General features: G+C 71.9%; 50 protein-coding genes, 2 tRNA genes and 1 pseudogene (1 of these 53 running past the window's edge). 40 read left to right on the top strand and 13 right to left on the bottom strand.

The annotated features are described in order from the left end of the window. Positions 1 to 152: 152 nt before the first annotated feature. Positions 153 to 506 (top strand): nuclear transport factor 2 family protein, encoded by a 354-nt coding sequence (locus tag GLX25_RS02890; protein ID WP_155840697.1) that lies wholly within the window; start codon positions 153 to 155, stop codon positions 504 to 506. Here the strand turns inward: GLX25_RS02890 and GLX25_RS02885 are convergent. Continuing rightward, complete coding sequence (locus GLX25_RS02885; RefSeq protein ID WP_155840696.1) at positions 503 to 997, bottom strand: hypothetical protein; 495 nt, start codon at positions 995 to 997, stop codon at positions 503 to 505. The genes GLX25_RS02890 and GLX25_RS02885 overlap by 4 nt on opposite strands. Before the next feature lie 116 nt (positions 998 to 1113). Between GLX25_RS02885 and GLX25_RS02880 the strand changes: the two genes are divergently transcribed. Together GLX25_RS02880 and GLX25_RS02875 are read left to right on the top strand one after the other, a co-directional pair. After that, complete coding sequence (locus tag GLX25_RS02880; protein WP_166548387.1) at positions 1114 to 2388, top strand: aspartate kinase; 1275 nt, start codon at positions 1114 to 1116, stop codon at positions 2386 to 2388. 264 nt (positions 2389 to 2652) lie between these two features. Next, the gene (locus GLX25_RS02875; protein WP_166548386.1) at positions 2653 to 3708 is read left to right on the top strand and encodes an aspartate-semialdehyde dehydrogenase; all 1056 of its coding nucleotides are present in this window, start codon (positions 2653 to 2655) and stop codon (positions 3706 to 3708) included. A 61-nt stretch (positions 3709 to 3769) separates the two neighbouring features. Here GLX25_RS02875 and GLX25_RS02870 read toward each other — a convergent pair whose 3' ends face one another. Next, the gene (locus tag GLX25_RS02870; protein WP_155840694.1) at positions 3770 to 4390 is read right to left on the bottom strand and encodes a MerR family transcriptional regulator; all 621 of its coding nucleotides are present in this window, start codon (positions 4388 to 4390) and stop codon (positions 3770 to 3772) included. 60 nt (positions 4391 to 4450) lie between these two features. Between GLX25_RS02870 and GLX25_RS02865 the strand changes: the two genes are divergently transcribed. From GLX25_RS02865 to GLX25_RS02855, 3 genes are all read left to right on the top strand, one after another. Beyond that, positions 4451 to 4897, top strand: a complete 447-nt coding sequence (locus GLX25_RS02865; RefSeq protein WP_240898109.1) for a hypothetical protein — start codon at positions 4451 to 4453, stop codon at positions 4895 to 4897. A gap of 96 nt (positions 4898 to 4993) precedes the next feature. Further along, on the top strand, positions 4994 to 6472 hold the full coding sequence (locus GLX25_RS02860; protein ID WP_166548385.1) for a malate:quinone oxidoreductase: 1479 nt from the start codon (positions 4994 to 4996) through the stop codon (positions 6470 to 6472). A 416-nt stretch (positions 6473 to 6888) separates the two neighbouring features. After that, positions 6889 to 8718 carry an ATP-binding cassette domain-containing protein gene (locus GLX25_RS02855; protein ID WP_155840692.1) on the top strand — a complete coding sequence of 610 codons (1830 nt, stop codon included), beginning with the start codon at positions 6889 to 6891 and terminating at the stop codon, positions 8716 to 8718. On the opposite strand, the gene GLX25_RS02850 is transcribed toward GLX25_RS02855, so the two are convergent. Beyond that, positions 8654 to 9181 carry a VanZ family protein gene (locus tag GLX25_RS02850; protein ID WP_166548384.1) on the bottom strand — a complete coding sequence of 176 codons (528 nt, stop codon included), beginning with the start codon at positions 9179 to 9181 and terminating at the stop codon, positions 8654 to 8656. The two genes, GLX25_RS02855 and GLX25_RS02850, sit on opposite strands and share 65 nt — an antisense overlap. A gap of 91 nt (positions 9182 to 9272) precedes the next feature. Between GLX25_RS02850 and GLX25_RS02845 the strand changes: the two genes are divergently transcribed. The 9 genes from GLX25_RS02845 (at position 9273) to GLX25_RS02805 (ending at position 21367) form a co-directional block, all read left to right on the top strand. Then, positions 9273 to 11369, top strand: coding sequence for an intein-containing Rv2578c family radical SAM protein (locus tag GLX25_RS02845; RefSeq protein WP_205719808.1), 2097 nt, complete (start codon positions 9273 to 9275; stop codon positions 11367 to 11369). 89 nt (positions 11370 to 11458) lie between these two features. Continuing rightward, positions 11459 to 12790, top strand: a complete 1332-nt coding sequence (locus GLX25_RS02840) for a sensor histidine kinase (RefSeq protein ID WP_155840690.1) — start codon at positions 11459 to 11461, stop codon at positions 12788 to 12790. Then, a complete protein-coding gene (locus tag GLX25_RS02835; protein ID WP_155840689.1) occupies positions 12787 to 13932 on the top strand; it encodes a hypothetical protein in 1146 nt (381 codons plus the stop codon). The genes GLX25_RS02840 and GLX25_RS02835 overlap by 4 nt, the downstream gene beginning before the upstream one ends. Beyond that, complete coding sequence (locus GLX25_RS02830) at positions 13922 to 14602, top strand: response regulator transcription factor (protein WP_240898108.1); 681 nt, start codon at positions 13922 to 13924, stop codon at positions 14600 to 14602. Before GLX25_RS02835 ends, GLX25_RS02830 begins: the two co-directional genes overlap by 11 nt. Next, complete coding sequence (locus GLX25_RS02825) at positions 14602 to 15252, top strand: thymidine kinase (protein ID WP_166548383.1); 651 nt, start codon at positions 14602 to 14604, stop codon at positions 15250 to 15252. The genes GLX25_RS02830 and GLX25_RS02825 overlap by 1 nt, the downstream gene beginning before the upstream one ends. 120 nt (positions 15253 to 15372) lie before the next feature. After that, on the top strand, positions 15373 to 16851 hold the full coding sequence (locus GLX25_RS02820; RefSeq protein WP_155840687.1) for a sugar transferase: 1479 nt from the start codon (positions 15373 to 15375) through the stop codon (positions 16849 to 16851). Positions 16852 to 16918: 67 nt separating this feature from the next. Continuing rightward, positions 16919 to 18748 carry a DUF4012 domain-containing protein gene (locus tag GLX25_RS19285; protein ID WP_155840686.1) on the top strand — a complete coding sequence of 610 codons (1830 nt, stop codon included), beginning with the start codon at positions 16919 to 16921 and terminating at the stop codon, positions 18746 to 18748. A gap of 154 nt (positions 18749 to 18902) precedes the next feature. Beyond that, positions 18903 to 20204 carry a UDP-glucose dehydrogenase family protein gene (locus GLX25_RS02810; protein ID WP_155840685.1) on the top strand — a complete coding sequence of 434 codons (1302 nt, stop codon included), beginning with the start codon at positions 18903 to 18905 and terminating at the stop codon, positions 20202 to 20204. A gap of 20 nt (positions 20205 to 20224) precedes the next feature. After that, positions 20225 to 21367, top strand: a complete 1143-nt coding sequence (locus tag GLX25_RS02805) for a DUF418 domain-containing protein (protein ID WP_155840684.1) — start codon at positions 20225 to 20227, stop codon at positions 21365 to 21367. A 120-nt stretch (positions 21368 to 21487) separates the two neighbouring features. Here GLX25_RS02805 and GLX25_RS02800 read toward each other — a convergent pair. The 3 genes from GLX25_RS02800 to GLX25_RS02790 form a co-directional block, all read right to left on the bottom strand. Further along, positions 21488 to 21564, bottom strand: a tRNA-Pro gene (locus tag GLX25_RS02800). A gap of 85 nt (positions 21565 to 21649) precedes the next feature. Further along, positions 21650 to 22627, bottom strand: coding sequence for a metallophosphoesterase (locus GLX25_RS02795; protein WP_271192567.1), 978 nt, complete (start codon positions 22625 to 22627; stop codon positions 21650 to 21652). Continuing rightward, a complete protein-coding gene (locus GLX25_RS02790) occupies positions 22624 to 25206 on the bottom strand; it encodes a transglycosylase domain-containing protein (RefSeq protein ID WP_240898107.1) in 2583 nt (860 codons plus the stop codon). The genes GLX25_RS02795 and GLX25_RS02790 overlap by 4 nt, the downstream gene beginning before the upstream one ends. A gap of 132 nt (positions 25207 to 25338) precedes the next feature. Between GLX25_RS02790 and GLX25_RS02785 the strand changes: the two genes are divergently transcribed. The 4 genes from GLX25_RS02785 to GLX25_RS19475 all read left to right on the top strand — a co-directional run bounded on the left by GLX25_RS02785 (position 25339) and on the right by GLX25_RS19475 (position 27339). Beyond that, the gene (locus tag GLX25_RS02785) at positions 25339 to 25566 is read left to right on the top strand and encodes a Sp36 family protein (protein WP_155840682.1); all 228 of its coding nucleotides are present in this window, start codon (positions 25339 to 25341) and stop codon (positions 25564 to 25566) included. Then, positions 25566 to 26036, top strand: coding sequence for a RidA family protein (locus tag GLX25_RS02780; RefSeq protein WP_155840681.1), 471 nt, complete (start codon positions 25566 to 25568; stop codon positions 26034 to 26036). The genes GLX25_RS02785 and GLX25_RS02780 overlap by 1 nt, the downstream gene beginning before the upstream one ends. A gap of 357 nt (positions 26037 to 26393) precedes the next feature. Continuing rightward, a complete protein-coding gene (locus tag GLX25_RS02775) occupies positions 26394 to 27164 on the top strand; it encodes a hypothetical protein (protein WP_155840680.1) in 771 nt (256 codons plus the stop codon). After that, positions 27055 to 27339 (top strand): DUF559 domain-containing protein, encoded by a 285-nt coding sequence (locus tag GLX25_RS19475; RefSeq protein WP_155840679.1) that lies wholly within the window; start codon positions 27055 to 27057, stop codon positions 27337 to 27339. The genes GLX25_RS02775 and GLX25_RS19475 overlap by 110 nt, the downstream gene beginning before the upstream one ends. Positions 27340 to 27542: 203 nt before the next feature. On the opposite strand, the gene acs is transcribed toward GLX25_RS19475, so the two are convergent. Then, a complete protein-coding gene (acs, locus tag GLX25_RS02765) occupies positions 27543 to 29498 on the bottom strand; it encodes an acetate--CoA ligase (RefSeq protein WP_155840678.1) in 1956 nt (651 codons plus the stop codon). Positions 29499 to 30083: 585 nt separating this feature from the next. Here acs and GLX25_RS02760 point away from each other — a divergent pair. The 9 genes from GLX25_RS02760 to GLX25_RS02720 all read left to right on the top strand — a co-directional run bounded on the left by GLX25_RS02760 (position 30084) and on the right by GLX25_RS02720 (position 37810). Beyond that, on the top strand, positions 30084 to 31184 hold the full coding sequence (locus tag GLX25_RS02760) for a TadA family conjugal transfer-associated ATPase (protein ID WP_240898106.1): 1101 nt from the start codon (positions 30084 to 30086) through the stop codon (positions 31182 to 31184). Next, entirely contained in the window at positions 31178 to 32200 is a 1023-nt protein-coding gene (locus GLX25_RS02755; protein WP_155840677.1) for a type II secretion system F family protein, read from the top strand. Before GLX25_RS02760 ends, GLX25_RS02755 begins: the two co-directional genes overlap by 7 nt. 58 nt (positions 32201 to 32258) lie before the next feature. Next, a complete protein-coding gene (locus GLX25_RS02750) occupies positions 32259 to 32501 on the top strand; it encodes a DUF4244 domain-containing protein (RefSeq protein WP_155840676.1) in 243 nt (80 codons plus the stop codon). Between the two features lie 16 nt (positions 32502 to 32517). Further along, positions 32518 to 32826: a TadE family type IV pilus minor pilin gene (locus GLX25_RS02745; protein WP_155840675.1), complete on the top strand. Its 309-nt coding sequence runs from the start codon at positions 32518 to 32520 to the stop codon at positions 32824 to 32826. After that, a complete protein-coding gene (locus GLX25_RS19100; RefSeq protein ID WP_166548382.1) occupies positions 32823 to 33206 on the top strand; it encodes an Rv3654c family TadE-like protein in 384 nt (127 codons plus the stop codon). Before GLX25_RS02745 ends, GLX25_RS19100 begins: the two co-directional genes overlap by 4 nt. Positions 33207 to 33402: 196 nt before the next feature. After that, a complete protein-coding gene (locus tag GLX25_RS02735; RefSeq protein WP_155840673.1) occupies positions 33403 to 34086 on the top strand; it encodes a GntR family transcriptional regulator in 684 nt (227 codons plus the stop codon). Between the two features lie 119 nt (positions 34087 to 34205). Beyond that, positions 34206 to 35744, top strand: coding sequence for an MmgE/PrpD family protein (locus GLX25_RS02730; protein WP_166548381.1), 1539 nt, complete (start codon positions 34206 to 34208; stop codon positions 35742 to 35744). An 8-nt stretch (positions 35745 to 35752) separates the two neighbouring features. Continuing rightward, a complete protein-coding gene (gene prpB / locus GLX25_RS02725) occupies positions 35753 to 36652 on the top strand; it encodes a methylisocitrate lyase (RefSeq protein WP_155840672.1) in 900 nt (299 codons plus the stop codon). A 24-nt stretch (positions 36653 to 36676) separates the two neighbouring features. After that, on the top strand, positions 36677 to 37810 hold the full coding sequence (locus GLX25_RS02720) for a bifunctional 2-methylcitrate synthase/citrate synthase (protein ID WP_420837636.1): 1134 nt from the start codon (positions 36677 to 36679) through the stop codon (positions 37808 to 37810). Between the two features lie 66 nt (positions 37811 to 37876). Here the strand turns inward: GLX25_RS02720 and GLX25_RS02715 are convergent, their stop codons facing one another. Next, positions 37877 to 38110, bottom strand: coding sequence for a hypothetical protein (locus GLX25_RS02715; RefSeq protein WP_155840671.1), 234 nt, complete (start codon positions 38108 to 38110; stop codon positions 37877 to 37879). Positions 38111 to 38308: 198 nt separating this feature from the next. On the opposite strand from GLX25_RS02715, the gene topA reads away from it, so the two are divergent. From topA to GLX25_RS02690, 5 genes are all read left to right on the top strand, one after another. Beyond that, positions 38309 to 41110: a type I DNA topoisomerase gene (topA, locus tag GLX25_RS02710; protein ID WP_166548380.1), complete on the top strand. Its 2802-nt coding sequence runs from the start codon at positions 38309 to 38311 to the stop codon at positions 41108 to 41110. Then, complete coding sequence (gene tmk, locus GLX25_RS02705; RefSeq protein WP_166548379.1) at positions 41107 to 41727, top strand: dTMP kinase; 621 nt, start codon at positions 41107 to 41109, stop codon at positions 41725 to 41727. Before topA ends, tmk begins: the two co-directional genes overlap by 4 nt. Before the next feature lie 91 nt (positions 41728 to 41818). Continuing rightward, positions 41819 to 42994, top strand: coding sequence for a DNA polymerase III subunit delta' (locus GLX25_RS02700; protein ID WP_166548378.1), 1176 nt, complete (start codon positions 41819 to 41821; stop codon positions 42992 to 42994). Next, complete coding sequence (locus tag GLX25_RS02695) at positions 42991 to 44520, top strand: alpha/beta hydrolase (RefSeq protein ID WP_166548377.1); 1530 nt, start codon at positions 42991 to 42993, stop codon at positions 44518 to 44520. The genes GLX25_RS02700 and GLX25_RS02695 overlap by 4 nt, the downstream gene beginning before the upstream one ends. Before the next feature lie 96 nt (positions 44521 to 44616). Continuing rightward, a tRNA-Thr gene (locus GLX25_RS02690) sits at positions 44617 to 44692 on the top strand. Between the two features lie 83 nt (positions 44693 to 44775). On the opposite strand, the gene GLX25_RS02685 is transcribed toward GLX25_RS02690, so the two are convergent. Both GLX25_RS02685 and GLX25_RS19280 read right to left on the bottom strand, forming a co-directional pair. After that, positions 44776 to 45450, bottom strand: a complete 675-nt coding sequence (locus GLX25_RS02685; RefSeq protein WP_271192568.1) for a response regulator — start codon at positions 45448 to 45450, stop codon at positions 44776 to 44778. Further along, complete coding sequence (locus GLX25_RS19280) at positions 45447 to 46598, bottom strand: sensor histidine kinase (protein ID WP_155840668.1); 1152 nt, start codon at positions 46596 to 46598, stop codon at positions 45447 to 45449. The genes GLX25_RS02685 and GLX25_RS19280 overlap by 4 nt, the downstream gene beginning before the upstream one ends. Before the next feature lie 172 nt (positions 46599 to 46770). Between GLX25_RS19280 and GLX25_RS02675 the strand changes: the two genes are divergently transcribed. Further along, a complete protein-coding gene (locus tag GLX25_RS02675; protein ID WP_155840667.1) occupies positions 46771 to 47502 on the top strand; it encodes a hypothetical protein in 732 nt (243 codons plus the stop codon). A gap of 106 nt (positions 47503 to 47608) precedes the next feature. Here GLX25_RS02675 and GLX25_RS02670 read toward each other — a convergent pair whose 3' ends face one another. Both GLX25_RS02670 and GLX25_RS02665 read right to left on the bottom strand, forming a co-directional pair. Then, positions 47609 to 48538 (bottom strand): SGNH/GDSL hydrolase family protein, encoded by a 930-nt coding sequence (locus GLX25_RS02670; protein WP_155840666.1) that lies wholly within the window; start codon positions 48536 to 48538, stop codon positions 47609 to 47611. A gap of 9 nt (positions 48539 to 48547) precedes the next feature. Then, the gene (locus GLX25_RS02665; protein WP_155840665.1) at positions 48548 to 49366 is read right to left on the bottom strand and encodes an SGNH/GDSL hydrolase family protein; all 819 of its coding nucleotides are present in this window, start codon (positions 49364 to 49366) and stop codon (positions 48548 to 48550) included. 109 nt (positions 49367 to 49475) lie between these two features. Between GLX25_RS02665 and GLX25_RS02660 the strand changes: the two genes are divergently transcribed. The 5 genes and pseudogenes from GLX25_RS02660 to GLX25_RS02640 all read left to right on the top strand — a co-directional run bounded on the left by GLX25_RS02660 (position 49476) and on the right by GLX25_RS02640 (position 54884). Continuing rightward, a complete protein-coding gene (locus GLX25_RS02660) occupies positions 49476 to 50465 on the top strand; it encodes a Gfo/Idh/MocA family protein (RefSeq protein ID WP_155840664.1) in 990 nt (329 codons plus the stop codon). Between the two features lie 20 nt (positions 50466 to 50485). After that, positions 50486 to 51697: a M20/M25/M40 family metallo-hydrolase gene (locus GLX25_RS02655; RefSeq protein ID WP_166548376.1), complete on the top strand. Its 1212-nt coding sequence runs from the start codon at positions 50486 to 50488 to the stop codon at positions 51695 to 51697. A gap of 70 nt (positions 51698 to 51767) precedes the next feature. Then, positions 51768 to 53318, top strand: a complete 1551-nt coding sequence (locus GLX25_RS02650) for a D-alanyl-D-alanine carboxypeptidase/D-alanyl-D-alanine-endopeptidase (RefSeq protein WP_271192569.1) — start codon at positions 51768 to 51770, stop codon at positions 53316 to 53318. Between the two features lie 94 nt (positions 53319 to 53412). Beyond that, a pseudogene (locus GLX25_RS02645) lies at positions 53413 to 53985 on the top strand (isochorismatase family protein); the annotation flags it as partial. Between the two features lie 128 nt (positions 53986 to 54113). Beyond that, positions 54114 to 54884 (top strand): alpha/beta fold hydrolase, encoded by a 771-nt coding sequence (locus GLX25_RS02640; RefSeq protein WP_155840662.1) that lies wholly within the window; start codon positions 54114 to 54116, stop codon positions 54882 to 54884. Positions 54885 to 54896: 12 nt separating this feature from the next. On the opposite strand, the gene GLX25_RS02635 is transcribed toward GLX25_RS02640, so the two are convergent. Further along, a complete protein-coding gene (locus GLX25_RS02635) occupies positions 54897 to 55832 on the bottom strand; it encodes an AraC-like ligand-binding domain-containing protein (RefSeq protein ID WP_166548391.1) in 936 nt (311 codons plus the stop codon). A 283-nt stretch (positions 55833 to 56115) separates the two neighbouring features. Here GLX25_RS02635 and GLX25_RS02630 point away from each other — a divergent pair, with 283 nt between their 5' ends. Beyond that, a protein-coding gene (locus GLX25_RS02630; protein WP_155840661.1) for an APC family permease crosses the window boundary here: on the top strand, positions 56116 to 57400 show its 5' portion. Its footprint extends 254 nt past the window's final position; the window shows 1285 of its 1539 coding nt (coding positions 1–1285); it begins with the start codon at positions 56116 to 56118; its stop codon lies off the right edge, out of view.

Here is a 57400-nt window from a genome sequence, read left to right as displayed (position 1 = left end):
GCGGCACGTCCGATTCGCAGGAGACTCCGCGACCTGCAGGACGGTCCGGAAGGGATCGTCCTGTGCTTCGCGGAATCTCCGGTCACGTAGACCGGTTCCCGCCGCTGCACCACTCGTTGACCTCGTCGGTGGCCGGCGGTAGAACGGACCCCATGAGCGCAGGAACCGAATGGGTCGCCGGGTACGTCCGGGCCTGGGAGTCGAACGACGCCGACGACATCGCCGCCCTCTTCACCGACGACGCGGTGTACGAGTTCAGCCCCGACGACCCCGACGCGCTCCGCGGCCGCGAGGCGATCATCGCCGGATGGCTCGACTCGCGCGACGAACCCGGCGACTGGCACTTCGACTGGGAGGTGCTCACCGAAACCGACGACCTCGTCGTCGTGCAGGGCCGCACCGACTACCCGGCCGCCAAGCTCTACGACAACCTCTGGGTCATCCGCCTCTCACGCGACGGCCGGGCCTCGCGGTTCACGGAGTGGTACATGGAGCGCGACCGCTAGCGCAGCACCTCGACGAGCACGACCCAGGCGATCACGATCGCGACGACCACCGCGAGGATCGCACCGGCCGCCATCGCGCCCATCCCCGCCTCGGTGAGGCCCGCGACCACCAGGACCGCACCGACGAGGTACGCGCCGACGGGCAGCAGCCCGAGGAGCGACCGCGCGACCCGGAGGCCCGCTCGTCCGTAGTGCTCCCGGCCGACCGCGCGCATCGCCACCACCTGGAAGGCGCCGGCGAGGAGCGCGGCGACGCCGACCTCGAGGCCGTACGCGACCGATGACTGGCCGGGAACGAGGCCGAGGGCGCTCGCCACCAGTGCGAGCACCAGCGCGGCGATCGCTGCGCCGGCCCTCGCAGGCAGCGCAGCCGACGACATGATCTCGCGGATGTTCACCGACATCGCGACGATCAGCAGTCCGGCCAGGGCCGCCGTCGCCCCCGCCATCGCGACGTTGAAGTCCGTCCAAGCCTCGAGCGCGTCCGCCATGTCCGCACTGTAGTCCCGCCGTCACATGGCCGGGCGCGTATGCGGCCCGCCGTATGATGGACCTTCCGGTGCCGGGTGAACGTTTCCCCGGCCCAGACACCCCCGGGAGCGCCCACGTGAGCTTGATCGTGCAGAAGTACGGCGGATCGTCCGTCGCCGATGCGGAGAGCATCAAGCGGGTCGCGAAGCGCATCGTCGAGGCCCGCAGGGCGGGCAACGACGTCGTCGTCGCGGTCTCCGCGATGGGCGACACGACCGACGAGCTCATGGACCTCGCCAACGAGGTCACCCCGATCCAGGCTCCGCGCGAGCTCGACATGCTGCTGTCCTCGGGCGAGCGCATCTCGATGGCGCTGCTCGCGATGGCCATCAAGAGCCTCGGCCACGACGCCCGGTCGTTCACCGGCAGCCAGGCCGGCATGATCACCGACTCCGTGCACGGCGCCGCGCGCATCGTCGACGTCACGCCGGTGCGCCTCCGCGAGGCCCTCGACGAGGGCGCGGTGGTCATCGTCGCCGGGTTCCAGGGCTTCAGCCGCGAGTCGCGCGACATCACGACCCTCGGCCGCGGCGGCAGCGACACCACGGCGGTCGCGCTCGCGGCGGCGCTCGACGCCGACGTCTGCGAGATCTATACCGACGTCGACGGCGTGTTCACCTCCGACCCGCGCATCGTCACCAAGGCGCACAAGCTCGACCGCATCACGAGCGAGGAGATGCTCGAGCTCGCCGGTTCCGGCGCCAAGGTGCTGCACATCCGCGCCGTCGAGTACGCGCGCCGCCACGGCGTCACGCTGCACGTGCGCTCGTCGTTCAACAACAGCGAGGGGACGATCGTCTACGACCCCGAGCGTCTTCCCGAAGGAGGAGCTGTGGAAGAGTCCGTCATCGCCGGCGTCGCCGTCGACCTCGGCCAGGTCAAGATCACCGTCGTCGGCGTGCCCGACGTGCCGGGCGCCGCCGCCAAGATCTTCAAGATCGTCGCGAGGACCAACGCGAACGTCGACATGATCGTCCAGAACGTCTCGGCCGCCGCGACCGGGCGCACCGACATCTCGTTCACGGTGCCGAAGTCCGACGGCGAGAAGGCGCTCACGGCCCTCTCCGACGCGCAGGAGTCGCTCGGCTTCGAGTCGCTGCAGTACGACGACCAGATCGGAAAGCTCTCGCTCGTGGGCGCCGCGATGCGCTCGGCCGCCGGCATCTCGGCTCGACTGTTCGAGGCGCTCTACGAGGCGGGCATCAACATCGAGATGATCTCGACGAGCGAGATCCGCATCTCGGTCGTCACGCGCGCCGACAGCGTCAACGCCGCCGCACGCGCGGTCCACACCGCGTTCGACCTCGACGGCGACGACGACGCGGTCGTCTACGCCGGAACCGGTCGCTGACGCGCCGAAGCAGAGCGGATGCCGCGCCGCGGCGCCGCACGCGCCATCCGCCCGCACCGCCCCACGCGCCATCCACCTGCACCGCCCCGCACGCGCCATCCACCGGCACCGCAGCCGCCGCACCGCCACCGCCGCACCGCCGCGACATCCTGCCGCATTTGTATGACGATCGCGCCAACGTAGGACGATCGGATCGACTTCCGTCCTACATTCCAGCGGTCGTCCTACAGACTTGATACAGAACCATCGATGAGGAACGAGCACATGAGCACTGGAGTGAACATCGGCGTCGTCGGCGCCACCGGACAGGTCGGCGCGGTCGTGCGCCGCCTCCTCGAGGAGCGCGACTTCCCGGTCGCATCGATCCGCTACTTCGCCTCGGCACGGTCGGCCGGCACGACGCTGCCGTTCAAGGGCGAGGACATCCTCGTCGAGGACGCCTCGACCGCCGACCCGACGGGTCTCGACATCGCGATCTTCTCCGCGGGCGCCACGCTCTCGAAGGCGCAGGCACCCCGCTTCGCCGCCGCGGGCGTCACCGTCATCGACAACTCCAGCGGCTGGCGCATGGACCCCGAGGTCCCGCTCGTCGTGAGCGAGGTGAACCCGCACGCCATCGACGAGGCGAAGAAGGGCATCATCGCCAACCCGAACTGCACGACGATGGCCGCGATGCCGGTGCTCAAGGTGCTGCACGACGAGGCGGGCCTCGAGCGGCTCATGGTCTCGACGTACCAGGCCGTCTCGGGCGCGGGGCTCGCCGGCGGCGAGGAGCTGCTCGAGCAGGCACGCGCCGCGGTCGCGCAGGACGCGATCGCGCTCGTGCACGACGGCGGCGCCGTGACCATGCCCGAGCCGGCGAAGTTCCCGCGCCCGATCGCCTTCGACGTGATCCCGCTCGCGGGCTCGATCGTCGACGACGGCGACCTCGAGACCGACGAGGAGAAGAAGCTGCGCAACGAGAGCCGCAAGATCCTCGAGCTTCCCGGGCTGCGCGTCGCAGGCACGTGCGTCCGCGTCCCGGTATTCACGGGCCACTCGCTCTCGATCCACGCCGAGTTCGCGAACGCGATCACGCCCGAGCGCGCGACCGAGCTGCTGGCGGATGCCCCGGGCGTCGCGCTCAGCGACATCCCCACGCCGCTCCAGGCCGCGGGCACCGACCCGAGCTACGTCGGCCGCATCCGCCAGGACCAGTCGGCGCCCGAGGGCAGGGGCCTCGTGCTCTTCGTCTCGAACGACAACCTGCGCAAGGGCGCGGCCCTCAACGCCGTGCAGATCGCGGAGCTCGTCGCGGCGAAACTGCCGGCGTCGGTCTGACCGATTCGATCGAACGAGACCCGGTCGCCGTGAGGCGGCCGGGTCTCGTCGCGTCCGCCCATCACCGCCCGAGGTCGAGCCGCGCCGCGACGTCCTGGTGGGCGAGCCGCCGCAGCGCGAGGACCACGGGCTCGTACAGGGCCGTGCCGAGCACCGTGTACTCGACGGCGGCGCGCGGCTCCGCCGGCATCCGCTCGAGGTCGTAGGCGGCGAGCTCGCGCAGCGAGCGCCCGTAGGCGAGCAGGCGCTCGGGGCTGATCGGCAGGCCCGCATCCTCGGCGGCCGCGAGCGCGGCCTCGAGCTGCGCGACGGCGGGGAAGCGCGGGTCGTAGACCTGGCCGAGCGCCTCGAGTGCGGCGCGGGCGTGCGGGTACGGGTCCGGGTCGCCGGCGGCGGCCGCGTCGGTCGACGGGGGGAGCGCGCCGACGGCGCGGCCGAGCGTCGCGTAGAGGTCGTCGCCCGGGTCGTCGACGAGGGCGAGGATCGTTCGCGCCTGCTGGACGCTGAGCCCGACGGGCCCGGTGAGCGCCCGGATGAGGCGGAGCCTGCGCAGGTGCGAGTCGTCGTAGGTCGCCTGCGTGGCCGACGTCGCGACGCCGGCGTGCAGCAGCCCCTCGCGCAGGTAGTACTTGATCGTCGCGACCGCGACGCCCGAGGCGTGGGCGAGACCGGAGATGCGCATGCGGACTCCTTGCATTGGATAGTCACACTCTCTAGTATTAGAGAGTATCGCTATCCAATCATGACACCGACCCCGGAGGGCTGCGCCATGCCGTCGCCGATCGACACCATCCTCATCGGAGCGCTCCTGCTCGCACTCGTGACCGTCGAGAGCGGCGGATGGTTCCTCACCCGCGTCTCGCGCGGCCTCGCGCCGGCCAACGCGCTCCAGCAGTCGTTCTTCCGCGCCGGGCACGCGCACGCCGGCGTGCTGCTCATCCTCTCGGTCGTGATCCTCGTCGTCCTCCCCGCCGCAGCGCTCGAGGGCGGATGGCTGTGGGTCGCCCGCCTCGGCGTCCCGGTCGCGGCGCTCCTCATGCCCGCGGGCTTCTTCCTCTCCGTGCTCGGGCGCGATCCCCAGAAGCCGGGCCGCGCCATCCTGCTGCTCTGGCTCGGCGCCGCGACGCTGACGATCGGGCTCCTCACGGCCGGCGTCGGCCTCGTCGCCGGCGGCGTCCAGGCGCTCTGACGAGCCGCCGACCGCGCGACCGGGCTGGTCAGCGCGTACATCCGACGGTGACGGGCTGGTCATCGCGTCCATCCGACCGCCCATACACTGGAACGCGTGAATTCCGAGGACACCGTCGACGTCGTGCTGATCGGCGGGGGCATCATGAGCGCCACGCTCGGCTCCCTGATCTCGAGGCTGCAGCCCGATTGGAGCATCCGGCTCTACGAGCGCCTCGGTCGCGTCGCCCAGGAGTCCTCGAACCCGTGGAACAACGCCGGCACCGGTCACGCCGCCCTCTGCGAGCTGAACTACATGCCCGAGGCCGCCGACGGCACCGTGAGCGCCGAGAAGGCCGTCTCGATCAACGAGCAGTTCCAGGTCAGCCGCCAGTACTGGGCGCACCTCGTCGAGTCGGGCGCGCTGTCCGAGCCGAACAGCTTCATCAACTCCACCCCGCACATGACGTTCGTGCGCGGCAAGAGCAACATCGAGTACCTGAAGAAGCGCGTCGACGCGCTCGACGGCGAGCCGCTGTTCGCCGGCCTGGAGTACTCGGATGACCTCGACACCATCGCGGAGTGGGCGCCGCTGCTCGCCAAGAAGCGCAACCCCAGGGCGAGGATCGCCGCCACGCGCATCGAGTCGGGCACCGACGTCGACTACGGCGCGCTCACGGTCCAGATGCTCCGCGACATCGAGTCGCGCGGCGCCGAGATCCGCACCGACCACCAGGTCACGTGGCTGAAGCGCCAGAAGGACGGCACCTGGAAGCTGCGCATCCGCAACCTCGTCGGCAACACCCCCGAGACCGTGCGGGCGCGGTTCGTGTTCGTCGGCGCGGGCGGCGGCGCGCTCTCGCTCCTCCAGCACTCCGGCATCCCCGAGATCAAGGGCTACGGCGGCTTCCCGATCTCCGGGCAGTTCCTGCGGACCACCAACCCGAAGGTCGTGGCCCAGCACCAGGCGAAGGTCTACGGCAAGGCCGCCGTCGGCGCCCCGCCCATGTCGGTGCCGCACCTCGACACGCGCGTCGTCGACGGCGAGACCTCGCTGCTGTTCGGGCCGTACGCGGGATTCACGCCGAAGTTCCTCAAGTCGAGCACGTGGTTCGACCTGCCGTTCTCGATCCGCCTGCACAACCTCGTCCCGATGCTGCAGGTCGGCCTGCGGAACTTCGACCTCGTGCGGTACCTCGTCTCCGAGCTGCTCGCCTCGCGCGACAAGAAAATGAAGGCGCTCCGCGAGTTCATGCCGACCGCCAAGTCCGAGGACTGGGAGCTCATCACGGCCGGCCAGCGCGTGCAGGTCATGAAGAAGGACCCGAAGAGGGGCGGCGTGCTCCAGTTCGGCACCGAGGTGATCAGCGGGGCGGATGGCTCGATCGCCGGCCTCCTCGGCGCCTCGCCCGGTGCATCGACCGCCGTGCCGATCATGCTCGAGGTCATGCAGAAGTGCTTCCCCGACCGCATGGCCGAGTGGGAGCCGAAGCTCCGCGAGATGATCCCGTCGTACGGCACGACGCTCTCCGACGACCCGGATGCCGCGGCGGCCTCGCTCGCGCGGACCGCGGCCGCGCTGCAGATCACGGCCTGATCCGACCCCGGTGGTCGAGCAGGACGCGCAGCGCCCGTATCGAGACCCCGCCCCCTGATCCGACCCGGTGGTCGAGTAGGACGCGGAGCGCCCGTATCGAGACCCCGCCCCCGAGGCATCCGCCCTTCTCAAGCGCCCCGCGGTCTGCTACTGTCGACGGCGCTATGAAGTGAGTACATCCCACCGTCCCGCGCCCGAGGCGCCGTCGACACCGGGGTGTGCGCTCCAGCACTGATCGCGACCGTGTTCGCGCTCGCCTCGACGACGGCACATGCCCGGCGGGATCCACCTCGCTCCCGGGCCGTCGTCGCCGCTCTCGCGCGACGACCGCCGGTCGACGCGGTCGTCCGTGCTCGCCGAAGCGCGCGGGCGCCCGCCCACGGCCCGGGGGCATCTCGCGAAGGGATCCCTTCCACATGCCTGTGACCGTCACCCATTCCACCCATCTCAGCGGCGACCTCCTCTCCGTCGCCTTCGGCGACCGCCGTGTCGTCGCCGACCTCGGCCTCGCCGTCGCCCCGGGCCACCGGCTCGGGCTCATCGGCGAGAACGGCGCCGGCAAGTCCACGCTCCTCCGCCTGCTGGGCGGCGACGAGCTCCCCGGCGCCGAGACGCAGGGCCGGATCGTGCGACCCCTCCGGACGCGGCTGCTCTCGCAGGAGCTGCCGTTCGCACCGGGCGATCGCGTCGACGACGTGATCGACGCGGCCATCGCCGAGGTCCGTGCGATCGAACGCGAGCTCGACGCCGCGGCGCGCGCGCTCGCCGACGACGCGAGCGACGCCGGCGTCGACCGATCCCCGGACGTCGCGGCGGAGCGCTTCGCCCGTGCCCTCGACGCCGCCGAGCGCGCCGACGTCTGGTCCGTCGAGCGACGGCGCGACGAGCTCCTCGACGGACTCGGAGTCGGCGGCCTCGGCCGCCGCCGTCGGATCGACGAGCTGTCCGGCGGGCAGCGCAGCCGATTCGCGCTCGCGGCCCTGCTCCTGTCGGCGCCCGAGGCGCTGCTGCTCGACGAGCCGACGAACCACCTCGACGACGACGCCGCCGCATTCCTGGAGGAGCGACTGCGCGCCTGGCGGGGCCCGGTCGCGTTCGCCAGTCACGACCGCGAGTTCCTCGACCGGGTGGCCACCGGGCTGCTCGACCTCGATCCGGGCCGAGGCGGGGCGGTCGCGCTCGCACGCGCGGGCTCGGGTGCGTCCGTCTCCGCCGGACGGGACGCGGCGCTCGCGGCATCCGCCGGCACCGCCTTCGGCGGCTCGTTCACCGACTACCTCGCGGTGCGCGCCGATGAGCGCGAGCGCTGGCGCCGCCAGCACGAGCAGGAGCAGTCCGAGCTGAGGCGGCTGCGGCTCGCGGTCGCCGAGACCGCACGGACCGTGGCACACGGGCGAGCCGCGACCGACAACGACAAGTTCCTCAAGCACTTCAAGCGCGAGGGCGTCGAGCAGGCGGTCTCACGACGGGTGCGGAACGCGGAGGTCCGGCTCGGCGAGCTGGAGCGCACGCAGGTCGCGCGTCCGCCGGCGCCGCTCGCCTTCTCGGGGATCCCCGCGGGGGCGAACGCGCTGCCCGAGGAGTCCGGGCTGCTCCTGCACCTGTCGGACGTCTCGGTGCGCGGTCGGCTCGACGTCCCCGCGCTCCGGGTGACGCCGGGGACACGGCTGCTCGTGACCGGCGCGAACGGGGCGGGCAAGTCGACGCTCCTCGCCGTGCTGGCCGGACGCCTCGAGGCGGACGACGGCACCGTGCATCGTCGCCGGGGGCTCCGCGTCGGCCTGCTGGAGCAGGACGTGCGGTTCACCGATCCGGATGCCTCGCCGCGCGCGATCTACGCCCGGACCGTGGGGGAGCGGCGCGCCGAGCGGGTCCCGCTCGACGGCCTCGGGCTCTTCTCGCCGCGCGACCTGGACCGCCCCGTCGGACGACTCTCGGTCGGTCAGCAGCGACGGCTCGCGCTCGCGCTCGTCATCGCCGCGCCGCCGCACGTGTTCCTCCTCGACGAGCCGACGAACCACCTCTCGCTGACCCTCGCGGGCGAACTCGAGGACGCGCTCGGAGGCTTCCCGGGCGCGGTGGTCGTCGCCAGCCACGACCGATGGCTCCGGCGCCGCTGGGAGGGGGAGGAGCTCGAGCTCGGCGCGCTCGGCGCGCTCGGTGCGGCCGAGGCATCCGTCGTCATCGGTTCGTCGGGCGCGCCGACGACTCAGGCGGGGAGACGCGCGCCGCGAGGACCACGATGAGCGCGCCGATGCCGGCGCCGACGCCGTTCGCCACCACGTCGCGGAGGTCGAACGTGCGCTCGGGGAGGTAGCGCGCCTGGGCGATCTCGGCGGCGAGGCTCGCGGCAGACGCGAGCACCGTCGCCGAGATCACCAGGTGGAGTCGCTGGCGCCGGAACCACGCCGCCCACAGCGCGCCGAACGGGAGGAACAGGACGGCGTTCAGTCCCGACTGGACGAGGGGGTAGCGGATGCCGGCGGGCATCCCCATCCGCGCGAGCAGGTCGATGATCCCGTCGACCCGGATCAGCCCGCCCTCGCCGTCGACGTGCACGGGCCAGAAGAGCACGGTCCACAGGCCGATGCCGTAGGCGATGCCGACGATGACGAGGACCAGGCGCCGCCAGGCGAGCGCGCGCGGCGTCGGGCCCGGGGCGGATGGCGCGGTCCAGCGCGCCGCGTCAGGGTCCGGGCTCCGGGGCATCGCCACAGCGTAGCCGCGAGACGTTGCGGCGACGTGTCGGCCGGCGGTGCGTCCGCTTGCGCGAACATCGAACGTATGTTCGAATGAGGCCATGCGGTGGAACGGCCAGGAACTCGGCGTCGAGCAGCAGGGCACGCTGCCGGGCCTGGCCAGGTTGAACAACCTCGTGCGGTCGGTGCAGACCCCCGAGTTCGCCGGCCTGACCTTCCACGAGGTGCTCGCGAAGTCGGCGCTGAACCGGGTGCCGGGGCAGTCCTACGTGCCGTTCGGATGGACCATCAACCCGTATCGCGGCTGCAGTCACGCGTGCGTCTACTGCCTGGATCCGAGTACGCGGATCACGATGGCGGACGGATCGGTGCGCGCCCTGCGCGATGTCGAACCCGGCGACACGGTGGTCGGTACGGTGGCGCGCGACGGGTACCGCCGCTATGCGCCATCGAAGGTGCTGGCAAAGTGGTCGACGCGAAAGCGCGCCTACCGGATCACCTTGGCTGACGGCACGACGCTCGTGGCGAGTGGAGATCACCGCTTCTTGACCGAACGCGGGTGGAAGCACGTCACCGGCGCGATGCAGGGTGCGAATCGTCGTCCCTATCTCACCACCGGCAATTCGCTCATCGGGTTCGGTAGTGGAACTCCGCGGCCGGACGTCGAGCCGACGGAGGAATATCGTCTGGGCTACCTGACCGGGATGATTCGCGGCGATGGGATGCTGCTCGAACGAGATTATCCGCGTACCGGGAGGCCGGGTCAGTCCTACCGCGCGTATCGCTTCCGTCTTGCGCTGGCGGATGCCGAGGCACTCGATCGGAGTCGCGAGTACTTGCTCGGGTTCGGAGTGGCGACCTCTACGTTCGAATTCTCGACGGGGAGTACGACGAGACGCCCGATGAGGGCGATTCGGACGAGCCGTCGGGCCGACCATTCGCGGATCACCGAGCTCATCGAGTGGCCGGCCGACTCGAGCGGAGCCTGGCACGCCGGATTCCTCGCCGGCATCTTCGATGCCGAGGGGTCGAATTCGCGTGGCACCCTCCGAATCTCCAACAACGACATCCGCATGATCGACGCGACGGTGACGTCGCTCGAGACGTTCGGGTTCGATGCCGTGGTGGAGGGTCCGGCGACGAACGGTGTTCGAAGTGTTCGCCTACGCGGAGGAGTGGCGGCTCGACAGCGATTCTTCGAAATCGCCGACCCAGCGATCCTCCGCAAGCGCTCGATCCTCGGAGCGATGGTCAAGACGCACGCTGATCTGCGCGTCGTCGCCGTCGAACCGCTCGGCACCGAGATCGAGATGCTCGACATCACGACGAGCACCGAGGACTTCGTCGCGAACGGCGTGGTCAGCCACAATTGCTTTGCTCGGCCCACCCACGAGTACCTCGACCTGAGCGCGGGCAACGACTTCGACCGGGAGTTGGTCGTGAAGGTCAACGTGGCCGAGGTGCTCCGGCGCGAGCTCGCCCGGCCCTCGTGGCGGCACGAACCCGTCGCGCTCGGCACGAACACCGACCCCTACCAACGCGCAGAGGGCCGCTACGCGCTCATGCCGGGCATCATCGAGGCGCTGGCCGGCAGCGGCACGCCGTTCAGCGTGCTGACGAAGGGCACGCTCCTCCGCCGCGACCTGCCGTTGCTGGCCGGCGCCCGCGAGCACGTGTCGGTCGATCTCGCGATGTCGATCGCGGTGTACGACGACGAACTGCAGCGCTCGATCGAACCCGGCACGCCGACCACGGCGGCGCGGCTCGCGACCGTGAGGGCGGTGCGCGACGCCGGGTTCGACTGCACCGTGTTCCTGATGCCGATCCTCCCGTTCCTCACCGACACGAGGGCGCACCTCGACGACGCCCTGCGCCGCGCGAAGGAGGCCGGTGCGACGAGCGTCGTGTACTCCGCCCTCCACCTGCGCGGTTCCGTCAAACCGTGGTTCTTCGCGTGGCTCGCGCGCGAGCATCCGGAGCTCGTTCCGAAGTACCGAGCGATGTTCCCCGGAACCGCGGCGTACGCACCGAAGGAGTACCGCGCGTGGCTCGCCGAGCGCATCCGGCCGCTCATGCGCGCGCACCGTCTGGAGCGCGGTCGGGAGGACGTCGTCACCGGCGGCGTGCGGTCCCGTGCCGCCGATCGGTCGTCCGGGCCTCCCGTGGTGGAGGCCGCAGCACCTGCGATGCTGTTCTGAGGTCGCGATGCCGTCGACTGGGTCGATCGACCGCCGAACTGCGATAATCCGGCCAGTGCCGTTTCCCCGACGGCCGGATCGGAGCACACATGACCCTGGGCCTGCCCGAGCACCTCGCGAAGGCGTCCCTGAGCCGGGCGCTCGCGAGCGCCGGGCACGCGGCGGGCGCGGTGTGCCTCGCGTCGGCCATGGTCATCGCGGTCGCGTCGATCGTCGTCGAGCCCGTGGGGGAGATCGGGCCGGACCGGCAGGCGGCGATCGCGGCCTTCGTGCTGGTCGGGGTCCAGGCCGCGCTCTTCGCGCTCGTGGCATTTCATCCGAGCGTGACCCTCACGGTGGTGTACCTGCTCGGCGGCACGGCGGTCGTGTACGGGCTGACCGTGCTCGTGATGGCCCCGGGCAACGGCTTCGAGACGACGAACAACGCACTGCTCGCCATGCCCCGGACCGCGCTGCTCCTCGTCGGCGGCGCCGGCGTCGGTTCCCGGATCGCGATCGCCTGGGCGACGCTCGGCTGGGGCCTCGGCGAGGCGGCCGCATTCCTCGGCGCGACGGCCGCCGGCGCCGCCTGGGCTCCCAACGCCGCAGCCGCCGCCGCGCTCGGCATCGTGGTGATCACACGGGTCTACGACGCGATGACGCGCAGCGACGCCCGCCGCGAGACCGCGCTGCACCGGGCCAGCCAGCAGACCCGCGAGCTCGTCATCCGCCACGACTACGAGCTGCGCGCGATCGCCCGCCTGCACGACACGGCGCTGAGCCACCTCGTCGCGATCGCCGCGTCCGGCTCCGGGCCGGTCGACGAGCGGCTGCGCACCGCCATCAGCCACGACCTCTCGCTCATCGTCGGGCGCGACTGGGCGACGGAGCACGCGGAGGAGGCCGAGGCATCCGGAGCGCGCACCGGGCCGGGGGGTGCGAACGCGGCCGCCGGCGCGTCGCTCGGGACGCGCGACGGATCCGCGCACGCGGAGGGTGATCCGCTCCGTGCCGGCCGAGGCGGGCCGACGACCACCGTCGCGGCCCCGACGGGTACCGCGCCACTCGCCGACGCGTTCGGGGTCGCGCGCGACGCCGGCCTGGCGGTGAACGTGTCGGGTGCCCCGGACGTCCTCGCCGCGGTCGGTCCCCGGCGCCGCGCCGCGATCGAGGCCGCGGTCGCGCAGTGCCTCATGAACGTCGCCAGGCACGCCGGCGTCGACGACGTCGAAGTCGCGCTCGGTCGTGCCGACGGCGAGGTCACGATCGTGGTCGTCGACGACGGTCGCGGATTCGACCCTGAGCGCGTCCCCGACGATCGCATCGGCCTCCGCACCTCCATCAGGGGCCGGATCGAGCAGGAGGGCGGTCGCGCGCGGATCTGGTCGCGCCCGGGCGTCGGCACCACCGTCATGCTCGCGGTGCCGGAGGGCGGCGAATGAGCACCGCACTCCGCCTCACGCAGCAGGAGGTCGACCCGATCGGCGGCGTCGCGGCGGCCCCGCTCGTGCTCATCGGCTCGATCCTCTCCGCGGCGACGTCGATCGGACTGACCGCCTGGCACTGGAGCGAGGTCGGATCGCCGGTCGCCGCGTTCGCCGGAATCCTGTTCGTGGTCGCCGCGGGCGCCGTGGCGACGGTGTCGGCGCTCCCGGCGCGGGCGCCGTTCACCGTCGACCGGCTCTGGTTCGCGGTCGCGCTGGCGGTCGGCGCCGCGATCGCGGAGTACGTGAGCACGGTCGGCGCGAACCGGTACCTGTACGACGACTACGGGCCGCTCGTCGTGGGCGTGCTGATCCTCTCACTCGCGCCGTTCAGCACCTGGATCTCGCTGCTCGCGGCCGGCACGGTGGCCGCGGCCGTCCTCGCGATCCTCGCGATCGGTTCGGCCGGGGCGAGCGCGACGCAGGCCAACGCCGCCGCGCTCATCGCCGTGAACTCGGTCGCGGTGCTCGCCCTCTCCGCTGCGGGGGCGGCGTACTCGGCGACCATCGTGCGCGAGAGCCTCGCGTGGCAGCGCGAGGCGAACGCGATCGCGCTCGAGCGCGACGGCGGCGTCCGCGCCGGCATCGTCCGCTCCGTGCAGCAGGGCCGCGTGTCGGTGCTGAGCAGGGAGGTGCTGCCCTTCCTCGCGGCCGTGATGAGCGCCGAGCGGATCAGCGTGGCCGACGCCGACCGGGCCCGCGAACTCGCGGAGATGCTCCGCCGCGCGCTGAAGGCAGGGATCGAGTCCACCTGGCTCGACGACCTCGCCTCGTCCATCGGGGCGGCACGCCAGGTGCCGATCGCCGTGGACGATCCCGCCGCCACGGCGGCGCGGCTCCGCAGCGAGCAGCGACCGCCGCTCACCGCCCTGCTGTCCTGGCTGAGCAGCGCCGAGCGTTCGGAGTCGATCCGGATCGCGGTCGCAGCGGAGGGCGGCGGCGAGATCGTGCGCATCGACGTCGTGGCCGCCGCGGGGAGCGCGTCCCCGTCACGGCGGGAGGTCGAGCGGTTCCTCGCGGTGGCGCGTGCGGTCGGAGTGCGCGGCGATCTCGAGATCACGCGAGAGAATGTGCGGGTGGAGTTCCGATATGACGCCTGAGCCCGACGCCGACGAGGTCGTCAGGGTCGCGATCCTCGACGACCACGCCGTCATCGTCGACGGCATCGCCAGTTGGATCGCCGAGCACGCGCCCGACCTGCGCGTCGTCGTCCGCACGACGCTGTGGCTCGACCTCATCCGCCATCCCGACTTCCCCGTCGACCTCGTGCTCATGGACCTCCAGCTCGGCGACTCGGTCTCCATCGAGTCGCGGATCCGCGCCTGTCGGGCCGCCGGCGCGATCGTCGTCGTGGTGACGGCGCTCGACGACGACGCGTCGCGCGAGCGCTGCCTCGCCGCCGGTGCGGATGCCTTCGTCTCGAAGACCCTGCCGGTGGAGGACGTGATGGCGGCGGCGAGGCGTGCGCTGCGGGGCGAGCGGGTGCCGAGGGCATCGAACCGTCCGTCCGGCTCCGCCGACGCGGCCGATGCGGGGCTCGCGGTCGCCGCCCCGCCCGAGGCCGCGCTGAGCGCCGCGGAGCGGCGCGCCGTCGGGCTCTACGTGCAGGGGATGTCGACCGCCGACGTCGCCGCGACCATGGACGTCGGCTACGAGACCGCGAAGACCTACCTCCGCCGGGCTCGCGACAAGTACGCCAGGGTCGGCCGGCCGGCCGGCCGACGGGCCGAATTGATCCGCCGGGCGGCGGAGGACGGGATGCTCGAGTAGTGGCCAAGCTCTACTTCCGGTACGGCGCGATGAACTCGGGCAAGTCGACCGCGCTGCTCCAGGCCGCCTTCAACTACGAGGAGCGCGGGCATCGGGTGCTGCTCGCGAAGCCGGCGGTCGACACCAAGGGCGACCGCGACATCGTCTCGAGGCTGGGCGTGGTGCGCGAGGTCGACTTCACGATCGCGCCCGACGACCAGGTGCTCGACGTGTTCCAGCGGCACCGCACCCCGGTGATCGAGACGCACGGGCGCGACGTGAGCTGCCTGCTGGTCGACGAGGCGCAGTTCCTCACGGGCGATCAGGTCGACGACCTGCTGCGGATCGCACTGCTCGACGACATCCCGGTCCTCGCCTACGGAATCCGAACCGACTTCCAGACCGTCGCGTTCGGCGGCAGCAGGCGCCTCCTCGAGGTCGCCCACAGCCTCGAGGAGCTCAAGACGATCTGCCGATGCGGCAGGAAGGCGATCTTCAACGGCCGCCGGGTCGGCGGCCGGTACATCTTCGACGGCGACCAGGTCGCGATCGACGGCGCCGAGGTGGCGTACGAGTCGCTCTGCGGCGTCTGCTACCTGCAGGAGAGCGGTGGGCGGCTCCGCGGCCGCCACGGCGGACCCGGCGACGGAGTCGCCCCACTTCGGGGGTGACTTGAGGTCGTCCTCACAAAGGAGGACCGACGCGCGTTAGCCTGTCCATGTCCGTCGACCCGAACGACGGACGCTCGGGGGCCGTCATCGGGGTCCGAGCCACAGCGGCGGAGGTGATCGATGACCCTCGCACGGCACGCCACGGAGACGAGTCCTGCCGAGGCGGTCGAGGAGTGGCAACGCGCCTACGCCCGACGACTCCTCGTCACCGACCTCGTCGTGATCGTCTTCGCCGTGTACGGATCGCAGTTCATCCGCTTCGGCACCACCGGTACCTCGCTCCGCATCCCCGGCCTCGACGGCGACGCCGACTACCTGCTGAGCTACGCGCTCGTGTCGGCGCTCCTCGCCGCCGGCTGGTTCGTCTCGCTCGCCGTCTTCGCCACGCGCGACCGCACGATCATCGGCGCGGGGACGGCCGAGTACCGGCGCATCGCCGACGCGAGCATCCGGGTCTTCGCTGTGCTCGCGATCGGCGCGTTCCTGCTCCGTTCCGAGGTCGGACGCGCGTACGTGCTCGTCGCCCTCCCGCTCGGCCTCGCACTGCTCATGACCGGCCGGTGGGCGTGGCGGAAGTGGCTGCTGCGCCAGCGTGCGGCCGGGCGCTTCCTGCACCGCGCCATCCTCATGGGCGAGCGCCAGAAGTCGGTCCACGTCGCCGAGCAGATCGCGCGCGACGGCGTCTCGGGCATCCTGATCGTCGGCGCCCTCACCGAGCACGGCGAGTCGTCCCGTGAACTCGCGCCGGGAATCCCGGTGCTCGGCGCGTATGACGCGATCGACGAGGCGTTGCGCGACGCCCGAGCCGACACGGTGGTCTTCACCGGTGCCGACACGATCGATCCGCGCGGCATGCGCGAACTCGGGTGGCAGCTCGAGGCGACCGCGACCAACCTGGTGGTTGCGCCGGCGTTGACGGATGTCGCGGGCCCGCGCATCCACGCCCGGCCGGTGGCGGGCCTCCCGCTCATCCAGGTGGACTACCCGGAGTTCACCGGTCGCAAGTACGCGGCCAAGCGCGCCTTCGACCTCGTCGTGGCCACGATCGCGCTCATCGTCCTCAGCCCGGTGTTCCTCACGATCGCCGTGCTCGTCCGCCGTGACAGCCCTGGGCCCGCGCTGTACTCGCAGGAGCGGGTGGGGCTGAACGGCGCCCGGTTCCGCATGCTGAAGTTCCGCTCGATGGTGGTGGATGCGGAGGCGCAGCTGCCGACCCTCCTCGACCGCACCGACGGCAACGGCGTGCTCTTCAAGATGCGCGCCGACCCGCGGGTCACCCGGATCGGCGCGATCCTCCGGCGGTACAGCCTCGACGAGCTGCCCCAGTTCGTCAACGTCCTGCGGGGCGAGATGTCGCTCGTCGGCCCGAGGCCGCCACTGGCGTCCGAGGTCGAGCGGTACGACGAGTGGGCGCGGCGTCGGCTGCTCGTGCGCCCGGGGATCACGGGCCTGTGGCAGACGCAGGGTCGCTCCGACCTGTCGTGGGACGACAGCGTCCGGCTCGACCTCTACTACGTCGAGAACTGGTCGCTGACCGGTGACGTCATCATCCTCTACCGCACCGCGCGAGCGGTCCTCCGGGCGCAGGGCGCCTACTGATGCCGTGTCGGGATCGTGATCCGGTTCCGGGTCGGATCCCGGCCGGTCGCGTCTACGATGGTGCTTCGTGACGACACCCGAGTTCGTGCTCGCCCCCGAGCGGCAGCATCGCAGCTCCGGCGGCAGCAGCCGACGCCGGAAGCGTCGTCGTCGCATCATCTTCCACTCCATCTTCTGGCCGCTGCTCGCGATCATCATCGTCGGCGGCGGACTCTCGGCGTGGTGGCTCGCGACCAGCGCACTCGCGGTGCGTGACGACCTCGAGACCGCTCGGGTCCAGGTCGTCGCCTTCCAGAAGGCCGCCGACGAGCGCCGGTTCGACGAGCTCCAGCCGATCGCCGACGAGCTGTCGGTCGCCGCGTCCAGCGCGGCCGCGCCGACGGCGAACCCGGTGTGGCGCATGGCGGAATGGGTGCCGGGGGTCGGAGAGAACGTCCGCGCCGTGCGCATCATCGCCGAGGGCGTCGACGACGTGTCGGAGCAGGTGGTCCAGCCCGCCAGCGGCCTCGTCGGCGAGTTCGGGATCTCCCGTGACGACAGCGGCGCGCTCGACCTCGAGCCGCTGCGCTCGGCCACCGACATCGCGGCCGACGCCCAGGTCATCCTCGACGGGCTCGAGGCCGACCTGGCGGGCATCGACACCGACGCGACGATCGCGCCGGTCTCCGACGCCGTGAACCAGTTCGGCCAGGTCGTCGCGAGTGCCCAGGGCACGCTGCCGGGGATCAACGCCGCGCTCGCCGGCGCGGGTGCGATGCTCGGCATCGACGGTCCGCAGACCGTGCTCCTCGCGTTCGAGAACAACGCCGAGGCGACCGCGCTCGGCGGCGGACCCGCGGCCCAGACGCTGCTCAGCGTCGACGACGGCACCGTGAAGATCGACCGCCAGGTCTCGAGCACCGAACTCGACACGCAGGCGCCGATCGGCACCCCGATCGACGAGAGCGCCGACCAGCTCTACAACGACATCCTGCGCACCGAGATCAACGCGACGACCAGCCGCCCCGACTTCCCGACCGCGGCGGCCCTCCTCCGCTCGCGCTGGGACCGCGACCTCGGCATCACGCCGAACACCGTGGTCATGACCGATCCCATCGCGGTGTCCCGCATCCTCGAGGTGACCGGGCCGGTGACCCTCCCGGGCGGCGAGCAGCTCACCAGCGACAACGTCGTGTCGAAGTTGCTCAACGAGATCTACTTCCGCTACCCGGAGGGCGGGCCGGAGTCGGACGCGTACTTCGCCGCGGCATCCGCGGCGATGTTCGACAAGATGATGGCCGGCGACTACGACATCTGGCAGATGGCGCAGGCGCTCATCGACGTGACGAACTCGGGCAGCCTCATGATGTGGACCGAGAAGGAGCCGACGCAGCAGCTCTTCGAGGGCTCCCGCCTCGACGGCACGCTGCCGCAGACGAACCTCGGCGCGACCGTCCTCGGCGTCTACTTCCGCGACCGGTCGATCTCGAAGATCGACTACTACCTGCACACCGCGGCGAAGGTGACGACCGACACGTGCACCCCCGAGGCCCCGACCTACACCGTCGAGGTCACGCTGCGCATGGACATCCCGGCCGACCTGCAGTTCTCGCTGCCGGAGTACATCGACTCCCGCGAGCCGGGCGCGTACCGCACGGAGGTCTTCCTGTACGGCCCCGCCGGCGGCTCGACGACCGAGGTGGCCGTTCCGAATCCCGCCAACGGTGCGACGACGGGCCCCTCCGTGACCGACCTCGGCCGCCCGGCGGAGAAGTTCACGGTCGACATGGTCAACGGCCAGACCGCGGTGGTGCGGGCGACCTTCGCGGGCACGCCCGACGATGCTCCGGTCGAGGTGCGGACCACGCCGATGATCAACCGCACGGCGGTGGAGGTCGTCGAGGCTACCTGCGGCTGAGCATGCGGCGGCGGCGCAGCATCGCTGCAGGCGGCAGCGACTATCCTGTGACTGCACTCGATGTCGCCGACCCGGCCGTCGAGTGCCTGCATGACACCATCGCGCTCGCGAAGGCGGCGCCCGCCGTGCGCGCGATCCCCACTGGAAGGACCCCATGAAGATCTCGGTCATCGGCTGCGGCTACCTCGGCGCAGTCCACGCGTCGGCGATGGCGGAACTCGGCCACGACGTGATCGGCGTCGACGTCGACGAGCGCAAGATCGCCGAACTCGCCGCCGGACGTCCGCCGTTCTTCGAGCCGGGCCTTCCCGAGATCCTGACCTCCGCGACCGCCTCGGGGCGGCTGCGCTTCAGCACCGACATGGCGGATGCCGCGGGCGCCGAGGTGCACTTCCTGGCGGTGGGCACGCCCCAGACGGCGGGGAGCCACGCCGCCGACCTCCGCTTCGTCGACGCCGCGTTCGAGAGCCTCCTCCCGCACCTCGCCGACGGCGCGCTCGTCGTGGGCAAGAGCACGGTGCCGGTGGGCACGGCCACGCGCCTCGCGGAGCGGCTCGCCGAGGCGGCACCGCACGCGACCCTGGCGTGGAACCCGGAGTTCCTCCGCGAGGGCTTCGCCGTGAAGGACACGATCGAGCCCGACCGCCTCGTCTACGGCGTCGCCGACGACGCTGCGGCCGCGACGCTCGACGAGATCTACCGTGCCGCGCTCGACGCGGGCACCCCGCGCATCGCCACCGACTACGCGACGGCGGAACTCGTCAAGGTCGCCGCCAACGCGTTCCTCGCGACCAAGATCAGCTTCATCAACGCCATGGCCGAGATCGCCGAGGCGACGGGGGCGGATGTCACGCAGCTCGCGGACGCGATCGGCCACGACGCGCGCATCGGCCGCCGGTTCCTCAACGCGGGCGTCGGCTTCGGCGGCGGCTGCCTTCCCAAGGACATCCGCGCCTTCTCGGCGCGCGCCGAGGAGCTCGGGCGCGGCGAGGCCGTCGCGTTCCTCAAGGAGGTCGACGCGATCAACCTGCGACGCCGTCAGCGGGTCGTCGACCTGGCCGTGGAGGCCATGGGAGGTTCGGTGAACGAGCGCCGCGTCGCGGTCCTCGGCGTCACGTTCAAGCCCGACTCCGACGACGTGCGCGACTCGCCCGCCCTCGACGTCGCGGTGCAGCTCAAGGGCCTCGGAGCCGAGGTCGTCGCGACCGACCCCGAGGGGCTCGACAACGCCAGGCTGCGGCATCCGCAGCTCGCCTACGAGCCCTCGACCACCGAGGCGCTCCGTGACGCCGACCTCGTCGTCCTCGTCACCGAATGGGGCGAGTACCGGGGCCTCGACCCCGCCGCGGTGCGTGACCTCGTCGCGAACCCGGCCGTGATCGACGGTCGCAACGTGCTCGACCCGGCGTCCTGGCGCGCCGCCGGCTGGACCTACCACGGCCTCGGCCGCCCCTGACGAGACGCTGATCGGGCCGCATGCCAGAGGACGCCGACTCCCGCATCGCGGCCCGACGGCGCCCGGCGTCGCGCATCGCGGGCGTGGATGCGGCTCGCGGCATCGCGCTCATCGGCATGTTCGTGGCGCACGTGGCGCCCGCCGTGGCATCCGCTCAGGTCACCGACCTCATCGCGATCGCCGATGAGCGGCCGCGCCTGCTCTTCGCCCTGACCGCCGGCGTCGGCCTGGGGCTGATCACCGGCGCCACCCGCCCGCGGACGGACGACCGCGCAGAACTCCGACGCCAGGTCGCGATCCGTGCCGCCATCCTCCTCGCGATCGGCCTGTTCGCGATCGCGGTGCTGCGCCCGCTCGTGGTCGTGATCCTCGACGTGTACGGCATCGCCTTCCTCGTCATGGTGCCGCTGCTGTTCATCCCCGCGCGCGCGGCGCTCGCGGCCGGCGCAGCGCTGCTCGCCGTCGCGCCGGCGGTCGCCGCCCTCGCGGAGCGCGACCCGACCCTCCAGGCTGCGGCGACCGGCGAACTCGGGATCGTCGTCGAGTGGCTCCTCACGGGCTCGTACCCCGTGATCATCTGGGTGCCGGTGATGCTCATCGGACTAGGACTCGCGCGATCCGACGTCGCGGCGACCGCCACCGTCCGCCGGTACGCCCTCGCCGGCGTGCTCGCGGCGTCGACGTGCCTCCCGCTGGCCGCCGCGATGCCGGAGAACCAGGTGCTCGGGGCCGACCCCGCCGCCGACTGGATGATCCCGGCGCGTGCGTCCCTGGAGACGGTCGGGAACGTCGGGGTCGGGCTCGCCGTCCTCGCCGGCACGATCGCGCTGACCGCGCTCGCGGTGCCGCGGGTTCGCCGCGTCGCGTCGACGCTGCTGTCGCCCATCACCGCGATGGGCACGATGCCGCTGACGATCTACACGGGCCAGCTCGTCGTCCTGTCGATGTCGAAGCGGGTCGGCCCCGGCGGCGTCGCAACGGATGACTCGTGGCCGCTGCTTGTCGGCCTGATCGTCGGTTCGATGGTGTTCGCCTGGCTCTGGCGGCGCTACGTCGGACGAGGGCCGCTCGAGATGCTCCTGAGAGCCGCGAGCGGGCGGGATCGGAGCTTCGACACGCCCGGCGGTTCCCGCGGCCGCGAGGCGAGCGCAGGGGACGTCTGAGCCTCGGAGAGCGGGGCCGGGGGCGGGGTGGCCGCCGTGCGAGGCATCCGCTGCCTCTCGGGCGCACCCGAACCCGTCGCGGAGACGACGGAAGCCCCTCCCGAAGGAGGGGCTTCACGATGGTCGGGGTGACAGGATTTGAACCTGCGACCTCTTCGTCCCGAACGAAGCGCGCTACCAAGCTGCGCCACACCCCGGTGGCCCGTGGGCCTCAACAAGGATAGCGGATATTTCCGGTGCCGCTGACCACCGGCGGGCCGCGCGGAGGGCGCGCGCCGGCGGTCAGCGGGCGGCGGTCAACGTGAGCAGCGTCGCCTCGGGCGGGCACGCGAAGCGCACGGGTGCGAAGATCGACGTGCCGAGTCCGGCGGACACGTTGAGGAACGCCGAGCGCAGGCCGTGGCGCCACACGCTCAGCCCGCTCGCCTGCCTGCGGGGGATGTCGCAGTTGGCGACCAGGGCGCCGTAGCCGGGCACGCAGACCTGTCCGCCGTGCGTGTGGCCGGCGAGGATGAGCTGCGCGCCGTGCGTCACGAACGAGTTGAGCACCCGCTGGTACGGCGCGTGCGTGACCCCGACCGTGACGGTCGGCCTGGGTGCGGCCGCGGTCGGTCGATCGGGCCACTCGTCGTCGCCGAGCGGGTCCTCCGAACGGAGGTCGTCGATCGCGGCGGTGATCAGGTCGAGTCGGTCGTACCCGCGATGCGGGTCGTCGACGCCGAAGAACTCGAGGTGCGTGCCGCGGAGGTCGAGGCTGGTCGCCGCATTGTCGATGTCGGTCCAGCCGAGCTCGGCGAAGAAGTCGTGGAGCGCCTTCGTGTCGAGTCGCTTGGCCCGGGCGACCTGCCCCGACGGACCGCCGAAGTAGCCGAACGGGTTCTTCACGACCGGGCCGAAGTAGTCGTTCGAGCCGTTGACGAAGACCCCGGGTACGCCCCGGAACGGCGCGAACGCCCGTCGGATGCCCTCGATGCCGCGTTCGTGCCCGAGGTTGTCACCCGTGTTGACGACGAGGTCGGGCTCCAGCGCCGCGAGCGCGGCGACCCACTCCTGCTTCGAGGTCTGCCACGGTGCCATGTGCAGGTCGGAGACGTGCAGGACCCGGATCGGTGCGGAGCCGGCCGGGAGGACCGGGACGTCGACCCGGCGGAGCGTCCACCGCGTCCGCTCGACGAGGCTGCCCCACCCCAGTGCGGCGAGCGCCGCCACGCCGACCGCCGAGGCGATCCACGTGGCGGCGCCGGAGGCTCGGGGACTCACCCGTCGTTGCCCCCGCCGTCGTTCCCGCCGGGTGGCGTCTGGCCTCCGACCGAGAGCCTGCCCACCAGGATCGTGATGCGATCACCGGACTTCGCCTGCGCTCCCGCGTCGGGCGACTGCGAGATCACGACGCCGTCCTGGGTCGGGTCGCTCGTGTCCTCCTCGCGGACCTGGACCTTGAAGCCGGCATCCCTCAGCGTCGACTCGGCCGAGTCGCGGTCCATGCCGCGCACGTCGGGGACGCCCGACACCTTGCCGTTCGAGATGAGGACCCGGACGAGCGAACCGCGGCCGGCCTGGCCGGACGGGTCGGTGCCCGCGACCATGCCCTTGGGCTGGTCGCTGTCGACCTCGGGGCCCTGCTCGAACTGGAAGCCCGCGGCCTCGATCGCCTGCTTCGCGGCGTCGACGCTGAGGCCCGCCACGTTCGGGATGTCGACGAGGACCTGCTTGAAGTACTCGGCCTTCGGCTCGGTGAACGCGCCGCCGCCGTACTTGTTGTCGGCGACCGTCATGATCGCGCTCCAGATGCGGTGACGCGCGGACGCGCCGTAGCCGCTCGCGAAGTCGATCGAGCGCAGGCTCGTGCGGTTGTCGCCGCCCGTGACGTTGCCGACCCAGACCGCCGTGGCGACCTCCTTGCTGGCGCCGTTCATCCAGGTGTCGAACGCGTAGTCGGTGGTACCCGTCTTGCCGATGTGCGGCACGCCGGTGCCCGTGTTCGACTGCGACGCCGTACCGCCGTTGAAGGTCTGCTGCATCGCGTACTGCATGGCGTGCGCGACATCCGCGGTCACCGACTGGGTGCACGTGGACGTCGGCGGGGCGATCTCCTCGCCGTCGGACGCGACGATCCGGTCGATCGCGATGGGCGTGCAGGTCTTGCCGTCGTTCGCGATGCCGGCGAAGCCGGCCGCCATCGTGACCGGCGCGATCTCCTGCGTGCCGAGCACGTCGGAGGGGTACATCGTCAGGTCGCCGCCGTCGGCGCGGTGCATGCCGAAGGCCTGCGCGGTCTTCTTGATGTTGCAGAGGTCCATCTGCTGGGCCATGGCCATGAAGCTCGAGTTCACCGACCACTTGGTCGCCTCGACGGCGTTGTTCGCGGTGGTCGAGTCGTCGTTGTTGGGCTCGTAGGAACCGACGAAGTCGCCCTCGCAGGAGTTGGTGAAGTGGGTGAACGCGCGCTTGGAGCCGTTGAACGACTCGAGCAGCGAGTGGCCCTCGTTCAGCCACTCGGCGAGCGTCCAGACCTTGTACGTCGAACCGGGCTGGAAGCCGCTCGAGCCGCCGTAGTCCTGGTCGGTGCTGTAGTTGACGGCCGAGTACTCGTTGCTGCTCTCGAGCACCTCGGGGTCGGCCGAGTACTTCTTGTTCTGGGCCATCGCGAGGATCCGGCCGGTGCCGGGCTCGACGCTCACGGCCACCGAGCCCACGTCGAAGCGCGGGTCGGTGAACGGGATGTTCTCGGCGATCGCGGTCTCGGCGCGGTTCTGGAGGTCGAGGTCGAGCGTGGTGTAGATCTTCAGGCCGCGCTGCTGCAGCAGCACGGAGCCCTCGTTGACGTCTTCGGTCTCGGGGAGGTCGTACTGGTTGCGGATCACGTTCGCGACGTAATCGCAGAAGTACGCGGAGCCCTGGGCGGTCTGGCAGCCCGTGCTCGGCTCGGTGATCTTGGGGGCGACGGGTTCGGCGATCGCCGCGTCGTGCTCCTCCTGCGTGATCTTCCCGTACTCGAGCATCTCGTCGATGATGTAGTCGCGCCGCTGCTTGTTGGCGGCGTAGGGCACCGTCTCGTCGCCCACGACCGTGTTCGCGCCGTTCTCCTCGCTGTCGGGTCGATCGAGGCGGAACTTCTCGGGGTGGTTGACGATCGCGATCAGGCTCGCCGCCTGCGGGAGCGTGAGGTCCTTCGCGCTGGTGCCGAAGTAGTACGACGCGGCCGACTCGATGCCGTACACGCGTCCGCCGAAGGCGGCGATGTTGAGGTAGCCGAGGAGGATCTCGTCCTTCGTGGACTCCTTCTCGAGCGCGATCGCGTAGCGCATCTCCTTGAGCTTGCGCTCCGCCGAGACCTCGGTGGCCTCGGCGTACGCCGCGTCCTTCTCCTCCTCGGTCAGCGCCGCGTTCACGCCGTTGTTGATGAGCACGTTCTTGACGTACTGCTGCGTGATCGAGGAACCGCCCTGGACGTCGCGTCCGGTCACGGTGCTGACCGCACCGCGGACCGTGCCCTGGATGTCGATGCCGCCGTGCTCGTAGAACCGCGGGTCCTCACCGGCGACCGCGGCATCCTTCGCGTACTGGCTGATCGCGTCCCACGCGACCTCCTCGCGGTTCTCGTCGAAGAACGAGGCGAGGAGCGCCTCCGACCCGTCGGAACGGGTCGCGTAGATGTCGGTCTTCTCCGAGAGCGCACCGATCTTGAGGTACGCGGGGAGGTTCTCGAACATGTTGATGCTGTTGTTCGCGGCCATGCCCGTGACGGCGAGCGCAGGGGTCACCGCGGCGGTCACGAGGATGCCGGCGAGTGCGCTCATGCCGACGAAGCCGAGGACGCCGGTGGCGACATCGCTCATGGGTTTTTGGGCAGACATAGAGTGGAGCCTAACTGAGGAAGGCTGGCAAAATCCGGCATGCCGAGGGGCCGCAGCGCCCACGGCCGGCTCGAGCCTCAGGATAGCCGCCCGTTCCGACACCGAGGAGACGCCATGCCCGCATGGGAGTACATCACCACCCCGCTGCTCATCCACAACACCGCCGCGATCCTGAACAACTGGGGCTCCGAGGGCTGGGAGCTGGTGCAGATCGTGCAGGGTCCCGAGGGCGGGCTCGTCGCCTACCTGAAGCGTCCCGTCGGCGGGGAGTCGTCGGCTGCGGCATCCGCCGGCCAGGCCGCGGCCGCTCAGGCCGCCAAGCAGTTCGAGGGCGACGCCTGATGGGCGCCGTCGAGGACCGCCTGGCCGAGCTCGGCGTCGAGCTTCCGGCCGTCGCGGCACCCGTCGCCGCCTACGTCCCCGCCGTGGTCACGGGCAACCTCCTCTTCACGTCGGGCCAGCTGCCGTTCGTCGCGGGCGCCCTGCCCGCGAACGGCAAGGTGGGCGACGGCCACGGCCTCGTGCCCGCCGATGACGCGAAGGCGTACGCGCGGCTGTGCGCGCTGAACGCCCTCGCCGCGGTGAAGGCCGAGCTCGGCTCGCTCGAGCGGGTCACGCGCGTGGTCAAGGTCGTCGGATTCGTGGCATCCGACCCCGCCTTCACCGGTCAGCCGGGCGTGATCAACGGCGCGTCCGAGTTCATCGGCGAGGTGTTCGGGGATGCCGGTCGGCACGCGCGTTCGGCCGTCGGCGTCGCCGTGCTCCCCCTCGACGCGCCCGTCGAGGTCGAGCTCGTCGTCGAGTTCGCGTAGCTCGTCGCGGGCCCCGCACCCGGGCCCGGCGCTCGGCGCCCGCGCCCGCTCCGTGTCGGCCCGCGCGTTCGCCGAGGTCGGATGCCGCGGCCGGAACCTCCGGCCGCGGCATCCGCTCGTCGGGGAGGCGTGTCGGCGAGTCCGCCAGGATGGACGTAGGCCGGACGCCGTCCTGTAGGCCGAGCCTCGGTTGGAGCGACCTGCATTCCGACCCGAGTCCTACGAAGCGAGCCCGATCCGGCGCCGTCCGAAGTCGCAGTGCGACTCGTCCTCCCGCGCAGCGGTCGCCGCCGCTCGGCTCACAGGCGCCGACCGGCCGAACCGTTCCCACGCGGGCGGTTCGCGAGGCTCGTCGACATGACCGTTCGTGCCGAAGACCTCCTGCGTGTGCGATCAGCCCTCGGCGAGTGGAAGATCGCCCATCGGGTCCAGCTCCGCAATGCGGCCGTCTCGCCGCGGCTCGTGCGCGGAGCTCTGCAGGCCGGGATCATTCGTCAGGTCCGACGCGACTGGTTTGCCGACACCGAGTGCAGCGATGCGGTCGTGCACGCGGTCCACGCGGGGGCGACGCTCGCGTGCGTGTCAGCGGCGCCGGTCCATGGGCTGTGGGATCTCGAGGTGCCGGAACTCCACCTGTGCGCCGCGCACAACACACCGCGAATCCTCCGCGACGCGCGGAGCGCGCTGGGCACCGGGCATCGCGAACTCGTCGTGCACTGGACGAGGAGACCCGAGCCGACGCTCGCTCCGAGGGTGCGGGCGGTGATCGTCCCGCTCAAGCGGACCTTGGCCCAGATCGCCGAGTGCCGGCCTCTGGAGGACGCCGTCGCCGTCGTCGACTCCGCGCTGAGGCGGAGGAAGATCGGACTCGACGAACTCCGCCAGGCCGCGGTCGGCCGAACCCGACTCGCGCACGTCCTCACGTACTCGAACGCGCTCGCGGACTCGGGCCTCGAGTCGATCGCTCGGGTGAGACTGGCACTCCGCGGCGTCGACATGGTGCCGCAGGTCGAGCTCGATGGGCACCCCCGTCGACGGACTCATCGGCACACGGCTCGTCATCCAACTCGATGGATACGGTCCGCACTCCTCGCGCGCGCAGCGCAATCGCGACCTCGAGCAGGATGAGCGATTGCGGCGGAGCGGATACATCGTGCTGCGATTCAGCGGGGACCAGGTGCGGTGGAAGTGGCCGATGATCGAGGCCGCTGTCCTCGAGATCGTCGCCGCCGGCAGGCACCTTGCCGCGGTTCCGCGACGGAGATCGGCTCGACCGACGGAAGCGAGCAGGGCCGCCGGATGATTCAGCGGCGGGTTCGTAGGCCGAAGCATCGTTCGTAGGCCGGACGCCCGGAACCGCGTCCTACAAACGGCGATGACGGCCTACGAACGTCAGTCCGCGCACCAACCGAACGACGACGGTGCGCAATCTGACGCGGTCGTCGGGCCCGAGACGACGGATGCCGCGGCCGGAACTCCGGCCGCGGCATCCGCTGTTCGAACGGGTCAGCGCACCTGGGCGCTGATGACCTCCATGATCGACGTGTCGGCGAGGGTCGTCGTGTCGCCGACCTCGCGGCCCTCGGCGAGGTCGCGCAGCAGGCGCCGCATGATCTTGCCCGAGCGCGTCTTCGGCAGCTCGTTGACGATGAAGACCTGCCGCGGGCGTGCGATCGCGCCGATCTGGGTGGCGACGTGCTTGCGCAGCTCTTCGCTGGCCTCGAACGGGTCGGTCGCGTGCGAGACCTGGCTGGCCTTGAGGATCACGAACGCGACCACGGCCTGGCCAGTGGTCTCGTCGGAGGCGCCGACGACGGCGGCCTCGGCGGTCCACGGGTGGGCGACGAGCGACGACTCGATCTCGGCGGTCGACAGGCGGTGGCCCGAGACGTTCATGACGTCGTCGACGCGGCCGAGCAGCCAGATGTCGCCGTCCTCGTCGCGGCGGGCGCCGTCGCCGGCGAAGTACTTGTCGCCGAACTTCTCCCAGTAGGTCTCCTTGAACCGCTCCGGGTCGCCCCAGATGCCGCGCAGCATCGACGGCCACGGCTCGGTCGCCACGAGCAGCCCCCCGCCCTCGCCCTCGACCGCGGTGCCGTCGTCGTCGAGGATGTCGATCGAGATGCCCGGCACGGGTACCTGCGCCGAGCCCGGCTTCAGGTCGGTGACGCCCGGCAGTGCCGAGATCATGATCGCGCCGGTCTCGGTCTGCCACCACGTGTCGACGACCGGGATGGAGCCGCCGCCGATGACGTGGCGGTACCAGATCCACGCCTCGGGGTTGATCGGCTCGCCGACCGAGCCGAGCAGCCGCAGCGTGCGCAGGTTGAACTCGTGCGGGATCTGCCGGCCGAGCTTCATGAACGAGCGGATGGCGGTCGGCGCCGTGTACAGGATTGTGACGCCGTACTTCTCGACGATCTCCCACCAGCGACCCGGGTGCGGCGTGTCGGGCGTGCCCTCGTAGAGCACCTGGGTCGCGCCGTTGGCGAGCGGGCCGTACACGACGTAGGAGTGCCCGGTGATCCAGCCGACGTCGGCCGTGCACCAGTACACGTCGCGCTCGGGGTGCAGGTCGAACACGTTCCGGTGCGTGAACGCCGCCTGCGTGAGGTAGCCGCCCGAGGTGTGCAGGATGCCCTTCGGCTTCCCGGTCGTGCCGGAGGTGTAGAGGATGAAGAGCGGATGCTCCGCCTCGAACCCTTTCGCCTCGTGCTCGTTCGACGCGGTCGCGACCGTCTCGTGCCACCAGAGGTCGCGGTCGGCGTTCCAGTCGACCTCGTTCTCGCCGCGCCTGACGACGAGCACGTTGCGCACGGTGCCGCCCTCGGCCTTGCCGAGTGCCTCGTCCACCACGGGCTTCAGTGGGAACACGCGACCCTTGCGGTAGCCGCCATCCGCTGTGATGACGACGGATGCCTCGGCATCGTCGATGCGCGACGCGAGGCTGTCTGCGCTGAACCCGCCGAAGACGACCGAATGGATGGCGCCGATGCGCGCGCAGGCGAGCATGGCGACGACGGCCTCGGGGATCATGGGGAGGTAGATCGCGACGCGATCCTGCTCGCCGACCCCGAGGTCGGTCAGCGTGTTGGCCGCGCGCTTGACCTCGTCGGTCAGCTCGGCGTACGTGATGTCGCGGGAGTCGCCGGGCTCGCCCTCCCAGTGGATGGCGACGCGGTCGCCGAGGCCGGCCTCGACGTGCCGGTCGAGGCAGTTGACGGCGACGTTGAGCTCACCGTCGTCGAACCACTTCGCGAACGGCGGGTTCGTCCAGTCGAGCGTGCGGGTGAAGGGCTTCTCCCACTGGAGCAGCGTGCGGGCCTGGTCGGCCCAGAACTCGAGCCGGTCTGCGCGAGCGGCGTCGTAGAGGCCCTCGTCGGCGACGGCCTGGGCGGCGAACTCGGGACTCGGGCGGAAGCGCCGGATCTCCTCGAGCGCGTGATCGATCTGCGCGTTCATAGTGGTGCGATCGCTCCTTCGCGAAGTGTTCAGATGACGGGTCGCCTGCCCCACACAGCACCATAGCGCCCGCTCCCCGATGTTTCGCTGCGTGTGTCGCGCATGGAAGGGCCCTGCGGGGCGTACGCTGGGCTGGCGCGAGGGGGCGCGACGGGGCAGGCGTGCAGCCGCTCGAGCCGTTCGTCTCCCGGTGCTCGACCCCCGCGGGGTGCGGAAACCGTCGCTCGCGGTCCGTTTCACCCTCGATTTCCGTCGACATCCGACCAGTCACTGGAGGATCTCGCAGAGATTTCTGTGCGTCCGCACAAATGAGGACAAAAAGTACTTGCGCATGGATCTCCAGCCCATACACTGATGTACGCCCGAACAACTTCGATTCGAGGCCTGCAGCGCTCGCGATTCCCCCCAATCCGTGCGCTGCCGAGGCGGCACCTGTTCCCCCCAATGGGTGCCGCCCCCTTCTTTTAACGCGGCATCCGATGCCGATCGCGCGAGCTCTCCTCCACAACGGCGTGGTGGGGAGCTCGTCTCGTTTCCGCCGTCTCCCGCCGGGAGCCGCTCCGGCACCCGCCTAGCGTCGTGCCCATGCCCGCAGCGTTCGTCCCCGTCCCCTCGTGGGAGAGCGCGGCCGCGCTCGCGTGGGCGCCGCCCGGCTCGAGCGCGGCCGCGCTCGCGTGGGCGCCGCCCGGCTCCGAGCGGATGCATCCGGGAGGCGAGGGGCCGGCAGGCGCGCCGGGTGCTCTCCGAGCGGTGGAGGCGATCGCGCCGGACGTCACCGCGCTCGGCCCCCTCGCGCCGTTCGCCTCGGATCCCGGCGTGACCGACCTCTTCGTGAACGGCGAGCGCGGGCTCTGGATCGATCGGGGCCTCGGACCGGAGCACCACGGCGGATGGCGCGCCGACGAGGGCGAGGTCCGCGCGCTCGCGGTGCACCTCATCGCCAGAGGCGGTCGGCACATCGACGAGGCGACGCCCGCGGTCGACGTCCGCCTCGGCGACGGCATCCGGGTGCATGCGGTGCTCCCGCCGCTGTCGGTCTCCGGCACGCTCCTGTCGGTCCGGGTGCCGCGCGCCGCGGGGTCGAGGCTCGGTGCGCTGGCCCGCAGCGGCATGTTCGACGGGGAGCAGGAGCGTCGGTTGCGCGACGCGGTGACGCAGCGGCGGAACCTCCTCATCACCGGCGCGGGCGGGACGGGCAAGACGACGCTCCTCGGCGCGCTCCTCGCGGAGGCGCCGCCCGGCGATCGCATCGTGCTGCTCGAGGACGTGTCGGAACTCCGGCCTGCGCATCCGCACGTCGTGTCGCTCGAGGCCCGGCAGGCGAACCTCGAGGGCTCCGGGCGCATCGGGCTCGACGTGCTCCTCCGCGAGGCGCTCCGGATGCGGCCGGACCGCCTGGTCGTGGGGGAGTGCCGCGGCCCCGAGCTGCGCGACCTCCTCTCGGCGCTGAACACCGGGCACGACGGCGGGGCCGGCACGCTCCACGCGAACTCGTTGGCCGACGTGCCGGCGCGACTCGAGGCGCTCGGCGCCACGACCGGCATGACCGCCCGGGCGGTCGCGCGTCAGGCGGTGAGCGCGTTCGACGTGATCGTCCACCTGGAGCGCATCGACGGCCGACGGCGCGTGGCCGGCATCGGCGGGTTGCGTCTCGAGGGCGACCGGTTGGAGGTCGAGGCGTGCTGACGCTCCGGATGCCCGTCGTGCCGGCACGGATCCTCGGCCGGCGGCGCGCGGACGACTCGGTCGGTCCCGACCGGGTCGCGGGGATCGCCGAGCGGATGGCCGCGCTGCTGACGGCCGGGCTCGCTCCCGCGACGGCGTGGGCCGCGCTCGACGGATCGACGAACGACGCGGACGGGTCGGCTCGGCCCGCCGCCGCCGCCGCCGACGATGCCGATTCCGCCGATGCCGCGCTGATCGCCCGCGCGGCGCGGGCCGCTGCCGAGGGGAAGCCGGTCGCCGAGGCGATCGGCGCGGCCGGGGCTGCGGGTGCCGCACCCGCGTGGGCGGTGCTCGCGACGGCGTGGTCGGTCGCGGATGCCTCGGGCGCGCCGCTCGCGCGTTGCCTCACGATGATCGCCGCGAGCCTGCGCGACGAGGCCCAGCTCCGCCGGGAGGCCGCCGCACTCCTCGCCGGTCCGGCGGCGAGCGCCCGACTGGTGGCGGCGCTGCCACTGATCGCCGTCGCCTTCGGCGCCCTGCTCGGATTCGACACGCTCGGCGTGCTCCTCGGCGGGCCGATCGGGCTCGCCTGCCTCGTGACCGGATCGGCACTGCTCTGGTGCGGGGCGAGGTGGAACCGGGCGCTCATCCGGCGGGCCGCGGTCGCGCACCCCGCCGCGGGGCTCGAACTCGAGCTGCTCGCGATGGCCCTCTCGAGCGGCGCGTCGGTCGCGAGGGCCGAGCGCATCGTGCTGGAGGCGTCGGCCAGGCACCTTCCCGGATCGATGACGCCCGGAGCGGCGAGTTCCGTGGTCGCGCTCGCCGAGCGCGCCGGCGCACCCGTCGCGGAGCTGCTCCGCGCCGAGGCGGCCCGCATCCGGGGCGCAGCCCGCGCCGAGGGCGCCGCGCGCGCCGCGAGGCTGGGGGTCCGACTGATGCTGCCGCTCGGCTGCTGCGTGCTTCCGGCGTTCGTGCTGCTCGGCGTCGCCCCGCTCATGTTCTCCGTCGTCACGGGCACGCTCGGCGGTGCCGTGTGACGACGTCCCGACTCGTGCCACCGTCGCCGCCGCGTGCGGCTGAGAGAAGGAGTACCCGATGCACCAGTCACGATCCACCGGTGGGCCGTCCCCCGAACGCCGCGCGCTCGGCGCGGCCCGTCGAGGCCTCACGGCGATCGCCCGTCGGCTCGCGGGCGACCGCGGCGCCGCCACCGCCGAGTACGCCGTCGCGACGATGGCCGCCGTCGGCTTCGCCGGGCTCCTCGTCGTCATCCTCCGCGGCGACGAGGTCCGCGGCATCCTCACCGATCTCGTGCGGAATGCGCTCACGGTCGGCTGACCCCGAGCGGGGCAGCGTGACGGCGGAGTTCGCCGTCGCGCTGCCCGCGATCGCCCTCGTGCTGGCCGCCGCGCTCGCCTCGGTGCACGCGGTGGCGCTGCAGGTCCGTCTCGCGGATGCCGCGGCCGACGCGGCCCGAGCGCTGGGTCGCGGCGAGACCGTGGAGGTGGCGGCCGGGATCGCGGGGCGGCACGTCGGCGGGGCGAGCCTCGCGGTCGCCGAGGACGGCGAGTTCGTCTGCGCGACGCTGTCGGCGAGCCCGGGCGGCGTGCTCGCGGCGATCGCACTCCGCGCGGAGTCGTGCGCGATGCGGGGCGGGCTGTGACGGTCCCCGCGCCGACCGGGTCGTGGCGGGCGGGCGGGTCCGACGACGAATCGGGGGCGGCGACGGTCGTCGCCGTGGCGATCCTCGGCGCGGTCGTGGCGCTGGCCATCGGGGTGACGGGTGTGCTCGGGGCATCCGTCGCATCGCAGTCGGCCGCGAACGCGGCGGACGCGTCCGCGCTCGCTGCGGCCGACGCGCTGAGCGGCGCCGTCGCGGGCGAACCATGCGCGCTGGCGGGCGACCTCGCGCGTCGCAACGGCGCGACGCTCGTCGGGTGCCGGGTCGAGGGCGCCGTCGCGGTCGTGTCGGTCGCGGTCGCCCACGGTCCGCTCCGGGCCACGGGGTCGGCACGCGCCGGTCCGCCGGGCTGGGACAGGTGAGACGTCGCTGAGCGCTCACCCGCACCGTTCACGCCCGGCCCGCCGTGTCCCGCGCGTGAGCGCGAGTCGTGTATACACAGATCGGAGTGCGCCGCGCACGATCGCTGCAAACAAGCCGGGATGCTCACCCGCACTTGCAGCGCAGGCGGCGTCCGTGTATACATGAGTCGTCGCCGACGAAGACGGGAGGAACAGCATGCGAGCAGGGGAGCGGGCGTACGACACCCTCCGCGGCGAGATCCTCGACGGCGTGCTCGGCCCGGGCACCGTGCTCCAGGAGGTCGAGCAGTCGGTGCGCCTCGGCGTCAGCCGCACGCCCGTGCGCGAGGCGCTGCGCCGCCTCGCCGCCGACGGCCTCGTCGAGCCGACCGCGCGCGGCACCATCGTGACCGCGATCTCCCGCGCCGACATCGTCGCGCTCTACGAACTCCGCGAGGCGCTCGAGGCTCGCGCGGCCGGCCTCGCGGCGAGACGACGAGCGGATGCCCCGTTCCTCGCGATCCGCGACCGCCTCCACGACGCTCCCCGACTCCTCGCCGAGGGCGAGGCCGGACTCACGCGCTACTTCGAGATCGTCGACGACCTCGACCGGGCCATCGACGAGGCGGCCGCGAACCCGTTCCTCGGCAGCGCGCTCCGGAGCGTCCAGCTCCACTCGGCGCGCATCCGCCGCCTGTCGCGGCACAACCCCGACCGCCTCCGAGCCGCGGCCGGGGAGCACGAGCTCATCGTCGACGCGATCATCGCGGGCGACGCCGAGCTGGCCTCGCACGCGACCCATGTGCACCTGCACCGGAGCCTGACCAACGCGCTCGCGAGTGCGCCCGACGACGACGTCGCCGCGCCGCCCGGCGCCGACGACGGGTCGCGCGTCGCGTGAGCGCGGCATCCGCTCGCCCCCACGACCGCCCGGTCGACACGGGCCCGCCCCGCCGGTCCGCACCGGGCCCGCAGGCAACCTGAACGAACGAAGCGAACACCGAACCGAAAGGCCGAACCGTGCAGCTCCACCACGTGCGCGTCCACCGGAGCGAGGAGAACCTCGCCCGTCCCGACCAGCTCGCCTGGAAGATCGCCGAGGTCGCCGCCGACCCGGTCGAGGTCACCGACGAGGTCGCGGAGATGGTCGTCAACCGCGTCATCGACAACGCCTCGGTCGCCGCGGCATCCCTCACTCGCGACCCGATCATCGCGGCCCGCTCGCAGGCGACCGCGCACCCGGTGTCGGTCGGCGGCGAGGGCGCGACCGTGTTCGGACTCGAGCCCGCGCGCCGCACGAGCCCCGAGTGGGCCGCGTGGGCGAACGGCGTCGCCGTGCGCGAACTCGACTTCCACGACACGTTCCTCGCGGCCGAGTACTCGCACCCGGGCGACAACATCCCCGCGATCGTCGCGGTCGCCCAGCACCTCGCCTCGCAGCGCGGACTCACCGGTCGCGACGTCGTGCGCGGCATCGCCACGGGCTACGAGATCCAGGTCGACCTCGTGAAGGCCATCTCGCTGCACAGGCACAAGATCGACCACGTCGCCCACCTCGGCCCGTCGGCCGCCGCGGGCATCGGCACGCTCCTCGGCCTCGACCCCGAGACGATCTTCCAGGCCATCGGCCAGGCGCTGCACACGACCACCGCGACCCGCCAGTCGCGCAAGGGCGAGATCTCGACGTGGAAGGCGCACGCGCCGGCCTTCGCCGGGAAGATGGCCGTCGAGGCCGTGGACCGCGCGATGCGCGGGCAGACGAGCCCCGTGCCGATCTACGAGGGCGAGGACGGCGTGATCGCCTGGCTCCTCGACGGTCCCGACGCGAGCTACGAGGTGCCGCTGCCCGAGCAGGGCGAGGCGAAGCGCGCCATCCTCGACACCTACACCAAGGAGCACTCGGCCGAGTACCAGGCGCAGGCCCTCATCGACCTCGCGCGCAAGCTCAACCGCGAGCACCCCGAGCTCGTCGCCGACCCGTCGCGCATCGCGAGCGTCGTCATCCACACGTCGCACCACACGCACCATGTGATCGGCTCGGGCGCGAACGACCCGCAGAAGTACGACCCGACCGCGTCGCGCGAGACGCTCGACCACTCGATCCCGTACATCTTCACCGTCGCCCTGCAGGACGGCACCTGGCACCACGTCGACTCGTACGCGCCGGAGCGCGCGGGCCGACCCGACACCGTCGCGCTGTGGCGCACGGTCACGACGGTCGAGGACCCGGAGTGGACGCGTCGCTACCACTCGCTCGACATCGCCGAGAAGGCGTTCGGCGGCCGCGTCGAGATCACGCTGACGGATGGCTCGACCATCGTCGACGAGATCGCCGTCGCCGATGCGCACCCGCTCGGCGCCCGGCCGTTCGGCCGTGAGCAGTACGTCGAGAAGTTCCGCACGCTGGCCGACGGCGTCCTCGAGGCGGCCGAGATCGAGCGCTTCCTCGACGTCGCCCAGCGCCTGCCCGAGCTCGGCCCCGACGAGCTCGGCCGGCTCACGATCATCGCCGCACCCGGCGTGCTCGCCCAGTTCGAGACGCCCCGCGGCATCTTCTAGGAGGACCCATGCTGTACGCCCAGACCACCCCGGCCGACAAGCGCGCGGGCTTCCGCGAGCGCCTCGCGAGCGGCGAGCTGCTGCGCTTCCCCGGCGCGTTCAACCCGCTCTCGGCCCGGCTCATCGAGCGCAAGGGCTTCGACGGCGTCTACATCTCGGGCGCCGTGCTCTCCGCCGACCTCGGCCTGCCCGACATCGGGCTGACGACCCTCACCGAGGTCGCGGGCCGGGCGAAGCAGATCGCGCGGATGACGGAGCTGCCCGCGATCGTCGACGCCGACACCGGCTTCGGCGAGCCCATGAACGTCGCCCGCACCGTGCAGGAGATGGAGGACGCGGGCCTCGCCGGCCTCCACATCGAGGACCAGATCAACCCCAAGCGGTGCGGCCACCTCGACGGCAAGCAGGTCGTCGACGAGCACACGGCGCTGCAGCGCATCCGGGCGGCCGTCGACGCCCGGCGCGACCCGAACTTCCTCGTCATGGCGCGCACCGACATCGCCGCGGTCGACGGCCTCGACGCGGCGATCGACCGCGCCAAGGCGCTCGTCGACGCGGGCGCCGACGCGATCTTCCCCGAGGCGATGCGCTCGCTCGAGGAGTTCGCGGCCATGCGCGCCGCCGTCGACGTGCCGCTGCTGGCCAACATGACCGAATTCGGCAAGAGCGAGCTCTTCACCGTGCAGCAGCTCGCCGACGTCGGCATGAACCTCGTGATCTGGCCGGTCTCGCTCCTCCGCCTCGCGATGGGCGCCGCCGAGCGCGGCCTCGACCAGTTGACGGATGCCGGTGCCCTCACCGGCCTCCTCCCGCAGATGCAGCACCGGGCCGACCTCTACGAGCTCATCGACTACGAGGGCTACAACCACTTCGACACCTCCATCTTCAACTTCACGGTCGCGCGCTGACGCGCGACCTGAGAGGAGCACGACATGACCGACACGATGACCGCCCCGGCGTCCGTGCCCGAGATCCGCAAGGGTCTCGCGGGCGTCGTGGTCGACACGACCGCGATCTCGAAGGTGAACCCCGAGACGAACTCGCTGCTCTACCGCGGGTACCCGGTGCAGCAGCTCGCCGCGACCAAGCGCTTCGAGGAGGTCGCCTACCTGCTCTGGCACGGCGAGCTGCCGGATGCCGCGCAGCTCGCGGAGTTCCGGGCCACCGAGCGTGCCGGCCGTGCGCTGCAGCCGAACGTGAAGTCCGCGATCGACCTGCTGCCGACGACCGCGCACCCGATGGACGTCGTGCGCACTGCCGTGAGCGTGATCGGCGCCTCCGACCCGACCACCGACGACGCGAGCCGCGAGGCGAACCTCGCCAAGTCGATGGCGCTCTTCGCGGCACTTCCCGCGATCGTCGCCTACGACCAGCGTCGCCGGCGCGGTGGGGAGCCCGTGCCGCCGCGCGACGACCTCGACTACTCCGCGAACTTCCTCCACATGTCGTTCGGCGAGGTCCCGGACCAGGTCGTCGTCGACGCGTTCGACGTGTCGATGATCCTCTACGCGGAGCACTCCTTCAACGCGTCGACCTTCACGGCCCGAGTCATCACCTCGACACTCTCCGACCTGTACTCCGCGGTCACCGGCGCCATCGGCGCGCTCAAGGGCCCGCTGCACGGCGGCGCGAACGAGGCCGTGATGCGGATCTTCGACGAGATCGGGGAGGCGGAGAACGTCGTGCCGTGGCTCGACGCCGCGCTCGCCGAGAAGCGCAAGATCATGGGCTTCGGCCACCGCGTGTACAAGAACGGCGACTCGCGCGTGCCGACCATGAAGGCGTCGCTCGACACGCTCATCTCGCACTACGACCGGCCCGACCTCGCCGAGCTGTACGACACGCTCTCGGGCGAGTTCGTCGAGCGCAAGGGCATCCACCCGAACCTCGACTACCCCTCGGGCCCCGCCTACCACCTCATGGGATACGACACCGAGACGTTCACGCCGCTCTTCGTCGCCTCACGGGTCACGGGCTGGACCGCGCACATCATCGAGCAGGCCGCGTCGAACGCGCTCATCCGGCCGCTGTCGCACTACGACGGCGTCGACGAGCGACACGTGTAGCCGCGACGGCACGCGCGCCTGAGGCGTGGCGCACCGACGTGGTGCGTCACGCCTCAGGCATCCGCCTCAGTCGAAGACGGTCTCGATGAAGCGGTACTCGACCGCCGACGGCCGGTCGTCGCCCGGTTCGTCGAACTCGAGCCCCGCTCCTCGGGAGTAGATGTAGTGCTTCCCGCCGTCGCCGGGGAAGCTGATCCTCGGCTGCGGATCGCCGGTGTCGAGGAACCCGGTCGAGACCGTCTTCCCCTCGAGTGGTCCGTCGATCAGCTTGGCGGTGTAGGTGCCGGATGACGTGTCCATGCGGCCATTCTCCACTCGTCCTGCACGGCCGCAAGGGACTTTCCTCCCCGCGTCGCACCGCGCCACGAGGGGTGTCCTCACGGTCGATATGTGTATGGTGTGCCATGTCGGCGTCATCCGCCGGCCGATGGCACACCGCTCGGGGGCGCGGCGATGATGTGCGTCCCTCGTTTTTCGTCCATGAGCAAGAGGAGTCCGGTGTCTGGCGCGAAGAAACTCGTGATCGTGGAGTCGCCGACCAAGATGAAGTCGATCGCCCAATACCTCGGCGACGGCTACGAGGTGCTCTCCTCGGTCGGGCACATCCGCGACCTCGTCGAGCCCAAGAACCTGCCGCCCGAGCTGAAGAAGGGCTCGCTCGGCAAGTTCTCCGTCGACGTCGAGAACGGGTTCGAGCCGTACTACGTCGTCTCCGACGCGAAGAAGAAGACGGTCGCCGAACTCAAGCGCGCGCTGAAGGGCGCCGACGAACTCCTGCTCGCCACCGATGAGGACCGCGAGGGCGAGGCCATCGCGTGGCACCTGCTGCAGGAGCTCAAGCCCAAGGTGCCCGTGCGCCGCATGGTCTTCCACGAGATCACGAAGGACGCGATCCTCAAGGCCAAGGACCAGACCCGCGAGCTCGACACCGCGCTCGTCGATGCGCAGGAGACCCGGCGCATCCTCGACCGGCTCTACGGCTACGAGGTCTCGCCGGTGCTCTGGCGCAAGGTCGGGCCCGGGCTGTCGGCCGGCCGCGTGCAGTCGGCGGCGACGCGTCTCGTCGTCGACCGCGAGCGCGAGCGCCTCGCATTCGTGGCCGCCTCCTACTGGGACCTGATCGGCCGGTTCACGAAGGAGTCCTCGTCGTTCGAGGCGCGCCTCGTGCGTGTCGGCGGCGAGCGCATCGCGACCGGTCGCGACTTCGACGACTCGGGCCGGCTGACCGGCAAGGCCGTCGTGCTCGACGAGGCCACCGCGCAGTCCCTCACCGCCGCGCTCCGCGACGACACCGTCGCGCGCCGAGTGAGCCGCGTCGAGTCGAAGCCGTACTCGCGCCGTCCGGCCGCGCCGTTCACGACCTCGACGCTGCAGCAGGAGTCGGCGCGCAAGCTCCGGCTCTCTGCCCGTGACACCATGCGCGTCGCGCAGTCGCTCTACGAGAACGGGTACATCACCTATATGCGCACCGACTCGGTGTCGCTCTCGCAGCAGGCGATCCAGGCCGCGCGCACCCAGGCCGTGAAGCTGTACGGCGCCGACAGCGTGCCCGAGAAGCCCCGCGCCTACGCCGGGAAGTCGAAGAACGCGCAGGAGGCGCACGAGGCCATCCGCCCCTCGGGCGAGGTCTTCCGCACCCCGGCCGAGCTGCAGAGCGTGCTGCGCGGCAGCGAGTTCAAGCTCTACGACCTCATCTGGAAGCGGACGGTCGCCTCGCAGATGGCCGACGCGAAGGGGCAGACCGCGACCGTCACGATCGAGGTCGGTCCGACGGCGACGGATGCCGCCGAGCCCGAGACGCCCACGACCGCCGTCGCCGGCACGATCGCCGAGTTCACCGCGAGCGGCACCGTGATCACCTTCCGCGGCTTCCTCGCCGCGTACGAGGAGAGCCGCGACGAGGAGCGCAACGCCGACGAGACGCCCGGCGAGGCGAAGCTGCCCCAGCTCGCCGAGGGCGAGGCCGTCGGGCTCTCCGAGCTCGAGGCGAAGGGCCACGAGACGAGCCCGCCGCCGCGCTACACCGAGGCGAGCCTCGTCAAGCGACTCGAGGAGCTCGGCATCGGCCGCCCGTCGACGTTCGCCTCGATCATCTCCACGATCCTCGACCGCGGCTATGTCACGCAGCGCGGCCAGGCGCTCGTGCCGAGCTGGGTCGCGTTCTCGGTGGTGCGCCTCCTCGAGGAGCACTTCGGCGACCTCGTCGAGTACGACTTCACGGCCGAGATGGAGGACGACCTCGACCGCATCGCGTCGGGAGAGGCCGACCGCGTCGACTGGCTCAACGAGTTCTACTTCGGCAGCGACCGGCACACGGGCCTCCGTCAGGTCGTCGACAACCTGGGCGACATCGACGCACGCGAGATCAACTCGATCGTGATCGGTCCCGGCGTGACGCTGCGGATCGGCCGATACGGGCCGTACCTCGAGACGGTCGACCCCGAAGCGGCCGCCGACGCGCCGCCGCGGCGCGTGAACCTGCCCGAGGGCCTCGCGCCCGACGAGCTCACGGCCGAGAAGGCGCGCGAGCTCATCGAGGCGCCCGTGCAGACCGACCGCGTGCTCGGCGTGAACCCCGACAACGGCAAGCAGGTCGTCGTGAAGGACGGCCGGTTCGGGCCCTACGTGACCGAGCTCGAGCCCGAGCCCGAGGCGGCCGAGGCATCCGTCGACCCGGCCACGGGCGAGGTCGTCGAGGCGCAGCCGGCGAAGGCCGCGAAGCGCGGCGCCAAGAAGGCCGCAGCGCCGAAGCCGCGCACCGCGTCGCTCTTCAAGAGCATGCAGATCGAGGAGGTCGACCTCGCGACGGCCCTCCAGCTGCTCGACCTCCCGCGCGTCGTGGGTCTCGACCCCGAGTCGGGCGATGAGATCACCGCGCAGAACGGCCGATACGGCCCGTACCTGAAGAAGGGCACCGACACCCGGACCCTCCCGAGCGAGGATGCGATCTTCGACATCGACCTCGCGGGCGCCCAGGAGCTCTTCGCCCAGCCGAAGTACGGCGCGCGCCGCGCGTCGAGCGCGCTGAAGGAGTTCGCCGAGGACCCGGTGAGCGGCAAGCCCATCAAGGTCAAGGACGGCCGCTTCGGCCCCTACGTGACCGACGGCACGACGAACGCCACGATCCCGCGCGCCGAGTCCGTCGAGGACATCACCTTCGAGCGCGCCGTCGAGCTGCTCCAGATCAAGCGCGACAAGGGCCCGGCGCCCGCGCGCGGGAAGCGGACGACCGCCGCGAAGTCGGGCGCGAAGGCGCCGGCGAAGCGCACGAGCACGCGTACGGCGAAGAAGTCCTCGTGAGCCGCGGGCTGTTCCTCACCCTCGAGGGCGGCGACGGATCGGGCAAGACCACCCAGGCGGAGCTGCTCGAGCAGTGGTTCACGGCCGAGGGCCGGACGGTCGTGCGAACGCGCGAGCCCGGCGGCACCGACGTCGGCCTCGAGGTGCGCGAGATCGTGCTGCACCACCGCGGCGACATCGCGCCGCGCGCCGAGGCGCTGCTCTACGCGGCCGACCGCGCCCACCACGTCGCGACGGTCGTGCGACCGGCCCTCGCGCGCGGCGAGGTCGTGGTGCAGGACCGCTACATCGACTCGTCGGTCGCCTACCAGGGCGCCGGGCGCGTGCTCGACGCCCGTGAGGTCCGCTCGATCTCCGAGTGGGCGACCGAAGGGCTCGTCCCCGACCTCACGATCCTCCTCGACCTGCCCTCCGAGGTCGCCCGACGCCGCCTCGACGGTGCGCGCACGCGGTACGACCGCCTCGAGGCCGAGGCGGCGGAGTTCCACGGCAGGGTGCGCGAGGCGTACCTCGCGCTCGCAGCGGCCGAGCCCGACCGTTTCCTCGTCGTCGATGCCGCACTGCCGGTCGACGACATCCACGACAGGATCCGGGCCCGGGTCGAGACGCTCGCGTGAGCGTCGGCGTCGCGCGACCCGAGGCATCCGCTCGGCACACGGTCAGGGGCCTCCCAGCGCTGCTGTCCGCGGCCGAAGGTAGCGTGGAGCCGTGACCGTGTGGAGCGACCTGACGGGCCAGGATGCCGCGATCGCCGTGCTGCGCTCGGCCGCCCGCGCGGCGGCGGACTCGCGCGTCTCGGCCGACATGACCCACTCGTGGCTGATCACGGGCCCGCCCGGATCGGGGCGCTCGAACCTCGCCTACGCGTTCGCCGAGGCGCTGCTCTCCGGTGAGCCCGACGGCGACGAGCGCCTCCGCGCCCAGGTGACGGCGCGCAGCCATCCCGACCTGCACGTGCTCGCGACCGAGGGCGTGATCATCAAGCGCGACGACGTCCGCGACATGGTCAAGCGATCCCACTACGCGCCGTCCGTCGCCCACTATCGCGTCGTCGTCGTCGAGGATGCCGACCGGATGACCGAGCAGACGTCGAACTTCCTGCTGAAGGAGCTCGAGGAGCCGCCGCCGCGCACCGTGTGGATCCTCTGCGCCCCGAGCGAGGCCGACCTGATCCCCACGATCCGCTCGCGCGTGCGGTCGGTCCGACTCCAGGTGCCCGACATCGCGGCCGTCGCCGACCTCCTCGTCCGCCGCGACGGCGTCGATGCCGAGCTCGCCGAACGCGCGGCGCGCGAAGCGCAGAGCCACATCGGCATGGCGCACCGACTCGCCACGAGCGCCGAGGCGCGCGACCGCCGCGACGAGACGCTGCGTCTCGCGCTGCAGGTGAGGTCCACGCCGGGCGCCGTGCTCACGGCCGCACGTCTGCTCGAGATCGCGGGCGACGATGCGAAGGCGATCACCGAACTCCGCGACGCCGAGGAGCGCGAGCACACGCTCCGCTCGCTCGGCGTCGCGCCCGGCCAGGCCGTGCCCGCCGCGCTCCGGTCGCAGCTCCGTGCGCTCGAGGAGGACCAGAAGCGACGCGCGACCCGGAGCCTGCGCGACGGGATCGACCGGATCCTCGTCGACCTCGCATCGCTGTTCCGCGACATCCTCGTGACCCAGCTCGGTGCGGAGGTCGACCTCGTGAACCTCGAGATCGCCGCCGACATCGCCCGCGCCGCGGCATCCGCCACGCCGGCGCAGTCGCTCGCGACGCTCGACGCCATCCAGGAGGCCCGTATCCGCATCGACGCCAACGTCCAGCCCGCGCTCGCGCTCGAGGCGATGCTCGTCTCGGCGATCCGCCGGCCAGAGGCGGCCCGGGGGGTGCGCTCGTGACGGCGGGGGGACGGCTCGTCGCCGCGGCATCCGTGGTGGTGACGTCCGTGCTGCTGCTCGCAGGATGCACGGTGCCCTCCTTCCTCGGCGGCGGGACCGAGCGGTCCGAGCCGACGGGCGAGACCGTCGCCCCCGAGCTCGAGCCGTTCTACTCGCAGGTGCTCGAGTGGGAGCGCTGCGACGACAAGCTGTGCGCGACGGCCACCGCCCCGCTCGATTGGAGCGATCCCGACGCGGGCGAGATCGAGCTGGCGCTGGTCCGCCGGCCGGCGAGCGGCGAGAAGATCGGCTCGCTGCTCGTGAATCCGGGCGGTCCCGGGGTGTCCGGATACGACTACATCGCCGAGTCGATCGACTACGCCGCCGGGCCGCGGCTGCAGGAGCGGTTCGACGTCGTAGGGTTCGACCCGCGCGGCGTCGGAAGGTCGTCGGCCGTCCGGTGCTACGACGCTGCGCAGATGGACGAGTTCCTGTACGGGATCGTTCCAGGGGAGCGGGGCAGCGACGAGTGGATCGCCGAGGTGACCGAGGCGAGTCGCGACTTCGCGGATACCTGTGCCGACGGGACCGGGGACCTGCTCGGCAACATCGACACGGTGAGCGCAGCCCGCGACCTCGACCTGCTCCGCGCAATCCTGGGCGACGAGCGATTGAACTACCTGGGGTACTCCTACGGGACGTTCCTCGGCGCGACCTATGCCGGGCTCTACCCGGAGAAGACGGGTCGGCTCGTCCTCGACGGCGCCATCGACCCGACCACGAGCATCCAAGAGGTCAACATCGCACAGTCGGTCGGTTTCGAGGATGCCCTGAAGGCATATCTCGCAGACTGCCTTGCCGGCGACGACTGCCCGTTCTCCGGTTCGATCGATGACGCCGCCGACGAAGTGGCGCGCCTCCTCGCCTCGGTCCAGGCGAATCCGCTCAGAGCCAGCGACGGCCGGATGCTCGGCGCGGACGCGCTCGTCACGGGGATCGTCTACCCGCTGTACTCTCCCGAGAGCTGGCCGTACCTCAATGAAATGTTCGAGTCGGTGATGTTCGGCGAAGCCGACATCGCGCTCCTCTTCGCCGATCTCTACAACCACCGCGAACCGGACGGCACATACACCGATAACTCGACCGAGGCGTTCCGCACCGTCAACTGCCTCGACTACACCTGGGACGACGACCCGGCGAAGATGCGCGCCGACGCGACGGAACTCGCCGAGGCGGCGCCGATCATCGGTCCGTACTTCGCCTACGGCGACATCGGGTGCGCGCAGTGGCCGGTCGCCAGCGAGGCCGAACGCAGCGCGATCACCGCGGAGGGCGCGGCCCCGATCATGGTGATCGGCACGACCGGCGACCCGGCGACGCCGTACCAGTGGGCCGAGGCGCTCGCCGAGCAGCTCGACTCCGGCTTCCTCGTGAGCTACGACGGCGAGGGGCACACCGCCTACCGCAAGTCGAACGCGTGCATCGACGACACCGTCGAGGACTTCCTCATCGACGGTGCGGTGCCCGCGTCGGACCCGCAGTGCTGACGTGCGAGCGCACGGGGGCCGAGTGGTCATGAGGGCGCCGAAAACCCGCTAACATGGTCTCTCGTGCCGTTCGGTGCGATTCGCAACGGATGCCACGCCGCCTTAGCTCAGTCGGCAGAGCGATTCACTCGTAATGAATAGGTCGAGGGTTCGATTCCCTCAGGCGGCTCCACTCGGAAGGCCCGGACATCGTCCGGGCCTTCCGCCGTTCCCGGTCGCGCCGATCCGGCGCGGGACCGATACGGCGCCGGCCGATCACTCCGCCCGCTCGCCGGGGCGCACGAGTCCCGACTCATAGGCGAGGATCGCGATCTGCACGCGGTCGTGCGCGCCGAGCTTGGCGAGCAGGCGCGACACGTACGTCTTCACGGTCGACTCGCTGAGGAAGAGCGCCGCGCCGATCTCGGCGTTCGACCGTCCGCGCGCGACGAGTCGGATGATCTCGACCTCGCGCTCGGTGAGGTCGAGATCCGGTGGCAGCGCCGCGTCGGGGGAGGGTGCCGCGGCGAACCGCTCGAGCAGGCGCGCCGTCACCGTCGGCGCCAGCATCGCCTCCCCCCGGGCGACGACGCCGACCGCGTGGACCAGGTCCGCGGGCGGCACGTCCTTGAGGAGGAACCCGGAGGCACCCGCGCGCACCGCGGCGAACACGACCTCGTCGAGGTCGAACGTCGTGAGCGCGAGCACGCGGCGCGAGGCGTCCGCCTCGAGGATGCGACGCGTGGCCTCGATGCCGTCCATGACGGGCATCCGGATGTCCATGAGGACGACGTCGGGGCGGAGGTCGGCGGCCGCGTCCACACCGACGGCCCCGTCGGCGGCCTCACCCACGACGTCGAGCCCGGCGCGCTCGAGGATGAGGCGGAAGCCCACGCGGACGAGTTCCTGGTCGTCGACGAGCAGGACGCGGGTCGGGGCGCTGGCCGTCACGAACCCGCCCCGATCGGGAGCGACGCGTGGACGCGCCATCCGCTCGGCCCAGGACCCGCCTCGAGCGTGCCGCCGTACAGCGTCACGCGCTCCCGCATGCCGAGGAGTCCGTGCCCGGCGGCACGATCGGCACCGGCGGCAGCGCCGTCGTCGGTCACCGTGACGTCGACGCGGTCGGCCGAGCGTTCGATCGCGACCGAGGCCGATGCCGCTCGCGCATGTCGACGCACGTTCGTGAGCGACTCCTGCACGACCCGGTAGACGGCGAGCTGCCGACCCGCCGACAGGTCGCTCGTGTCGTCCGCGCGGAAGTCCACGACGAGTCCGGATCCGCGCGCCTGCTCGATCAACTCGGGGATGCGGGCGATGCCCGGCTGCGGAGACAGGGCGTCGTGGTCGTCCTCCCGCAGCAGCTCGACGACGCGGCGGACCTCCGCCAGCGCGTCGGTGCCCGTCGTCCGGATCGCCTCGAGCGCACGGCGGGCGGCGGCCGCATCGACGTCGACGACCTCGGCCGCGGCACCGGCCTGGACCACCATGACGCTCACCGAATGCCCGAGGATGTCGTGCAGCTCCCGGGCGATCCGCGCACGTTCCTCCGCGACCGCGCGGAGGGCGGCCTCACGGGCGTCGGTCTCCGCGGCGATGGCCCGCACCGCGGCATCCGCTGCCCGGCGCTCGGAGACCCGCATGCCGATGCCGATGAGGAAGACCGTGAGGAGCACGCCCCAGTGGAAGAACACCTCGCTCGGACCCTGGAGCTCGGGTACGAACAGGTCGGCGAGGATGACGGCGGCGAACACCGAACCGCAGACGGTCGCCGACGTCCGGACGCCGCCGTGGCGCGCACCCGTGTAGAGGGCGAGCGAGATCGGCAGGAACCCCCCGAAGAACAGCACCTGGGTGTCGCCGCCGGTCGCGACGAAGCACAGGACCCACGTCAGCGGGATGCCGACCAGGGCCAGGGGGACGATCCGGCGGAGCGCCAGCAGGACGGCGCAGACGAGGATGGCGACCGTGCTGAGCACGGGCGAACCGGTTCCCTGCACCGATTCGAACGGCACCCAGACCTCGGCGAGCCCGAGCGCCGCGACGATGGCGGCGACGGCGACGTCCTGGGCGAGATGCCAGCGTGTGCGGCGGTCCACGACCGCAGGCTAGCGCTCCGCACGCCGCCGGGGGAATCACCGTCGGGTGATCGGGGAGTCGACTTCGGATGATCCGCACGGGCCCGGCGACGGATGCCGTCGACAGCGCGGCGCTCGTAGCGTGACCCCGTCGCCGCGGAACGGCCGCGGCCGAACCGAGGGGAACCCAACCATGTCCACGTCCCGTGCACTGCCGTCGGTCCGCCGGGTGCTCGTCGCCGGATCGCTCGTCGCCGCCATCGCCACCGCCGTCGTGGGGATCCTGCTCCAGCCCGAGTTCCCGGACGACCCGGGCGAGTACGTCGAGCTCCTCGCCGGCTCGGCCTCCGCCGCGGCCGGGCTCCAGCTCTTCCTGTGGTCGCAAGTGTTCTGGGCGATCGGCCTGGTCGGGCTCGCCCACTCGGCGAGCCATCGCTCGCCCGTGCTCGCCACGCTCGGCGCGGTCTTCAGCGGGCTCGGCGCGTTCGGCCACGCCGCCTACGGCGGCGCGAGCCTCGTCACGCTCGGCATGGCGCGGTACGCACTCGAGTCGGGCGACCTCGACGCGGCGCAGGCCGCTTTCGCGACCACGCAGGGCGGCGACTTCATCCCGTACCTGCTCGCGGGCCTGGCCGGCACGGTGCTCGGAGTGGTCCTCGTCGCGGTGGCACTCCTGCGCTCCGCCGTCGCGCCGCGGTGGGTGGCCATCGCCCTGCTCGTGTGGACGGTCGTCGAGTTCGTGCTGCCGAACGTCCTCTCGGGCGCCTGGATCACGTATGCGTCGCTCGTGATCGGCGTGATCGCGTTCACCGGCGGAGCGGTGTCGGTGCTGCGCGGCGGATCGGCCGCGTGGACGACGGTGCTTGAGGCCGACGCGGACGAGCGCAATGAGAACCCGGCGGTCGGCGCCGCAGCAGCGCCCTGACCCGCGCGCCCCTCCGGCACGGCCCGCCCCGATCGGAGCCGCCGCCCTGGGAACGCGAAGGGCCCGGACGACGTCCGGGCCCTCCGACGCTGCGTCGCTGCAGGACCTACGAGAGCGGCACCGCGCGGATCGCCGCGGCGTAGGCGACGTAGCCGCTTGCATTGGGGTGGAAGCTGTTGGTGCTGCTCACCCACCGCCAATCGTTGATCCACGGGCTCGAACTGCCGATGCCATGGCCGGCGAAGTCGTCCTCGACGTCGACGAAGACCGCGCCGGCGGAGGTCGCGGCGGCCTCGATCACGTCGTTGAGCACGACCGTCTCGTCGTTCACCTCGTCGGCCCAGGCGTACTTCGGGTTCACGCCGGATCCGTTCTCCCAGAAGAGCAGCGGGTACCCGGCGACGATCACCTTCGCGCCGGGGGCGCGTGCCTGGATCCCGTCGACCACGTTCACGATGCTGTTCGTGAACCCGGGCGATCCGGCGATCGCGGCGCCCGCGGCGATCTTCGACGAGCACGACGATCCGGGGAACACGAAGCAGTTCTGCATGACGTCGGCGAAGCCGACGTCGTTGCCGCCGACGGTGACCGTGACGACCTTCGCCGTGGTCGGGATGATCGCGATCTGGCGGTTGAGCACGTCGGCCGTGTCCCTGCCGGAGCAGGCGGGGAACGCGACGAGCGCCTTGTCCGCATCGCCGTCGAGCAGCTTCGGGTAGCTCTTGGAGCTCGTATAGCAGCTCGTCTCGAGGTAGCTCCCCGCGCCGACGCCGGACGCGAACGAGTCGCCGAGCGCGGCGTACTCGAGCTCCGTCGTGCCGCCGCCACCGCCGCCACCGTTGCCGCCCCCGCCGCCCGGCTTGCCCGGCTTGACGGGCTTCGCCGTCGAGACGGCAGCGGATGCCGCATCTGCGGGCCCGGCGACGGCAGCGCCGAGCACGAGCCCCAGTGCGGCGAGGAGGGCGGCGACCACGAGCGCGATCCGTCGGCGTTCGGCGTGCGAGGTCAGGGTCGTGACCGCTTCGACCTTCGACATGGGTTCGGCCTAGCTCGCCAGCACGAGGAGGATCGCGTCGCGGTAGACGGCCTGACCGGTCGCGGTCGGGTGCAGGAAGGTCAGCGGGTCGAACTGATCGGCACCGAGCCACGGCTCGAGGTCGCCGACCTGATGGCCGACGTACGCGAACGCGAGGCTCGTGTAGTCCACGTTCGCACCGGCACCGGCCGCTCCGTTCGCCGCGGCGCCGATCTGGGCGTCGAGCGCGAGGGTCGCGGCGTTCACGGTGTCGGTCAGCGAGCTCCATCCGCTCACGAACGGGACGGGGTAGTCGGTCACGACGATGCGCGCGTTGGGTGCGCGCTCCGCGATGGCGAGCAGGAGCCCGCCGAGCTGCTGCCCGATGACCCCGGAGATGAGGAGCTGCTGCGCCTCGGCGACGGCCGTCGCACACGCGAGCGAGTCCGGGTCCGGTGCGCAGATCGCGAGGATCTCGCCGACGCCGAGGTCGTTGCCGCCGACGGTCAGCGTCACGAGGGTCGTGCCGCGGTTCACCTTCGAGAGCTGCGTCGCCGCGACATCCGAGATGGTCGCTCCGCTGCACGCGGCCTGGCGGAGCAGGTTCGTCCTCGGCACCGCGTCGAGCAGCACGGGGTAGGCGGCATCCGACCGCAGGCAGGCGTCGAGCGGGATGCCCGCGCCCTGCCCTGCCGCATACGAATCGCCGAGCGAGACGTACTTGTTGACCGGATCGGGTTTGGCCGCGAGGGCGGATGGAGCGGCGCCGAAGAAGACGGCGACGAGGGCGACGGTGGCCCCGGCGATCGAGCCGACGATGCGGCTCCTTCGGTTCGAATGTGCCGACATGGCCGAAACCTAGCGGGAAGTCGAGGGTTCCTGCATATCCCAGAACAGGTGTCATCTGGACGCGCATCTCCGGAACCGCGGCGGAGAGGTCGCCGCTAGGCTGGCGCGCATGACGGCACGACTGCGATGGGGCATCCTCGCGACCGGCGGCATCGCCCGCCAGTTCACCTCCGACCTGCTGCGCAACGACTTCGACGTGCGGGCGGTCGGGTCCAGATCGACGGCGTCCGCGCAGGCGTTCGCCGATGAGTTCGGCATTCCGACGGCGCACGGCAGTTACGACGCGCTCGTCGCCGATCCCGAGCTCGACGCGATCTACATCGCCACGCCGCACCCGTGGCATGCGGCGTCCGCGCTCGCCGCGATCGAGGCGGGCAAGCACGTCCTCGTCGAGAAGCCGTTCACGCTCAACCAGGCCGAGGCTCGGATCGTCGCCGACGCGGCCCGGGCACGGGGCGTGCTCGTGCTCGAGGCGATGTGGACCCGGTACCTGCCGCACATGGTGCGCATCCGGGAGATCATCGCGTCGGGCGCGATCGGCGAGGTGCGCTCGATGATCGCCGACCACACCCAGAAGCTCTCCGACGACCCCCGCCACCGACTGAACGCGCTCGAACTCGGCGGCGGTGCGCTGCTCGACCTGGGCATCTACCCCGTCTCGTTCGCGTGGGACCTGTTCGGCGAGCCCGCCGTCATCCAGTCCACCGCGATCTTCAAGGAGACGGGCGCGGACGCGGAGGTCGCCGTGCAGTTCGGCTACCTCGACGGCCGGATCGCGTCGACGTTCTCCGCGAGCGATGCCCGCGGGCCGAACCGGGCCCTCGTCCTCGGCACCGACGCCAGGATCGAGATCGACGGCGTCTGGTACTCGGCGACGAACTTCCGCGTGATCGGACACGACGACACCGTCATCGAGGAGTTCGCGTCCGACGTGAACGGGCGCGGCATGCACTACCAGGCCGCCGCTCTCGAGCGGCTCGTCGCCGACGGACGGCTCGACGGCGGCGACATCCTGCCGACCGAGGAGTCGGTCGCCATCATGGGCACGCTCGACCGCATCCGCGCCGAGATCGGACTGCGCTACCCGGGCGAGGACTGATCCCCGGCGGTGGCGACGACGTGTCCACCGACGAGGACGTCGCGGCGCTGACACGGCGGCTCGTCGCGATCGATGCGACGAACCCGTCGCTGGTCGCGGGCGGAGCGGGCGAGCGCGAACTCGCCGGCGCCGTCGCGACGTGGCTCGGCGAGCGCGGCTTCGACGTGCGCACGGTCGGCGCCGATGCGTCGCGCCCCAGTGTCCTCGCCCGCCGGCGCGGCGCCGGCGGCGGGCGCACCCTGCTCCTCGCCGGACACCTCGACACGGTCGGCGGTGACGGCGCCGGTGACGGCGCCGGCGATGGCCCCGGCCCCGGTGGCGGGGCGGATGTCGCAGCCCGCGCCGAGCCCGATCGCATCGTGGGTCGCGGCGCCTACGACATGGCCGGGGGACTCGCGGCGGCGATGATCGCGGCCGCTGCGGCGCCCGACGACCTCGCGGGCGACGTCCTTCTGGCGTTCGCCGCCGACGAGGAGTTCGGCTCGCTCGGCATGGAGGAACTCCTCGCGGCGATCGACGCGGACGGCCCCTCCGCTGCTGCCCCGCGGCGACCCGACGGCGCGATCGTGCTCGAGCCGACCGACCTCGAGGTCACGCTCGCCCATCGCGGATTCGCCTGGTACCGCGTCGAGTACGACGGCGTGGCGGCGCACGGCTCGCAGCCCGGCCTCGGGGTCGACGCGATCGATCGCGCACTCGACGGGCTCATCGCCCTGCGCGACCTCGGCGCCGAACTCGACGCACGGCCGAGGCATCTGCTGCTCGGCTCGGGGAGCGTGCGGGTGGCCACCGTCGAGGGCGGGACCGATCCGGCGACGGTCGCCGACCGATGCGTGCTGGTGGTCGAGCGGCGGACCCTGCCCGGCGACGCCGACCCCGGAGCCGAGCTCGCGCGCGTCCTCGCGGCGTCCGCGCCGGATCGCCTCGTCCCGCTCGTCGTCCGGCCCGCGATGGCCGCGTCGGCCGGCTCGCGGATCGCGCGCGCCGTGACGGGTGCCGTCGAGGCCGTCACGGGCGCGCCGCCGGTCCTGCGCAGCGATCCCTGGTGGACCGACGCCGGGCTGATCGCCGAGGCGGGCATTCCCGTCGTGCTCGTCGGGCCCGTCGGCGGCGGCGCCCACGCCGACCTCGAATGGGTCTCGGTCGCGTCGCTCGACACCCTCGTCGAGGTGATCGGCCGGGTCATCGGGGACTTCTGCGGGGAGCCGGCGACCGGGCCATCCGCCCGCTGACGGCGTTCGAGCCGCGTCCGACGGCGCTCGCACTCGGGAGGCGTCCGGACCGCCTCCGTACAATGCCCGGGTGAGCGACGAGAACGAGACGGATGCCGCGGGCCCGAACCCCGCGTCGGGGGAGCCCGGTCCGTCGGGCGACTCCGGGGCACCCGCATCGCCGCGCGACTCCGGCGGGGCCACGTCGCCCGGCCCGCCCCGAGGCATCCGCTCGCTGATCGCCGAGCATCGCGTGATCGCCGCGGTGGCGGCGGTCGCCGCGGTCGGACTGCTCGGCGGCGCCGTCGCGTTCGCTGCGACGATGACGGGCGGCGACGCCTCGCCGACGCCGTCGGCCAGCCCGAGCCCGACGCCGACCGAGACGCCCACGCCGACGCCGACCGCGACGCCGACGCCCACCCAGGAACCGGCCGCGCGCGTCCGCACCTGCTCGGTCGCGGGCCTCGCCGCCGACCCGCGCCTCGTGAACCTGCAGGCGCAGGTCATGAACGCCGAGACCGGCGAGGTGCTCTTCGACCGCGGCGGCCTCACAGCGGCGCGCACGGCGAGCGTCATGAAGGTCGTGACCGCGGCGGCGGCGCTCGCCGTGTTCTCACCCGACGACCGGTTCGCGACGACCGTCGTGAAGGGCTCCGAGCCGGGCTCGGTCGTGCTCGTCGGCGGCGGCGACCTCACGCTCTCGCGCACCGCGACCGGCAACGAGACGGTCTACCCCGGCGCCGCGCACCTCGACGACCTCGCCCGGCAGGTGCGGGCGGCGTGGCACGCCGACCCGTCGAACCCGCCGCTCACCAAGCTCGTACTCGACGCCTCGTACTTCGGCGGCGAGACCTGGCACGCGAGCTGGGCGCCGACCGAGCGCGACCTCGGGTACATGCCGGAGATCACGGCGCTCATGGTCGACGGCGACCGCGACGACCCGTACGCCAACACCTCGCGCCGCGGCGCCGACGCGGTCGGTCGCGCGGGCGACGCCTTCGCCGCCGAGCTCGGCGGCGTCTCGGTGATCGAGCGCGGCACCGCACCCGGCGGCGCGACCGAGCTCGGGCGGGTGTGGTCGCCGACCGTCGCGCAGCTCATCGACAAGTCGCTCGTCGTCTCGGACAACACGGTCGCCGAGATGCTCGCCCGCCAGGTCGCGATCGCGGTCGGCACCGGGAACACGTTCGAGGCGATCGATCCCGCGGTGCGGCAGGCGCTCGAGACGTACGGCATCGCGCGCGGCGGCATCCACGTCGTCGACGGCTCGGGCCTCTCGCCCGACAACGCGGTGCCGCCCGCCTACCTCACTCGGCTGTTCGACGCGGTGGAGGCGCGCGAGGGGAGCCTCGGCGTCATCCGCGACGGGCTCCCGATCGCCGGGCAGCGCGGGTCGCTGTCGTACGCCGACCGGTTCGCGGGCGACAACGCGGTCGCGCACGGTGCGGTGTTCGCGAAGACCGGATGGATCGACACGGGCTACACGCTCGGGGGGATCGTCCACGCCCAGGACGGCACGACCCTGACCTTCGCGATCTACGCACTCGGCGACGTCTCGCAGGTCACGGCGGACGCGAAGGTGGCGATCGACACGCTCACGACCGGGTTCTACCGCTGCGGGGACGAACTCTCGAACGAGTGACCGAGGGCCCGCCGCGGCGTCCGCGAATCGCGACAGAATGGGAGCGGCGGCCGGACGAGCCCCGCCCGAGACCCGAGGAGCGAAGGAGCCGATCATGAGCCGGGCCCTGTTCATCATCGACGTGCAGAACGACTTCACCGAGGGCGGTGCGCTCGGCGTCGAGGGCGGTGCGGCCGTCGCCGAAGGCATCACGGCCTACCTCGCCGAGCACGGCGAACGCTACGACCTGGTCGTTGCCTCCCGCGACTGGCACAATCCCGACGACGACAACGACGGTCACTTCGCGACGGACGCCGAGCCCGACTTCGTCACGACCTGGCCGAAGCACTGCATGGCGGACACGCCCGGCGCCGAGTACCACCCCGCGCTCGACACGAGTGGCGTCCACGTGCACGTCCGCAAGGGCCAGGGGGTGCCCGCGTACTCCATCTTCGAGGGCACGGATGACTCGGGCGCGTCGATCACCGAGGTGCTCGAGCGGCACGGCATCACCGACGTCGACATCGTCGGCCTCGCGACCGACTACTGCGTGCGCGCGAGCGCGCTCGACGCGATCGAGCACGGACGCCACGTGCGCGTGCTCCGCGACCTGGTCGCGGGCGTCGCATCGGAGACGTCCGACGCCGCGATCGCCGAGCTCGGCCATGCCGGAGCGGCCATCGTCGACTCGTCCGAGCTGCCGCCGGGGGAGGTGGTCGAGCGTCCGGAGGCGGACGACGCCGGGTCCGGCGGATCCGAGGACGCCGATCGAGCGGATGCCGCCGGCTCGCCGGCCGACGACGAGGCGGATCGCGCGTGATCGGGCAACCGTCCTCGGCGCCGATGCTGCACGCCGAGGCGCCCGACGGGGTGCTCATCGCGTATCGCGTGCACGGCGACGACGCCGAGGCGGGCCGCCCGCCGGTGCTGCTCGTGCACGGCTTCGCGTCGGACTCGTCGGTGACGTGGGACGGCACGGGGTGGGTGCGCTCGCTCGTCGAGTCGGGGCGCCGCGTGATCACGACCGACCTCCGCGGCCACGGCGCGAGCGACAAGCCGGCCACCGCCGACGCCTACGCGCCGGACCGGCTCGGCGCCGACCTCCTCGCCGTGCTCGACTCGGCCGGCGCAGCGCGCTGCGACGCCGTCGGCTACTCGATGGGCAACCGGGTGATCTCGGCGCTGTGCGAGCTCGCCCCCGACCGGGTGCGTCGCGTCGTGGTCGGCGGTGCGGGACCAACGGAGCTCTTCGCGACGTGGGACGTCGAGGACGCGCGTGCCTACCTCCACGACGGGACGGCGCCGCGGAACCCCGTGATCGCCCAGGTGCTCGGCCCGGCGGTCCGCGCCGGCGCCGACCGCGACGCGCTCCTCGCGTGCATCGAGGGCGTCTCGGGCGCCCCGCTCGCGATCCCCGGCGACATCCCGGTGCTGTTCGTCGCGGGTGAGGAGGACCCGGTGCCGCTCGGAGTCCAGCAGCTCGCGCTCGACTGGGGGAGCGACCTCATCACGATCCGGGGCCGCGACCACGTCTCGACGCTCACCTCGCGGACGTTCAAGGACGCGGCGATCGACTTCCTCGTCTGATCGCCGCTCGGCTCACGCGGCCGTCGCGCGCGCCCGGACGGCGCTCGGCGGTTCGCCGAACTCGGCGCGGAACGCGCGGCTGAAGTGCGCCGCGTCGGCGAAGCCCCAGCGGCCGGCCACCTGGCCGACCGGTCGGTGCGCCGCGAGCGGGTCGAGGAGCTCGCGGCGGCAGCGGTCGAGTCGCCGCGACCGGATCCAGCTCGAGACGGTGAGCCCCTCCTCGTGGAAGATCGCGTGGAGGTGGCGCGTGGAGATGAAGTGCGCCGCGGCGATCGTCGCCGGCGTGAGGTCGGGGTCGCCCAGCCGGTCATCGAGCCAGGCCTGGATGCCGCGCAGCATCGCCCGGTGGGGGCGGTCGGCGTCGCGGGCGACGTCGAGCTCGCGGGCGTAGAGCGTCGACACGAGGTCGACCGCGTTGCGGGCGAGACGGCCGCCGACGGGACCGCCGAGCTGGTCGAGGTCGCCGGCGAGTTCGGCGAGGAAGCGCGCGACGACGCGGCCGAGGCCCTGGTCGCCCGCGATGCGGGCCGCGGTCATGCCCTGCACGGCGTCGGTCGGCAGTTCGAGCATCCGGTGCGGCACCATGAGCACGAGCGTGCTGAAGGCCTCCTCGAAGACGAGCGTGTAGGGCGAGTCGGTGTCGTAGATCGTGAGGTCGCCGGGTCGGAGCACGGCCTCGCGGGAGTCCTGGATGAGCAGGCCCGTGCCGGAGAGCTGGAGCCCGAGCTTGAACGAGCGATGCTCGGACCGTGCGACGAGTTCGGGTGTGCGGTGGATCTCATGCCCGGTGGCCGTGACCACCGAGAGGTGGATGTCGTCGCCGGCCGCCGCGCGGATGTCGCCGCGGAACGCGTCCGGATCGTCCGCGCGCACGCGCAGCGGAACAAAGGACTGCGAGGCGAGCGCGCTGAACTCGGCGAAGTCGAGCGGCAGGGCGGAGGCGTCGATGGCGGGCGCGTCCGAGGCGAGCGCGGGGGAGGCGAGCGCGAGCGCGGGGGAGGGGGAGGATCCGTGGGGCACGGGATGCACCTCATCTCTGGGCGGGACGGCGATGTCCGGGTCGAGAGGAAACTCTACGCTCGTTGAGGGAAATTCGACAGGGGGAGTCTGCGGTCGAGGTCAACCGGCGTACGCTCTCCGACAAGTCCCGGACGTCGGCGCACGGAACCATGGGCCGGAACCGGGCGATGCCGCCGTGGCTCGCCCTCCGTCGACCAAGGGATCCCCAGCCATGACCTCCTCAACGACGACGTCGACGCCCGCGGCGACCGGTGCACTCGGCCACCGGCGTCTCGGCGTGCCATCCGTCACCCTCATGATCATCGCGGCGTCGGCGCCGCTCACCGTCGTCGCCGGCGGCGTGACCACGACCTTCGCCGTGACCGGCGTGATCGGCGTGCCCGTGGGCTTCATCGTGCTCGCCGCGGCGCTCGCGGTGTTCGCGGTCGGCTACGCCGCCATGAGCCGCTACGTCACGAACGCCGGCGCGTTCTACGCCTACATCGCCCAGGGCATCGGGCGGCCCTTCGGCGTGGGGGCCTCGCTCGTCGCGCTGGTGGCCTACAACGCCATGCAGGTCGGCATCTACGGGCTCTTCGGGTTCCAGATGTCGATGTTCCTCGAGGCGAAGCTCGGCATCGTCACGCCGTGGTGGCTGTGGATCTTCGCCTGCATCGCCGTCGTCGGCGCGCTCGGGGTCAACCGGGTGGACCTCTCGGCGAAGGTGCTCGGCATCCTCGTCGCGCTCGAGTTCGCGGCCGTGCTCGTGTTCGACCTCGTCTCGTTCGCGGTCGCGCCCGAGGGCGTGAGCACCGCGGGCATCGAGCCGGCCAACCTGTTCGTGCCGGGTGTCGGCGCGGTGCTCTCGTTCGGCGTCGCCGCGTTCATGGGCTTCGAGTCCGCGGCCATCTACGGCGAGGAGTCGAAGGACCCCAAGCGCACGGTCGCGCGCGCGACCTACGCCGCCGTGGCGATCATCGGCGTGTTCTACGCGTTCAGCGCGTGGGCCTTCACGGTCGGCATCGGGCCGTCGCAGATCGTCGAGGCGTCGGCGACCTACGGCCCCGACCTCATGTTCGTCTTCATGGGCGAGCACGCGCCGGTCATCGTGAGCGACCTCATGCAGGTGCTGTTCCTCACGAGCCTCTTCGCGGCGCTGCAGTCCTTCCACAACGCGGTCGCGCGGTACCTCTTCTCGCTCGGGCGCGAGGGCGTGCTGCACCGCAGCCTCGGTTCGGTGCGTGCCGCCTCACGCGCGCCGTGGGCCGGCTCGGTCGCCCAGAGCGTGATCGCGATCATCGTCACGCTCGGGTTCGTCGTCGCGGGCGAGGTCGTGGGCCTCAAGGCCGACTTCGCGCCGGTCGAGTTCCTCTACCCCGTCCTCACGATGTTCACGTGGCTCACGAACACGGGCGCGATGGGGCTCGTGCTGCTCATGGGCGTCATCGCGATCGCCGTCATCGGGTTCTTCCGCCGCGACCGGCGCGGACTCGGCGCCTGGCCGACGCTCATCGCGC

The sequence above is a fragment of the Agromyces luteolus genome (assembly GCF_009729855.1).
GTDB lineage: Bacteria > Actinomycetota > Actinomycetes > Actinomycetales > Microbacteriaceae > Agromyces > Agromyces luteolus.
The sequence above is the reverse complement of the archived record's forward strand: the minus strand, read 5'-3'. Positions and strand labels throughout refer to the sequence as shown.

Excerpts from the sequence above, each read along its gene's own strand:
- GLX25_RS02670 (WP_155840666.1), bottom strand. The coding sequence starts at position 48,538 with ATGTCGAAGGTCGAAGCGGTCACGACCCTGACCTCGCACGCCGAACGC.
- GLX25_RS02875 (WP_166548386.1), top strand. The coding sequence starts at position 2,653 with ATGAGCACTGGAGTGAACATCGGCGTCGTCGGCGCCACCGGACAGGTC.
- GLX25_RS02820 (WP_155840687.1), top strand. The coding sequence starts at position 15,373 with ATGACCCTCGCACGGCACGCCACGGAGACGAGTCCTGCCGAGGCGGTC.
- GLX25_RS02760 (WP_240898106.1), top strand. The coding sequence starts at position 30,084 with ATGCCCGCAGCGTTCGTCCCCGTCCCCTCGTGGGAGAGCGCGGCCGCG.
- GLX25_RS02735 (WP_155840673.1), top strand. The coding sequence starts at position 33,403 with ATGCGAGCAGGGGAGCGGGCGTACGACACCCTCCGCGGCGAGATCCTC.
- GLX25_RS02665 (WP_155840665.1), bottom strand. The coding sequence starts at position 49,366 with ATGTCGGCACATTCGAACCGAAGGAGCCGCATCGTCGGCTCGATCGCC.
- GLX25_RS02890 (WP_155840697.1), top strand. The coding sequence starts at position 153 with ATGAGCGCAGGAACCGAATGGGTCGCCGGGTACGTCCGGGCCTGGGAG.
- GLX25_RS02810 (WP_155840685.1), top strand. The coding sequence starts at position 18,903 with ATGAAGATCTCGGTCATCGGCTGCGGCTACCTCGGCGCAGTCCACGCG.
- GLX25_RS02850 (WP_166548384.1), bottom strand. The coding sequence starts at position 9,181 with ATGCCCCGGAGCCCGGACCCTGACGCGGCGCGCTGGACCGCGCCATCC.
- GLX25_RS02845 (WP_205719808.1), top strand. The coding sequence starts at position 9,273 with ATGCGGTGGAACGGCCAGGAACTCGGCGTCGAGCAGCAGGGCACGCTG.
- GLX25_RS02660 (WP_155840664.1), top strand. The coding sequence starts at position 49,476 with ATGACGGCACGACTGCGATGGGGCATCCTCGCGACCGGCGGCATCGCC.
- GLX25_RS02855 (WP_155840692.1), top strand. The coding sequence starts at position 6,889 with ATGCCTGTGACCGTCACCCATTCCACCCATCTCAGCGGCGACCTCCTC.
- GLX25_RS02785 (WP_155840682.1), top strand. The coding sequence starts at position 25,339 with ATGCCCGCATGGGAGTACATCACCACCCCGCTGCTCATCCACAACACC.
- GLX25_RS02720 (WP_420837636.1), top strand. The coding sequence starts at position 36,677 with ATGACCGACACGATGACCGCCCCGGCGTCCGTGCCCGAGATCCGCAAG.
- GLX25_RS02835 (WP_155840689.1), top strand. The coding sequence starts at position 12,787 with ATGAGCACCGCACTCCGCCTCACGCAGCAGGAGGTCGACCCGATCGGC.
- GLX25_RS02750 (WP_155840676.1), top strand. The coding sequence starts at position 32,259 with ATGCACCAGTCACGATCCACCGGTGGGCCGTCCCCCGAACGCCGCGCG.
- acs (WP_155840678.1), bottom strand. The coding sequence starts at position 29,498 with ATGAACGCGCAGATCGATCACGCGCTCGAGGAGATCCGGCGCTTCCGC.
- GLX25_RS02865 (WP_240898109.1), top strand. The coding sequence starts at position 4,451 with ATGACACCGACCCCGGAGGGCTGCGCCATGCCGTCGCCGATCGACACC.
- GLX25_RS02790 (WP_240898107.1), bottom strand. The coding sequence starts at position 25,206 with ATGAGCGATGTCGCCACCGGCGTCCTCGGCTTCGTCGGCATGAGCGCA.
- GLX25_RS02775 (WP_155840680.1), top strand. The coding sequence starts at position 26,394 with ATGACCGTTCGTGCCGAAGACCTCCTGCGTGTGCGATCAGCCCTCGGC.
- GLX25_RS02840 (WP_155840690.1), top strand. The coding sequence starts at position 11,459 with ATGACCCTGGGCCTGCCCGAGCACCTCGCGAAGGCGTCCCTGAGCCGG.
- GLX25_RS02870 (WP_155840694.1), bottom strand. The coding sequence starts at position 4,390 with ATGCGCATCTCCGGTCTCGCCCACGCCTCGGGCGTCGCGGTCGCGACG.
- GLX25_RS02805 (WP_155840684.1), top strand. The coding sequence starts at position 20,225 with ATGCCAGAGGACGCCGACTCCCGCATCGCGGCCCGACGGCGCCCGGCG.
- GLX25_RS19475 (WP_155840679.1), top strand. The coding sequence starts at position 27,055 with ATGGGCACCCCCGTCGACGGACTCATCGGCACACGGCTCGTCATCCAA.
- GLX25_RS02715 (WP_155840671.1), bottom strand. The coding sequence starts at position 38,110 with ATGGACACGTCATCCGGCACCTACACCGCCAAGCTGATCGACGGACCA.
- GLX25_RS02830 (WP_240898108.1), top strand. The coding sequence starts at position 13,922 with ATGACGCCTGAGCCCGACGCCGACGAGGTCGTCAGGGTCGCGATCCTC.
- prpB (WP_155840672.1), top strand. The coding sequence starts at position 35,753 with ATGCTGTACGCCCAGACCACCCCGGCCGACAAGCGCGCGGGCTTCCGC.
- GLX25_RS02780 (WP_155840681.1), top strand. The coding sequence starts at position 25,566 with ATGGGCGCCGTCGAGGACCGCCTGGCCGAGCTCGGCGTCGAGCTTCCG.
- GLX25_RS02675 (WP_155840667.1), top strand. The coding sequence starts at position 46,771 with ATGTCCACGTCCCGTGCACTGCCGTCGGTCCGCCGGGTGCTCGTCGCC.
- GLX25_RS02885 (WP_155840696.1), bottom strand. The coding sequence starts at position 997 with ATGGCGGACGCGCTCGAGGCTTGGACGGACTTCAACGTCGCGATGGCG.